This is a genomic window from Corynebacterium sp. Marseille-P8863, from assembly GCF_946902955.1.
GTDB classification, from domain to species: Bacteria; Actinomycetota; Actinomycetes; order Mycobacteriales; family Mycobacteriaceae; genus Corynebacterium; species Corynebacterium gottingense.
The window spans coordinates 1-57,671 of the sequence record NZ_CAMPQC010000016.1 but is presented as its reverse complement, the minus strand read 5'-3'; the positions used below and the strand labels follow the sequence as shown (position 1 = coordinate 57,671).

General features: G+C 63.1%; 40 protein-coding genes (1 of these 40 running past the window's edge). 22 read left to right on the top strand and 18 right to left on the bottom strand.

The window, feature by feature from the left end; all coding sequences use genetic code 11:
- The 3 genes in view from OVO38_RS10155 to OVO38_RS10145 are tightly spaced (each overlapping or abutting the next) and all read left to right on the top strand, a layout consistent with a single transcriptional unit that may run on beyond the window.
- A protein-coding gene (locus tag OVO38_RS10155) for a DUF4194 domain-containing protein (protein WP_267208422.1) crosses the window boundary here: on the top strand, positions 1 to 42 show its final stretch. It extends 546 nt beyond the left edge of the window; 42 of the gene's 588 nt are visible here — the last part of the coding sequence; the start codon falls outside the window, past its left edge; its stop codon occupies positions 40 to 42.
- Positions 39 to 3,374 (top strand): ATP-binding protein, encoded by a 3,336-nt coding sequence (locus tag OVO38_RS10150; RefSeq protein WP_267208421.1) that lies wholly within the window; start codon positions 39 to 41, stop codon positions 3,372 to 3,374. Before OVO38_RS10155 ends, OVO38_RS10150 begins: the two co-directional genes overlap by 4 nt.
- Positions 3,361 to 4,452 (top strand): DUF3322 domain-containing protein, encoded by a 1,092-nt coding sequence (locus OVO38_RS10145; RefSeq protein WP_267208420.1) that lies wholly within the window; start codon positions 3,361 to 3,363, stop codon positions 4,450 to 4,452. The genes OVO38_RS10150 and OVO38_RS10145 overlap by 14 nt, the downstream gene beginning before the upstream one ends.
- Positions 4,453 to 4,471: 19 nt before the next feature.
- On the opposite strand, the gene OVO38_RS10140 is transcribed toward OVO38_RS10145, so the two are convergent.
- Complete coding sequence (locus OVO38_RS10140; RefSeq protein WP_267208419.1) at positions 4,472 to 6,313, bottom strand: GmrSD restriction endonuclease domain-containing protein; 1,842 nt, start codon at positions 6,311 to 6,313, stop codon at positions 4,472 to 4,474.
- 385 nt (positions 6,314 to 6,698) lie between these two features.
- On the opposite strand from OVO38_RS10140, the gene OVO38_RS10135 reads away from it, so the two are divergent.
- Positions 6,699 to 7,631 carry an NAD(P)/FAD-dependent oxidoreductase gene (locus OVO38_RS10135; RefSeq protein WP_267208418.1) on the top strand — a complete coding sequence of 311 codons (933 nt, stop codon included), beginning with the start codon at positions 6,699 to 6,701 and terminating at the stop codon, positions 7,629 to 7,631.
- A gap of 160 nt (positions 7,632 to 7,791) precedes the next feature.
- Here OVO38_RS10135 and OVO38_RS10130 read toward each other — a convergent pair whose 3' ends face one another.
- The 4 genes from OVO38_RS10130 to OVO38_RS10115 form a co-directional block, all read right to left on the bottom strand.
- A complete protein-coding gene (locus OVO38_RS10130; RefSeq protein ID WP_095545628.1) occupies positions 7,792 to 8,772 on the bottom strand; it encodes a GIY-YIG nuclease family protein in 981 nt (326 codons plus the stop codon).
- A 52-nt stretch (positions 8,773 to 8,824) separates the two neighbouring features.
- A complete protein-coding gene (locus OVO38_RS10125; protein WP_095545627.1) occupies positions 8,825 to 10,171 on the bottom strand; it encodes an MFS transporter in 1,347 nt (448 codons plus the stop codon).
- Between the two features lie 31 nt (positions 10,172 to 10,202).
- Positions 10,203 to 11,516: an AMP-binding protein gene (locus tag OVO38_RS10120; RefSeq protein WP_095545626.1), complete on the bottom strand. Its 1,314-nt coding sequence runs from the start codon at positions 11,514 to 11,516 to the stop codon at positions 10,203 to 10,205.
- A 163-nt stretch (positions 11,517 to 11,679) separates the two neighbouring features.
- Positions 11,680 to 12,285: a TetR/AcrR family transcriptional regulator gene (locus OVO38_RS10115; protein ID WP_095545625.1), complete on the bottom strand. Its 606-nt coding sequence runs from the start codon at positions 12,283 to 12,285 to the stop codon at positions 11,680 to 11,682.
- A gap of 166 nt (positions 12,286 to 12,451) precedes the next feature.
- Here OVO38_RS10115 and OVO38_RS10110 point away from each other — a divergent pair, with 166 nt between their 5' ends.
- From OVO38_RS10110 to OVO38_RS10065, 10 genes are all read left to right on the top strand, one after another.
- A complete protein-coding gene (locus tag OVO38_RS10110) occupies positions 12,452 to 12,898 on the top strand; it encodes a hotdog fold thioesterase (protein ID WP_267208417.1) in 447 nt (148 codons plus the stop codon).
- 99 nt (positions 12,899 to 12,997) lie between these two features.
- Positions 12,998 to 13,993 carry a 1,2-phenylacetyl-CoA epoxidase subunit PaaA gene (gene paaA / locus OVO38_RS10105; RefSeq protein WP_267208416.1) on the top strand — a complete coding sequence of 332 codons (996 nt, stop codon included), beginning with the start codon at positions 12,998 to 13,000 and terminating at the stop codon, positions 13,991 to 13,993.
- A gap of 33 nt (positions 13,994 to 14,026) precedes the next feature.
- Positions 14,027 to 14,326 (top strand): 1,2-phenylacetyl-CoA epoxidase subunit PaaB, encoded by a 300-nt coding sequence (gene paaB / locus OVO38_RS10100; RefSeq protein ID WP_095545623.1) that lies wholly within the window; start codon positions 14,027 to 14,029, stop codon positions 14,324 to 14,326.
- Positions 14,323 to 15,156, top strand: coding sequence for a 1,2-phenylacetyl-CoA epoxidase subunit PaaC (gene paaC, locus OVO38_RS10095; protein WP_267208415.1), 834 nt, complete (start codon positions 14,323 to 14,325; stop codon positions 15,154 to 15,156). The genes paaB and paaC overlap by 4 nt, the downstream gene beginning before the upstream one ends.
- Before the next feature lie 39 nt (positions 15,157 to 15,195).
- Positions 15,196 to 15,726 (top strand): 1,2-phenylacetyl-CoA epoxidase subunit PaaD, encoded by a 531-nt coding sequence (gene paaD, locus OVO38_RS10090; protein WP_122086205.1) that lies wholly within the window; start codon positions 15,196 to 15,198, stop codon positions 15,724 to 15,726.
- A complete protein-coding gene (gene paaE, locus OVO38_RS10085; RefSeq protein ID WP_267208414.1) occupies positions 15,727 to 16,893 on the top strand; it encodes a 1,2-phenylacetyl-CoA epoxidase subunit PaaE in 1,167 nt (388 codons plus the stop codon).
- Between the two features lie 9 nt (positions 16,894 to 16,902).
- Entirely contained in the window at positions 16,903 to 17,685 is a 783-nt protein-coding gene (locus tag OVO38_RS10080) for an enoyl-CoA hydratase/isomerase family protein (RefSeq protein ID WP_267208413.1), read from the top strand.
- A gap of 41 nt (positions 17,686 to 17,726) precedes the next feature.
- A complete protein-coding gene (locus OVO38_RS10075; RefSeq protein ID WP_267208412.1) occupies positions 17,727 to 18,923 on the top strand; it encodes a thiolase family protein in 1,197 nt (398 codons plus the stop codon).
- A 3-nt stretch (positions 18,924 to 18,926) separates the two neighbouring features.
- Positions 18,927 to 19,691, top strand: a complete 765-nt coding sequence (locus OVO38_RS10070; protein ID WP_095545617.1) for an enoyl-CoA hydratase/isomerase family protein — start codon at positions 18,927 to 18,929, stop codon at positions 19,689 to 19,691.
- 26 nt (positions 19,692 to 19,717) lie between these two features.
- A complete protein-coding gene (locus OVO38_RS10065) occupies positions 19,718 to 20,557 on the top strand; it encodes a 3-hydroxyacyl-CoA dehydrogenase family protein (protein ID WP_095545616.1) in 840 nt (279 codons plus the stop codon).
- Between the two features lie 6 nt (positions 20,558 to 20,563).
- Here OVO38_RS10065 and OVO38_RS10060 read toward each other — a convergent pair whose 3' ends face one another.
- On the bottom strand, positions 20,564 to 20,965 hold the full coding sequence (locus OVO38_RS10060; RefSeq protein WP_095545615.1) for a PaaI family thioesterase: 402 nt from the start codon (positions 20,963 to 20,965) through the stop codon (positions 20,564 to 20,566).
- A 102-nt stretch (positions 20,966 to 21,067) separates the two neighbouring features.
- Between OVO38_RS10060 and paaZ the strand changes: the two genes are divergently transcribed.
- Together paaZ and OVO38_RS10050 are read left to right on the top strand one after the other, a co-directional pair.
- Entirely contained in the window at positions 21,068 to 23,128 is a 2,061-nt protein-coding gene (gene paaZ, locus OVO38_RS10055) for a phenylacetic acid degradation bifunctional protein PaaZ (RefSeq protein WP_267208411.1), read from the top strand.
- A 92-nt stretch (positions 23,129 to 23,220) separates the two neighbouring features.
- Positions 23,221 to 24,156 carry a DNA adenine methylase gene (locus tag OVO38_RS10050; RefSeq protein WP_267208410.1) on the top strand — a complete coding sequence of 312 codons (936 nt, stop codon included), beginning with the start codon at positions 23,221 to 23,223 and terminating at the stop codon, positions 24,154 to 24,156.
- Here the strand turns inward: OVO38_RS10050 and OVO38_RS10045 are convergent.
- From OVO38_RS10045 to OVO38_RS10015, 7 genes are all read right to left on the bottom strand, one after another.
- Positions 24,153 to 24,485 (bottom strand): type II restriction endonuclease, encoded by a 333-nt coding sequence (locus OVO38_RS10045; RefSeq protein WP_267208409.1) that lies wholly within the window; start codon positions 24,483 to 24,485, stop codon positions 24,153 to 24,155. The genes OVO38_RS10050 and OVO38_RS10045 overlap by 4 nt on opposite strands.
- Positions 24,448 to 25,071: a type II restriction endonuclease gene (locus OVO38_RS10040; RefSeq protein WP_267208408.1), complete on the bottom strand. Its 624-nt coding sequence runs from the start codon at positions 25,069 to 25,071 to the stop codon at positions 24,448 to 24,450. The genes OVO38_RS10045 and OVO38_RS10040 overlap by 38 nt, the downstream gene beginning before the upstream one ends.
- Positions 25,072 to 25,191: 120 nt before the next feature.
- A complete protein-coding gene (gene gltS, locus OVO38_RS10035; protein ID WP_267208407.1) occupies positions 25,192 to 26,388 on the bottom strand; it encodes a sodium/glutamate symporter in 1,197 nt (398 codons plus the stop codon).
- A 210-nt stretch (positions 26,389 to 26,598) separates the two neighbouring features.
- Positions 26,599 to 28,944 carry a 3'-5' exonuclease gene (locus OVO38_RS10030; protein WP_267208406.1) on the bottom strand — a complete coding sequence of 782 codons (2,346 nt, stop codon included), beginning with the start codon at positions 28,942 to 28,944 and terminating at the stop codon, positions 26,599 to 26,601.
- A gap of 30 nt (positions 28,945 to 28,974) precedes the next feature.
- Positions 28,975 to 35,340 carry a DEAD/DEAH box helicase gene (locus OVO38_RS10025; protein WP_267208405.1) on the bottom strand — a complete coding sequence of 2,122 codons (6,366 nt, stop codon included), beginning with the start codon at positions 35,338 to 35,340 and terminating at the stop codon, positions 28,975 to 28,977.
- A 428-nt stretch (positions 35,341 to 35,768) separates the two neighbouring features.
- On the bottom strand, positions 35,769 to 37,277 hold the full coding sequence (locus tag OVO38_RS10020) for a mannitol dehydrogenase family protein (RefSeq protein WP_267208404.1): 1,509 nt from the start codon (positions 37,275 to 37,277) through the stop codon (positions 35,769 to 35,771).
- Positions 37,278 to 37,286: 9 nt separating this feature from the next.
- Positions 37,287 to 38,600 carry an RbtT/DalT/CsbX family MFS transporter gene (locus tag OVO38_RS10015; protein WP_416358589.1) on the bottom strand — a complete coding sequence of 438 codons (1,314 nt, stop codon included), beginning with the start codon at positions 38,598 to 38,600 and terminating at the stop codon, positions 37,287 to 37,289.
- A gap of 232 nt (positions 38,601 to 38,832) precedes the next feature.
- Between OVO38_RS10015 and OVO38_RS10010 the strand changes: the two genes are divergently transcribed.
- From OVO38_RS10010 to OVO38_RS10000, 3 genes are all read left to right on the top strand, one after another.
- A complete protein-coding gene (locus OVO38_RS10010; RefSeq protein ID WP_267208402.1) occupies positions 38,833 to 39,645 on the top strand; it encodes a DeoR/GlpR family DNA-binding transcription regulator in 813 nt (270 codons plus the stop codon).
- Between the two features lie 8 nt (positions 39,646 to 39,653).
- On the top strand, positions 39,654 to 41,054 hold the full coding sequence (gene xylB / locus OVO38_RS10005; RefSeq protein ID WP_267208401.1) for a xylulokinase: 1,401 nt from the start codon (positions 39,654 to 39,656) through the stop codon (positions 41,052 to 41,054).
- 132 nt (positions 41,055 to 41,186) lie between these two features.
- Complete coding sequence (locus tag OVO38_RS10000) at positions 41,187 to 42,569, top strand: RbtT/DalT/CsbX family MFS transporter (RefSeq protein WP_267208400.1); 1,383 nt, start codon at positions 41,187 to 41,189, stop codon at positions 42,567 to 42,569.
- Positions 42,570 to 42,611: 42 nt separating this feature from the next.
- Here the strand turns inward: OVO38_RS10000 and OVO38_RS09995 are convergent, their stop codons facing one another.
- Positions 42,612 to 43,532: a sugar-binding transcriptional regulator gene (locus tag OVO38_RS09995; RefSeq protein ID WP_158522239.1), complete on the bottom strand. Its 921-nt coding sequence runs from the start codon at positions 43,530 to 43,532 to the stop codon at positions 42,612 to 42,614.
- A gap of 125 nt (positions 43,533 to 43,657) precedes the next feature.
- On the opposite strand from OVO38_RS09995, the gene OVO38_RS09990 reads away from it, so the two are divergent.
- Genes OVO38_RS09990 through OVO38_RS09980 form a run of 3 tightly spaced genes read left to right on the top strand, consistent with a single transcriptional unit; the run spans position 43,658 to position 46,903 of the window.
- Positions 43,658 to 44,743, top strand: coding sequence for a zinc-binding dehydrogenase (locus OVO38_RS09990; RefSeq protein WP_323746831.1), 1,086 nt, complete (start codon positions 43,658 to 43,660; stop codon positions 44,741 to 44,743).
- Between the two features lie 6 nt (positions 44,744 to 44,749).
- Complete coding sequence (locus OVO38_RS09985; RefSeq protein ID WP_267208398.1) at positions 44,750 to 46,426, top strand: dihydroxyacetone kinase family protein; 1,677 nt, start codon at positions 44,750 to 44,752, stop codon at positions 46,424 to 46,426.
- Between the two features lie 12 nt (positions 46,427 to 46,438).
- Positions 46,439 to 46,903 carry a ribose-5-phosphate isomerase gene (locus OVO38_RS09980; RefSeq protein ID WP_267208397.1) on the top strand — a complete coding sequence of 155 codons (465 nt, stop codon included), beginning with the start codon at positions 46,439 to 46,441 and terminating at the stop codon, positions 46,901 to 46,903.
- A gap of 15 nt (positions 46,904 to 46,918) precedes the next feature.
- Here OVO38_RS09980 and OVO38_RS09975 read toward each other — a convergent pair whose 3' ends face one another.
- From OVO38_RS09975 to OVO38_RS09960, 4 genes are all read right to left on the bottom strand, one after another.
- Entirely contained in the window at positions 46,919 to 48,385 is a 1,467-nt protein-coding gene (locus tag OVO38_RS09975; protein ID WP_267208396.1) for an FGGY-family carbohydrate kinase, read from the bottom strand.
- A gap of 625 nt (positions 48,386 to 49,010) precedes the next feature.
- Entirely contained in the window at positions 49,011 to 50,153 is a 1,143-nt protein-coding gene (locus OVO38_RS09970) for a TIGR02391 family protein (RefSeq protein ID WP_267208395.1), read from the bottom strand.
- 39 nt (positions 50,154 to 50,192) lie between these two features.
- Entirely contained in the window at positions 50,193 to 54,776 is a 4,584-nt protein-coding gene (locus OVO38_RS09965) for an Eco57I restriction-modification methylase domain-containing protein (RefSeq protein WP_267208394.1), read from the bottom strand.
- A 10-nt stretch (positions 54,777 to 54,786) separates the two neighbouring features.
- A partial coding sequence (locus OVO38_RS09960; RefSeq protein WP_267208393.1) for a DEAD/DEAH box helicase occupies positions 54,787 to 57,671 on the bottom strand: 2,885 nt, incomplete at its 5' end.

Here is a 57,671-nt window from a genome sequence, read left to right as displayed (position 1 = left end):
ATCACCGAATCCTTCCGCACCTTTCTGGAGCAGCAGCCATGACCACCATCCCCGGCCAATTCCGCCTCTCCCGTGTCCAGGTCTACAACTGGGGCACCTTCAACGGCCTGCACAGCGTCGACATTGCCCGCGAAGGCTACCTCATCACCGGCCCCTCCGGCTCCGGCAAGTCCACGCTCATCGACGCCATCTCCGCCATCCTGGTCCCGCCGAGCAAGCGCTCGTTCAACGCCGCTGCGGACAACCAAAAGCGTTCCGGGCGCACCATGATCACGTACTGCCGCGGGGCGTGGCGCCGTGAACACTCCGAGGACTTGGATGAGCTGACCCGCTCGTACCTCCGGAACGGCGCGACGTGGAGCGGCGTGCTCCTCCGCTACGAAAACGGCACGGGCGAGACGATCACCGCCTGCAGGCTCATGTTCCTCGCCGCCAACGCGCACGCTGACCAGGACATCACGGACCTGTATCTGCTACTGCCGCGCGATGCGGATCTCACGGAGTTTGAAACGCTTGCGGTGAAGAACCTGCCGATCACGCAGGCGAAGCAGGACTACGGCGATGCGCTGAACGTGGGGCGCAAGCACCCGCAGTTCATCGCCGCGCTGCAGCGAGCGCTGGGCATCGCCGACAGTGGCGCGCTCGAGCTCCTGCACCGCACGCAATCAGCGAAGACGCTGGGGGATCTCAACCACCTCATGCGCACCTTCATGCTTCCGGAGCCCGACACGTTTGCCGTGGCCAAACAGGCGGCCGAGAACTTCACCGCGCTGCACGGCGCCTACACCGCAGTGGTAAACGCGCGTGAGCAGATCGAGCACCTCGTTCCCGTCCGCGAAGCCGCGCATGCTCGCGAGGAGATCGCCCGTGCCACCGCGGTTGTGGCCGAGGAACAGGCGTGGCTCGACCCCTTCGTCTTCGGCTGGAAGGCGCAATTCGCCGAGCGCGCCTGCGAGCGGCACCGCAACGACCTCGAAGCGCTGGGCGGCGCGATCACGGCCGGCGAGGCTGAAGTAGAGACGCTTCGCAGCGAGCGCGAGGAGCTGCGCCAGCTTATCGACGGCAAACAGGACACCGGCCTGGCCAAGGCCGAAATGACCCGCGACAGCCGCCGCACACGCCTCGACCAGGTCAACAAGGCCGCGGAAGCCTTCGCCTCCCGGCTGCGGGTGCTCCAACTCACGCCACCTGGCTCAGCGGAGGAATTTGCGCGCATTTCACACCAGCTGGGAAAGGACCTGCACAACCTGTGCGCGCAGCACGACGCAGAAGACGCCAAAGCTACCACCGCGATCCAGCTCGTGGGCAAGCTGCAGGAGACCCAGACAGCCTTCAAGACCGAGCTGCAAACGCTGCACAAGTACAGTTCAGCGATGGATTCTCGACTGCTGCGAGCTCGCGCCATAATCGCCGACGCGGCCGGCATCCGCGAGAAAGACCTGCCGTTTGTGGCCGACCTCATCTCTGTCAGTCAAGGCGAAGGCGCCTGGCAGGGCGCGGCCGAGCGCGTCATGGGCGGGTTCGCCCGCACACTCTTGGTACCCGAAGAGCACTACCGCGCAGTCTCGACAGCTATTGATGCCACGCACCTTGGCGCAAAGCTGCAGTACACCCGCATCACACCGGAGCAGGAGTTCGCGGCGCCCCGGAGCTTTCAACACGGCACGCTCGGCACGAAGATCGACGTGGCCGACGGGCGCTTTTACAACTGGGTGCAGTCGCAGCTCGCCCGCCGGTTCGACCACCAGTGCTGCGAGTCCCTGGATGAGTTCCGGCGCGCCCGTCGCGCGGTAACCCGCAATGGCCAGGTCAAGCACAGCGAAGCGGACCACGTGAAGGACGACCGCCGGCGCATCGACGACACGAGCACGTGGGTGTTGTGGGGCAATCTGGACGACAAGATCGACGCACTGCACGTAGAGCTGCAACGCGTGGGCAAGGAGCTAGCGCAGGCGGAGCAGGCGCGCGATACCGCAAAGCGCCGTATGAAGAGGGCCCGCGACCAGATTTCCACGGTGGAGCGTCTCCAAGAGACAACAGATTTCAGCGAGATCGACACCGCGACCGCGGCCCGCCTGCTCGCAGAGTCGCAGGAGCTGGTGGACCGGCTCACCGACGGCAACGCGGAGGTCGCCGAATTGAAGAAGCAATTCAAAGTCCGCGAGAAGCGACTGGGCCAGGCCCAAGGCCACCTCAACGGGCTGATTGAACAGCGCGGCGGGCTGCGCCAAAAGCTCGAGCAGGCGGAACAGGCGCTTGCCGAGGCTCAGGCGCGCCTCGAGCGCGGAGCCCCACCGGAGGAGGTCCACGGCAGGCTGTCCAAGCGTGCCGGCACCATCGACGAGAAGAATATCGACCGCGTGCACGAGCAGCTGCGCAAGGCCATCACCGCCGAGCTCGACGAACTCAACCGCCGCGACCTCAAGTGCGAGAGCCGGATGCTCGACGCAATGCACCGCTACCTGCACAAGTGGGAGAGCCGCAAGGGCGACCTGCAGGCGGACAAGAGCTACCAGCAGGCGTTCTTGTCCGAGCTGGACCGCCTTGAAACGGAGAACCTGCCGAGCTTCGAGCAGGAGTTCAAGGACCTCCTCCAAGAACAGACGCGCACGCACTTCGGCCGCCTCCGCCGCCTCATCCGCGAGGCCGCCAGCAATACGCGCAAGTCCATCCAAACCATCAACGATTCCCTGGCGCAGGTCGAGTTCTACCCCGGCACGCACCTGCAAATTGAGGTCCGCGAGGCGCAGCCGCAGATCGCCCGCAAGTTCATCGAGCTTATCGACACCACGCTCGACGGCATGATCAACGAGGCCGATCTAGAGGACAGCGAGCGCCGCTTCCACACAATCCGCGAGGTGATCGAGGCGGTCACGATCTCCGACACCACGAGCGCCCGCGAACAGAAGCTGCGCCTGGACACGCGTCAGCACGTGAAGTTCCTGGGCGTGGAGTACGGCACCGACGGCGTCCGCGGCGCGGTATACGACTCTGCCGAAGGACTCTCCGGCGGCCAGGCCCAGAAGCTCTCCTCCTTCTGCCTCGCCGCCGCGCTGCGCTACCGGCTCACGGGGATGGGCGCGAACCCGTCGCAAGCGAACAAATCCGTGGTCGAGGTTGAGGATGCGATGTACCCCCGCTTTGGCACCATCGTGCTGGATGAAGCCTTCGACCGCGCCGACGCCGAATTCACGCGCGCGGCCATGGGAGCGTTCAGAAAGTTCGGATTCCACATGATCCTCGCCACGCCCGAGAAGCTTTTGCAGACGGTGCAGGACTACATCGGCGGCGTGCTGATGGTGGAGTGCCCGGACCGCAAGCACTCGCAGACCAGCACACTCACCATCGAGGAGGCCCTCGATGAAGACCTGTGACCAGGTACGCACACGCGCTGCCACGTTCTATGCCCGCAACCACCGGGCCTGGCTTGCCGGCGATTTCTCGCCGCTCACGGTGAACCTGCTGCCACCGACGGGCCGTGCCGCCGAGCTTGATGAGGGGCGCGCGGTGCAGGCCTGGATCCAGGAATGGAAGCGCAGCCGCATCACTGCGGAGTGGGAGGAGAAGAAGCTCGGCTACCTGGGCACCTACGCACTCCCGGCGCGCGTAGTGCTGGACAGCCCCGCCACTGCTGCCCGCGTTGCCGGTCGCGCTAAGCATTGGCTGCGCATCAACACGCTGCTCGACGGCTTTGCCGCCTCACTTGGCGACGACGTCCGTAGCCCCTTGATAAACAAGCTCGCTGCGTGGGAGGCGTGGGATGATGCCACCGTCGCCCGCTTTGTCAGCGTGGTGCGGTGGCTGCGCACGCATGACGCGTCTGACTACTACGTCCGTGAACTCCCGATCTTCGGCGTGGATTCTAAGTGGGTGGAGGCCCACCGCGCAGTACTGACTGCCGTAGTCGGCGAGTTGACGTTTCGCGACAAGCCGGTCCTGATGGAGCTGCGTAGCCTTGACGCAAGCGTGGCGTTCTGCGGGGTGCGGCACTGGTCCTGCCCGCTTTCTGAACTCATCGATCTGCCGGCCCACCGCGTGCTGTTCGTGGAAAACCACCACACCTTCCTCGCCCTGCCAGATATGCCGGACACCATCGCGATCTTCAGCAGCGGCCTACTGGCACAGGTACTGGCGAAACAGCTGCCGTGGCTTGCCTCGAAAGAGGTGCTGTACTGGGGAGACATGGACTCCTACGGCTTCTACATCCTGGACACGGTACGCAAGTACCTGCCGCACACCCGGTCGATACTCATGGACATCGACACCGCCCGCGACCACGACGCCCTCGCCGTCGAAGAGCCAAACCCCAGCCGCTTCACCCCAGCGCGACTTACTTCTGAGGAGGCCGACGCCCTGGACTACCTGCGCAGCCACTCCTCCACCGGGTGCCTGCGCATCGAGCAGGAACGCATCGTTTTCGACTACGCAGTGGAGCGGCTGCGGGATGTGTAGGTTTCGCCAGGTGTCGGCATCATTCCAGCTCGTTTGGATCCTCATCAACGCTCTCGAAGTGCGTTGAGTCCTCTTCGCCTCGGCCATCGGCTACATCCCGTGGCACTGCCTTGCCCATTGCTTTTTCAACCAGCATGCAAAGTGCTTCACGGCGTTGAGAGAAGAACGACGCAAAATCATCTCCGCGCATCGCCGCCGGGGAGACTACGTGCGTTGCCAGGATCTCATCGACTTCCGCTGCGCTAAGCTGAGTTCTCTCCTGCACTTCGGCCAAATAGCGTGATGGGGCTACGCCGCCAATGATCCGGTTCGTCCTCGCACTGAGCATCGTCTTATTCACGATGGACTCACGCTGCTCCGAGTCAATCTCGTTTTTCTTGCACCAGTCCTGCGGAAAGATATGGTGGATATCCACCGCAAGCTGCTGGTATTGGTAGGCACCGAACGTCTTGGCTTCCATCCAATCAATGCATCCGTTCCCCATGATCAGTGCCATAATCCCCTTGTACGCTGCAGAGTTCCGAGTTCGCATGGAATGCAGGCGAGACTCGACAAAGTTGGCATCTGCCACAGTGCGTGGGGTTGGCGCCGAGACATCGCGGGCCCACGCTGGGACCATCTCAAGATCCCGAACGAAGCGAGTTTCAATTGCGCTGCCGTATAACTCGCCGAAAACACCAGCCCAATACCACTTGACCAGGCGTGCACGGACTTGGTGGAGATCCGCGTCGGCCCCAAGCTCGACACGCAATGCAGCCAGCGGCACAAGCTGCTTCAAGTATGGAACATCAGCCGCCTGGAAGATGTGGAGATCGGCGAGGAAGTCCGCAGCCCAGATAAACGCATCCCGAAGCGGGTCGCGCCAGTCAAGATATTCGGGAAGCGTGAGTTTCAGTACGTCCTCGCGCTTTGCTGTGACACCAATCTTGCGGCTGCGTTCAGCAGCCTCGCGTTTCCGCTTCAAGCTCACAAGCATGGTGACGGCTTGAAGGAAATCAGTGTTCTCCACCTTGTTCAGGACGGGGTACTTCGCCCAGTACTGACGGGTTTCTTGCCAGTCATCGTTCAACCGGAAATCATTCTTCGTCTTGGCGTAGTAGTCGGCGTCACCGGCAAACATTGCTGTAAGAAGTTCAAACACGTTGAGCGGTAGCCCACCAATGTTTACCTTCTCGAATACCGTCGCCACAGCCGCTTTGTCAGTCTCTCGATCCAATTCGATCGCAGGAAGTTTGTAACTCTTCGCTGGGAAAACAAATTGACTGCCGAAGCGCTGGACGACCTCCGGGTTCGGTGCCGTCATCGCCCAGGAAAACCACGCTTCTGAGTCATATAACAGAGTGATCGGAATATAGCCTTGCTCTTGCTGTGCTTCACGCGTGCTCAGATCGAGCACAACATCTCGATCAAAGTTCGTCTTGATCTTGCCGTCTTCAGGTACGGCGATTACCGCCTCCTCGATATTCTGCGGATCTTCTACAGCCAGGTTGATGTCTACGAAGAAACGACGGCCAAACAATTTGCCACGAGAATCCTTGGTTTGCACTACACCGTCACCCGACAGCGCCTGCGTGAGAGAAGTGAGCCGCTGTTGACCGTCGAGTAACAGGAATTGTGGTTTCGTTCCCTCTGGAAATTCCGTCCCCTCGACTGGCCGTGGTTTAAATCGAATCTGGTCGTTTCCAGTCTCCAGAAGCATGACCACGCCCATGGGGTGTCCTCGCAGCACCGTAATCAGGAGTTGCCGGACTCGCTCTTCGTCCCACTTGTAGCCACGCTGAAAATCGGGCAACTGGATCGTCCCGTTGTTAGTCCGCTCCAGAAACTTTTCGAGCTCGATCATCGGGGTCTGAAAACCCATTCGGGAAACTCCTCTGCTTATGGTGACACGTCTCTGACCAGGTTATCCCATTGGCATCGCGCAAACTGGCCGGAGCAAGAAACTTCTCTCATGCGCACATCGTCGAGACTTCACGACGCTCCGATCTCTCCTTCATCTGGGGAAGGTTTGTTATGTCCATAGAGTTTTTGGACAAGGAGTCCATTGACTTTTTGGACACGTCTGGGGAAGGTTGGCAAAGCGGGTCTAAAAGGAGCTAGCTCCATTTGGCCGAACCGTCGGACCGCGACCTGGGGTTTTCCGGGCGGCGCTGTTGTAGATGGAGCTAGCTCCGTTTGCAGCGCCCCCATATCGCTACGGTGGCGTGTGGACCAGCCCAAACCACGCCGTCGAAAGAGGACCCCGCATGCCGAACACTGACAACGCCCGCACCGACGTCGCCGTCATCGGCGGCGGATTCGCCGGCACCGCCGCAGCGATCACGCTCGCCCGCGCCAACCGTCGGGTCACGCTCATCGACGCAGGCCAGCCCCGCAATCGCTTCAGCGAACACGCCCACGGCATCCTCGGCATGGACGGCGTTCCGCCGATGGAGCTGCGCGATCGGGGCCTCACCGAGTTCCAATCCTTCGGCGGCACCCTCGTCCGCGCCACCGCGGACGCGCTCTCTCCCACCAACGGCGGCTGGCTCGCCACGCTGTCCACCGGCGAGGTGCTCCGATCCCGCCACGTCGTCGTCGCCACCGGCATCACCGACCGCCTTCCCGACGTCCCCGGCCTGCGAGAACTGTGGGGCACGCGCGTCTTCCACTGCCCCTACTGCCACGGCTGGGAAGTCCGCGGCCGCAGCATCGCGCTGATCGGCGGCGCGAATCCGCCGTTTACGGTGAACGTCGCAAAGCTTTTGACCAAGTGGACCGACCGCCTCACCTTCTTCCCCAACGGGCTTTCGCTTGACGACGCCACCCGCCACCTCCTCCACGCCCTCGGCGCCACGATCAGCGACGCCCCGGTCACCCGCGTGGACCCCGACGCCGCCTCCGCAACCGGCGTGGTCGTGCGCGCCGGCGACGCCGCCACCGCGTTCGACGCCTGCTTCACCGGGCCCGACTTCCTCCCCAACGACGCGCTGCTCAAGCAGGCCGGCTGCGCTACCGTCGACGGCACGGCTGACGGCTGGGTGCGGGTGGACGGTGGTGGGACGTCGATAAGCGGGCTCTGGGCCGCGGGCAACGTGGTGAGCTCGCCGGATCAGGTGCCGCAGGCGATGGGCGCGGGCGCGGCCGTGGGCATCAAGGTGGACCAGGCGATGCTGGCGGAGGATGTCGCGGGGCTCTAGGCGCGCCGCCTGCGCTGCGCAGGCTGGATTGCGACGCAATTTTACCGTGAGAAGTTTTGAGGTTTCGGGAAACGTGAAACTTTAGGGGCCTAAGGTTTCACGTTTTGCCAGACGCGAAAGGTTAAGCCACCAAAGTTTAAGGTTCTCGCAGCGGCTGGCCTCATGGGGTACACCACTCCGGGTTTCCCCACTTCGCTGCCGCACCGAGTAGATCGGTCGCGAGCTCCGCACTGTGGAAGCGCCGGTACATCGTGCCTCCGTGCCGCATCATCCGGACGTTGAGGGCGTACGCGCTCTCCACCATCGCGTCGCGAGCAGGGAAATCCTCTGTACCTGCGAGGATGTCGTACAGGAAGTAGGCGTTGAAGGTCCACCGCGTTGTTTCCGCAATCGGGTAGTCGACCTCGTCGACCTGCCAGCCGTCGTGGTCCCCGTAGTATTTCTGCAGATCCTCGTTCCGCTCGGTGTTGATCCACACCTGCGGATGCTCTCCGTCGTACATCTCCCCGACCATCACCTCGATGTTCCCCGTGCTGATGCAGAAGGTGCGGAAGTAGTCGCGCTGCCGATTGGTCGAGGGCATTACCGTCGCGGTCCAGAGCTTTCCTTCTGTGGCCACCGGGTCCGGAATCGTCTCATGAATAAACCACCCGGCGATCTCGCGGGTGAAGAAGTAGTCGGGACGGCGAGCAAGTTTGAAAAACTTTGCTCGGGAAGCCGGCTGCACGAGATCAGACACCGCCGTCCGCTTCGAACGGTCCCACGGCAGGGATACGCTGTTGCCTTCGGTCACCTCGATGACGTAGTCTTTGTCGCCGCGCGGCCGCTTCGTATCCACCACGTTGCGCACCGGGCTCACGCGTTCGGTCTCTGCGATGAGGATGCGCTCTGCCGCCAGCAGCGGTTCGGGCTCGGGCACCGGGAAGAATTCGAGACCAACGATGTCATCCCATCGACGGTGGTGGTTAGCAAACCTTCGGACAACGTCTACGGCCTGCCCGACGTACGCCTCACCGTTTTCAAAGCTTAGCCGATAGATCCCGCGTTTTTCCTTCCCCGCGAACAGGATCGCGACCGAATCGAGGTCATCCACCTGATACGCCGTGCCACGGAAAGACGCCTGCTCAAACTCGATGCTCATGTTCCGAGCATGTCACGGATAGCAGGCCTCCTCAGCCGAAATCAGGAACGATCTACTCGCTCAGGCTCCGTCCTTGAATGCCCTTCTGAACCCCGAGAACGCCGAGGAGGGAAATCAAACACACGATAGCGATGTACACACCGATGTAGATTGCGTTACCGCTGCGTTCCAAGATCATCTGCGAGATCATCGGAGCAAACGCACCACCAATAATCGAGCCCAGGGCGTACCCGATATTCAAACCGGAGAGACGTACAGAAGCTGGAAACATTTCCGCATATAGCGCCGGCTGGCCACCGTAGGTGAACCCGAGCAGGCTCCCGAGCACGATAGTGCCCATCGCAAACAGAAAGATTTGCCCCGAGTCAACGAGCACCCACGTTGGGAGCGCCCAGAGGATCAGTGCAAGGTAGCCCCAGATGAAGATGGTCCTTCGCCCCACTACATCAGAGAGCAAACCGCCGATGAGCGTTGAGAGGAACCATGCGCCGCTCGCCAGCAGCATGATTCCTAGGACCGTTGCACGCGGAAAGCCAAGCACCTTTGACCCATACGACACGAAGAATGCAATCACGAGGTACCCAGCCGCATTGTTACCTGCGAAGATCAGTGCGCACAGACCCACCAACTTTGAATGCCCAGCAAAGAGATCTTTGAGCGGCGCGGAGGAGCGCTCGCGCAACTCTTCGATCTCCGTGAACACCGGAGATTCCTCGACGCTCTTTCGGATAAAGAATCCAACCAGAATGAGCACCAACGACGAAAGGAATGGGATTCTCCATCCCCACGCTTCAAACTGCTCGGGTGACATCGCAGCCGTTAGCGTCAGCATCATAATGGTCGCCAGCATCATTCCTAGTGGGACACCGAGCTGCGGGAAGGCACCAAAATAGCCACGCCGCACCGCGGGTGCGTGCTCGACCGCGATCAGCGCAGCACCGCCCCACTCCCCACCAGCAGACATGCCTTGGATGATTCGCAGCACCACGAGAAGAATTGGCGCTGCAATGCCCCACGCGGAATACGTCGGCAAGAGCCCCATGAGAAACGTAGCTATCCCCATACCCATCAGCGTGATGACCAGGACAGGTTTTCGTCCCATACGATCACCCAGATGGCCAGCGATAATCGCACCAAACGGGCGGAAGAGAAAGGAGATGCCTAGTGAGGCCCACGCGATAATCTGCGCCAGCCCCGGGGAGTCATTCGAAACGGGGTTGAAAAACTGCGTCGCGAAAATCAATCCCGCTGCTTGGGCGTAAATGAAGAAATCGAACCACTCGATCGTGGTGCCGACGAGAGCACCACCCAGTACGCGTTTATGCTCATTCGTGAGTTTCTCGCGTGTGGTTGGCTCATTTGCGATGAGGCTGGATTCTTTTCTGGGTGAAGTTGTCACTGTTGGTCCTTTCGGGCCGTTTGCTCAGGGGCTACCCTTTCGGGCGGTTGTCCACCAGGCGCTTCGCCTTACCTTCGCCGGTATCCACGTGTGGCTTGATCACTACATCTACCGTGATTCCGATGCGGTCCTTGATGGCTTTCTTCAAAGTCCGCGACGACAGTTCAATGTCAGCCTCACTCGCTTCCGGCGAATGTTCGACCACGAGAGTGAGATTGTCCATGCGGCCCTTCCGGTCAAGTACACACTGGTAGCGCGGTCGCAGCTTAGAATCCTCAGTGATGATCTCTTCAAATTGGCTGGGGAAACAGTTCACGCCGCGAAGGATGATCATGTCGTCGTTTCGCGCAGAAATGCGGTCGATGCGTCGCATCGAGCGGGCTGTTCCTGGAAGCAATCGGGTGATGTCGTGGGTGCGGTACCGGATGACAGGGAATGCTTCTTTGGTCAGTGGGGTGACAACCAGCTCGCCGAACTCACCGTCTTCAACGGGCTGTCCAGTTTCCAAGTCCAGGATTTCCGGGTAGAAGTGGTCCTCCCAAATGGTCAGACCGTCTTTGGTCTCGATGCACTCCTGCGCAACACCCGGCCCCATGACCTCGGACAGACCGTAAATGTCGGTTGCGTCGATGCCCCATCCGTTTTCCAGCTCCTCGCGCATACCTTGGGTCCACGGCTCAGAGCCGAAGATGCCGACGCGTAGCGACGATTCACGCGGATCCTGCCCTTCGGCGCGCATCCGGTCGAGCACGTTAAGCATGTACGAGGGCGTGCCGAGGATGGCGTCTGGCTCAAAGTCGCGCATGATCTGGATCTGGCGCTCCGTCTGGCCACCTGAGGTAGGAATGGCGGTTGCTCCAAGCTTCTCCACACCATAATGGGCACCAAGTCCGCCAGTAAAAAGTCCATACCCGAAGGTAACCTGCACCTTGTCGCCGGGTCGGACACCGCCCGCGCGCAGGGACCGCGCCATGAGTTCTGCCCAGGTTTCCACGTCCTTGTGCGTGTAAGCAACCACTGTGGGCAGGCCCGTCGTGCCGGAAGAAGCGTGGACGCGGGCGATCTGGTGCTGCTGCACTGCAAACATTCCGAACGGGTAGTTTCGACGCAGGTCAGATTTGTCCGTCAGCGGGAACTTGGAGAGGTCAGCAAGCTCCTTGAAGTCGTCGGGGTGCACCCCCGCTTCATCGAACGCATTGTGATAGTGGTCAACGTGGTAGTACGCGTGGCGCAGCGTGTTCTTCATACGGGCTGTCTGGAGCGCTGTGATCTCGTCCCTTGAGGCGTACTCAATCGAGGTCGAAGGGCCGGCGTATGTGGAAGTGATGTCGTAGTTTGCAGTCAAGGGGATGCACCTTTCTCGCTGTAGCCGGATGGCACCGGCCAATGTTTACTGACCAATCGGTCAGTTCCTTGTGAGTTAGGCTACATCGCGAAGTGAGTGTTTTCCACAACATTTTCAAAATGATTTGCAATGCACACCACCCCTTTCGTTCAAAAAGGCTTCGCTATCTGCGACAGGAGACCCCCTCCCATACAAAACGCTGCACCATATCGGCCAATTCATCCAGCGGCGACTCCCCTTGCGGCTGGTACCAATCCACCATCGAGTTCACCACACCAAAGATCAGCCTCGCCGCCACGCCTGGCAAGATGTCGCTTCGAATTACCCCCGCTTCTTGCCCCTCTGCGACTAGTTCGACCATCGTCCCTGTGATCGCGCGGCGACGGTCAAGCGCACGTTTTTCCACGTCGGAGTTCCCCCGGAGACGTAGCAAAAGCGCAATCTCGGCCTGCCGCTCCCCTAAAACCTTCACCGCACCGTCGATGAGAAACCGCAGCTTGTGTTCGATCCCCCCATCAAGACCTTGCGCCTGGTCAACCACACTGGAAAGCGCATCGAGGGCAACCGTCGTGGCCTCTTCGAGGAGCTGCTCCTTAGAGGAAACATGGTGGTAAATCGCCGACTTTGACACCCCCAACCGCTGAGCCAAACTTCCCATCGATGTCGCCTCATACCCCCGGTCCAAGAATTCATCAATCGCCTCAGCGATTACCTCGTCCCTGGTATAGCCGGGACGCCCGCGCCCAGGCGAAGTATCCGTTTGCCCCACGTCGAATCCTCTTTCATCTCTATTTCCTCAACACCACCCATCCTAAGAGCACTTCCCGCCTGCCCAACACGTCGAGCCTACAGTTCCCCAAATCCTGTGCACACCGCCTTCAATCTCTCTATGCTTACGCAATTAACAACCCAGCCAATACCTCAGAGGACACACCATGCACACGATCTTTGGTCCTAATGTCATGTTCACACCAGACACCGAGCAGGTGAAATCGATGTATGAGCAGGATAATTCGCTTGCCCTTCTCGGCATCACCATCACAAAGGTGGAGCCAAACCATACCGAAGGTGAAATGACCATCACCAAGGAAATGTGCAATGGCTTTGACACCATCCAAGGTGGAATCTTGTTCACGTTCGCAGATGCTCTCTTCGCCGGCGCGTGCAACACCACAACTGCGACCCCTACCGTCGCCTCCCAGGTGAATATCCACTTCATCGCCCCAGGCAAGATCGGCACCACCCTGCGCGGCGTCGCCCGCCAAACCCAGACCTGGGGCCGTAATGGACTTACCGACGTCACCATTTACGACGGCGAACGCGCCATCGCAGAATTCCGTGGAATGTCGCGCACCACGTCTCATCCGCCCACAGAAAAGTAGCTCCTCACTCCCCATTCCTCCAATGTGGTTGACGCCACACGTGTACCGACATAGACTTACCGAACGATCGGTTAGTAATTCACACTCGAGGAGGACTCGATGACCCCCGCTCACCTCTCCCCCGTGACAGAAACAAAAGCCGCCCAGCAGGTAGCGGCTGACGGGCAAGCCCTCTTTGACCGGCTCATCTCAGAGGACTCTCGCATCGAGCCCACAGACTGGATGCCTGAGGCCTACCGGAAAACGTTGACACGCCAGATTTCCCAGCACGCTCACTCCGAGATCATTGGCATGCAGCCCGAAGCCAACTGGATCACCCGAGCGCCATCGCTCAAGCGCAAAGCGATCCTCATGGCCAAGGTTCAGGACGAGGCAGGTCACGGCCTGTATCTCTACTCTGCTGCAGAAACCCTTGGCACCTCACGCGATGAACTTGTTCTCCAACTCCTCGAAGGTCGCGCCAAGTACTCCTCCATTTTCAACTACCCCGCCCGAACCTGGGCAGACATCGGCGCGATCGGCTGGCTTGTCGATGGCGCTGCGATCTGCAACCAGGTCCCGCTTTGCCGTGCTTCGTATGCGCCGTATGGACGCGCGATGGTTCGCATTTGCAAAGAGGAATCATTTCACCAGCGCCAGGGCTGGGAGATCTTGTATGAGCTCTCGCACGGCACGCCCGAGCAGAAACAGATGGCCCAGGAGGCGATCAACCGTTTCTACGGCCCTGCGCTCCAAATGTTCGGCCCTCCGGACGCGGACTCGCCAAACTCCCAGCAGTCCATGGCCTGGAACATCAAGCGTTTCTCCAACGACGAGCTGCGTCAGCGATTTGTAGACATGATTGTCCCGCAGGCGGAAGCTCTTGGCCTATCCTTCGAGGACCCGGACCTGAAATGGAACGAGGAACGAGGTCACTACGACTATGGCGAGCTGGACTGGAGCGAATTCAAATCCGTCATCAAGGGCAACGGCCCGCTGAACTCCCAACGCCTGAAGCGTCGCCGAGAAGCCTTTGATAACGGCGCCTGGGTCCGTGAGGCAGCCGCCGCGTACGCGAAGCGTAAGGCAGCGACGGACCACGCGCTCGTCGTTTAGCAATTGCCCCTATTTGAAAAGACAGGAACCCCCATGAGCAACAGCACAGACCGCAACGAATGGGTCCAGTACGAAGTATTTGTCCGCTCTAATCGCGGCCTCTCACACGTTCACGCTGGATCGCTGCACGCCGCCGATGACACCATGGCGCTACGTAATGCGCGCGATCTTTACACCCGCCGCAACGAGGGCACCTCGGTATGGGTAGTCCCATCCGAAGCGATCAGCGCCTCCGACCCCGACTCCAAGGGAGGCTTCTTCGAGTCCTCTAACGGTAAGGCGTATCGCCACGCCACATACTTTGAAAAGTCTGAAGGGGTGCCGCACCTATGAGTTTCACCTCCCAAGATTCTGCAACGAAGCAGTCGCAAGGCGACGCGATCACACCGGAGGACGTGGGCGCTTCTGGCAAGGTCGCCAGTAGCGTCACCGCCCAGTACGCCACAATGCTGGGCGACGATGCCCTGATCCTCGCCCAGCGTCTCGGCTGGTGGATCTCGCGCGCTCCAGAGATGGAGGAAGACATCGCGCTGGGCAACATCGCTCTCGATCTGGTCGGGCACGCCCGCTTCCTCTATACCTACGCAGGCACCGCAACCGGGAAGACCGAAGATGACCTCGCCTACTTCCGCAACGAAGAGGAGTTCCGCTCCGCAGCGATCGTTGAGCAAGAAAACGGCGACTTCGGCCAAACCATCGCCCGCCAGCTGATTGTGTCGTACTACATGTACGGCCTCTATACCGCGCTGGTGAATTCATCGGACAGCATGATCGCATCCATCGCGTCCAAAGCCGTGAAAGAGCTGCAGTACCACGTAGATCACTCGAACCAGTGGGTCCTGCGCCTAGGCCTCGGCACGGACGAATCAAAGCGCCGCATGCAGGCAGGCCTGGAATACATGTGGCCGTACGTGGACGAACTGTTCGAGGATCTTCCGATCCACCACGAGGTCGCTACCGCCGGCATTGGCGTGCTTCCATCCTCCTTGCGCGACGAGTTTGATACGCGGATGAGTGCGGTCCTGGATCACGCGGAGCTCGGTGTTCCCGACGTTGCACAGGCAATGAGCGGGCACCGGACCGGGCGGTTCTCCGAGTACCGCAGTTACATCCTCGGCGAGATGCAGTTCCTAGCCCGGCAGCACCCGGGCGCGACTTGGTAAGCAAGCCCTGCTTAACCCCACCACGGAAGGACAGGATCGTTGGCTATCACCGAACAGGCTCACCGCCCCACCAACGAAAGCGAAGCGCGGCTCTGGGATGTCGCCGCGCAGGTTCCCGACCCGGAGATTCCCGTGATTTCAATTGCGGACCTAGGCATCCTGCGCGACGCGCACTTTGAGGGAGACACCGCGGTCATCACCATCACTCCGACCTACTCCGGATGTCCGGCCATGGGCCACATCACCAACGATGTGGAGTTGGCACTGGCTAAGGCGGGTTATGAGGATTTTCGGGTGGACCTTGTACTCAACCCGGCGTGGACTACGGACTGGATCACGGAAACCGGCCGCGAGAATCTCCGTAGCTTCGGCATCGCGCCGCCACAGGGGCGCGCTGAGCAATCGTCCGGACCGGTCCTGCTCACGTTGGGAGCGCCGCCGCGCATCACGTGCCCGCACTGTGGCTCCGATGACACGAAGGAGATCACTCCCTTCGGCTCCACGTCTTGCAAAGCCCTCTATTCCTGCAACACCTGTTTTGAACCCTTCGACTACTTCAAGGTGCACTAGATGACTCCCACCACAGACACCAAAACCTCGGCGCGCAAGAAAGCCAAGTTCAACTCCCTCGAGGTAGCGGAGGTGAAGAAGCTCACCGACGAAGCTGTCGAGGTAAGCTTCAGCGTCCCCGAGGAACTACGCAACGACTACAACTACGCACCGGGCCAATACGTCGCCCTACGCGCCACCATCGACGGCGAGGAGCTACGGCGCTCCTATTCACTGTGCTCCGCGCCTACCGGTGGAACTCTGAGCGTAGGCATCAAGAAAGACTTCGGCGGCAAGTTCTCTACCTGGGCCAACGAGCAGCTCAAAGCTGGCGACCGGATCGATGTGATGAACCCACAGGGCGCGTTTACCTCGAGAATCCGCATGACTGGCTTGAACGACCCGACTGCTGTTGAAAACGAGCTGCGTCAAATCGAACGTCCACGCGTCGTTGCTATCGCGGCTGGATCCGGCATCACGCCGATCATGGCAATTGCCACAGCCGTTCTGCGTGGCGTAGAAGACGCTTCAGTGGAACTTGTCTACTCCAATCGTGGCGGCGGCGACGTGATGTTCGCGGACAGGATTGGAGACCTCAAGGACAAGTTCCCATCACGCTTCGCCGTTCACCACATCCTGACACGAGAACAGCGGATCAACCCGCTGTTTTCGGGACGCATCGACCACGAAAAGCTCAATTCACTGTTGGACAACGTCATCGACGTCGATGGCGTGGACGAGTGGTTCCTGTGCGGCCCCTTCGAGCTAGTGCAGCTGTGCCGCAACACCCTCGCGGATCGGAATGTAGACGCCGAGAAAGTCCGCTACGAGCTGTTCACTACCGGCACGCCAACTAAGAATGACGGCAACAAAGGTCGCGCGGTGGAAGCCGATCCGGACGGAGACAACGTCCAGATTGATTTCACCCTTGATGGTCTATCTGGCCAGGTCCAGTCACCTGTGTCCGCGCACGAGACCATCCTCAACGCTGCGCTTCGTGTGCGGTCCGACGTCCCATTTGCGTGCGCGGGTGGCGTGTGCGGTACTTGCCGCGCCAAGGTCATCGACGGCGAGTACGAGATGGACGAAAACTTCGCCCTCGAACCCGACGAAGTAGAGCAGGGCTTCGTGCTGACCTGCCAGACCCACGCCACCGGATCATCAATCACCGTTGACTACGACGCATAGGGGCTCACCATGATCGATCTGACTATCTACACTAACGAAGGCGAAAACTACGCCGAGGTCGTGCTGAACAACCCGAAGGCCATGAACTCACTCGGGGAGGATGACCTCGCTGAACTTGGGGCGATTTACGACGAAGCCGCACAGCACGGAGTCCGCGCCCTGCTTCTTCGAGGCGAAGGAAAGGGCTTCTGCGCCGGCCGCAACATCAAGGGACTCGACCCTCGCAATGATGACGCCACTGACTACCTGGCCAACAAGGTCACCCCCGTGTTGAAGAAGATGAGCGAGTTCCCGGCACCCACGTTTGCTGCAGTACACGGGCCGTGCCTCGGGGTCGGACTTGGCTTGGCCATCGCCACCGACATTGTCTACGTGGCTGACGATGCAACGATTGGCTCCCCGTTTGCCAACCTCGGGGCCACGCTCGATTCTGGTGGTCACGCACTGTTTTTCGAGCGACTTGGTGCGCACCGCACCATGGATCTCATCGTTACCGGGGAAATGATGAGTGGCACCGAAGCGGTAGAGGCAGGATTGTTCTCCAGGGCTGTCCCCAAAGATCAGCTGTTCGACTTTACTCGGGAAAGGGTTGAACGAGCCTCACGCGGCGCAACCCAGGCATTTCTCGCCAGCAGAAAGCTGGTCCACGCCATTCGTGATCACGGCACTGGGCTTTGGTCCTCGATCGAACAGGAGAACCTAGCCCAAGGTCAGCTTTGCTCATCAAAAGACTATTTCGAGGGCTTCCAGGCTTTCAACGAAAAGCGCACGCCGAAATTCAGCGGCGCGTAGCCACGGCAGCAAACCAGTACTTGATACAGAAGGAACACCCCATGAATGCACTCTTAGTTTCCGGCAAACGTACCCCGGTCGGCCGATATAGCGGGGCTCTTTCATCCGTACGCCCCGATGACATGGCCGCGCTCGTGATCAAATCCGTCGTTGAGGACGCGAGCTTGCCTCCCGAAGCCGTCGACGACGTGATCATTGGCAACGCAAATGGTGCAGGCGAAGAGAATCGCAATGTCGCCCGAATGGCCTGGCTTCTCGCCGGCTACCCGGATACCGTCCCAGGTATCACGGTCAACCGTCTCTGTGCTTCCAGTATGTCCGCGATCTCGCTGGCAGCAGCGATGGTGGAGACAGGACAGGCCGATGTAGTTGTCGCAGGCGGCGTGGAGTCTATGTCACGCGCACCGTGGGTCATGGAGAAACCAGACAAAGCGTTTGCCAAGCCCGGCGCAACCTTCGATACTTCCATCGGCTGGCGTTTCATCAACCCCACGTTTGCTGACCAAGAAAAGACAACCTTCTCCATGCCTGAGACCGCCGAAGAGGTCGCTCGCGTCAAGAACATCACGCGCGAAGAGGCTGACGAGTTCGCTGTACGCTCGCAGAAGTTGGCGAGCGAGGCCATCAAGTCTGGTCGCTTCAGTTCCGAAATCGTTCCGGTTGAGATACAGGACCGCAAAGGCAATGTGACCGTCGTGGACACAGACGAAGGTCCTCGGCCCGGAACGACCACCGAGGTCCTGGCCAAGCTGCGCCCCGTCGTCGCCGGCGGCAGCGTCGTGACTGCAGGAAATTCCTCCGCGCTAAACGACGGCGCCTCCGCCATCCTCGTCGTTAGCTCGCGAGCTGTAGAGAAGTACAACCTGAAACCGCGCGCTGCAGTGCGCGGCTCCTCTGCGGTCGGTCTTGCACCGGAGATCATGGGAATGGGCCCGGTGCCTGCAACGAGGAACGTGCTGGAGCGAACCGGCTGGGATCTCAACGACGTCGGGGCGATCGAACTCAATGAGGCTTTCGCCACGCAATCATTGGCTTGCATCCGTGAGCTTGGGTTGGACATGGAAAAGGTCAATCGTTGGGGCGGTGCCATCGCACTTGGCCACCCGCTTGGCTCATCCGGTGCGCGCATCACGATCACCCTGCTCAACCGCATGGAACAGGAAGATTCGGAACGTGGCATCGCCACGATGTGCGTGGGGGTCGGGCAAGGTACCGCCATTGCGATCGAAAGGGTGTAGACGTTGAGCAACCAATTTTCTAGGTTTTCTGCCCTCACTGTTGAGGACAGCGGGGCAACCCTGATCATTCGTCTTTCCCGCCCCGAGGTGAAAAATGCCATCGACCAGACCATGGTGGACGAGCTACACGCTGTGTGTGCCTACCTAGAAGAGAACCCCCAGGTAGCAATCATCGTCGGCACCGATGGGATCTTCGCGTCCGGCGCAGACATCGCGCAGTTGCGTGAGCGCCGCCGCGATGATGCGCTGCGCGGTATTAACAACACAATCTTCCACCGGATCGCCAAGCTTCCCATGCCCGTCATCGCGGCTATCGACGGCTACGCCCTCGGAGGAGGACTCGAGCTCGCACTCGCTGCCGACTTTCGGGTAGCTACCGCACGTGCCAAGTTCGGCCAGCCAGAGGCTGGGTTGGGCATCATCGCTGCCGCGGGAGGCACCTGGCGGCTACGTGCTGCGGTCGGTGAGCCACTCGCCCGCGACATCCTGTTAGCCGGCCGGGTCCTCGATGGCGAAGAAGCTCTGCGACATCAGCTGGTTTCCTCGTTGGCAGAACCGGAGAAGCTCGAAGCCGAAGCGCTCGAGCTGGCCGGACGGATTGGCAAACAGGACCCGCTTGCAGTGCGCATTACCAAGTCCGTTCTGGCCATGCCGGAAGGCGCACATCCGCAGGTAGACAATCTTGCCCAGGCCATCCTGTTCGAGTCCGAAGCGAAGTTCGACCGGATGCAGGCTTTCCTGGACCGGAAAAAGAACAAGAAGAAGTAGACCCCATACCTAAGGAGATCCCACCTATGAGCGTGCCCACCAACATCGGAGTTCTTGGCGGCGGACGAATGGGCGGCGGCATCGCCCATGCTTTCGTCCTCGCCGGGGCGAACGTCCACGTTGTAGACATCAATGAAGACGCAATTGAAGCCGCGCGGGGTCGAATACACAAGGACATCAAGGGGTCTTTGGCACGCGGCGCTGAGGGAACCTTCGAGGAATACGCATCACGGCTGACGTTGTCTACGGACCCCGCAGATTTTGCCAACTGCGAGGTTATCGTCGAGGCCGTCCCTGAGTTGCTGGACCTGAAGCGGCAGTCGTTCTCGTCGATAAGCGAACATGCGCCGAAGGCTGTTATTGCCACGAATACTTCTTCACTTTCGGTGTCCGAACTCGCCAAGTCGGTGGAGAATGACGTCATCGGTCTCCACTTTTTCAACCCGGTGCCGGCGTCCAAGTTGGTTGAGATTGTTGTCGCGGACTCGACACCTGATGCATTGGTGGAAAGCGCGCGCGATTGGGTTGCGGGCCTAGGCAAGACACCCATTGTGGTCAAGGACGCGCCAGGCTTCGCGTCTTCCCGGCTGGGCGTGGCAATCGCACTCGAGGCTATTCGCATGGTCGAAGAAGGTGTGGCCTCTGCAGAGGACATCGACAACGCAATGGTGTTGGGGTACAAGTTCCCTATTGGTCCTCTGGCGCTGACAGACATCGTTGGGCTGGATGTCCGGCTGGGCATTGCGGAGTACCTCGAATCCACGCTTGGTCCGCGCTTTGCCCCGCCGCAGCTCATGCGCGACATGGTTGCTCGCGGCGAGCTTGGACGAAAAGCCGGAAAGGGCTTCTACGATTACTCGGAGTAGGAGCCTTTAGCCGCGCTTTTCTACGATCGCGTTTGTGATTCGAGCGGTGCACAGGCGCTTTCCAGCGTCGTCCACAACCACCACCTCATGGCTCGTCAGCGTGCGGCCGAGCCGGATTGCCGTCGCGGTCGCGGTGACAAAGCCTTCCCTTCCCGACGAGTGGTGGGTGGCGTTGATGTCCACCCCCACCGCTACTTTGCCCATCGTGCTGGCGTGGATAAGCGCCGCCCAGCTGCCCACCGACTCTGCCAGTGCTGCCATTGCGCCGCCGTGCAGGAGTCCGAGGGACTGCCGGTTTCCGGCAACTGGCATTCGCGCCACGACGCGTTCGGCAGATTCCTCGAGGACTTCCACGCCCATGTGCTTGTCCAGTTCCCCAAGCGTGATCTTCCAAACCTCGTTCATCATGTCCTCCCACCAATGCGTTGTGTCCGTTATACTCGCCATACATTACCGACTGACCGTTCGGTCAGGACCCTCGCGTTTTTGACATCACCGAAAGGATCCCCCATGACCGTAGTCCCCAGCTTTCTTTGCGACCAGTGGGTAGTACCCGACAACACCACAAACGCTCGCGAGGTCCGCGATGCGTCGACAAATGAGCTCATTGCGAAAGTCACCACTGAGGGGCTTGATCTTCCCGGCGCGCTGGAATATGCGCGCACGACGGGGCAGCAGCACTTGCAGGCGCTAACGCTGCACGAGCGCGCGCTCAAGCTCAAAGAGCTCGCTATGTTCCTGAACGAGCACAAGGATTCCCTCTACGCTGAGGCGGCCAAGGCGGGCGCAACTCCTCGCGACAACTTCGTAGATGTGGACGGAGGCATTTCCACCCTGTTCACGTTCTCCTCCAAAGGCCGCCGCGAGATGCCAAACAACAACGTCGTCGTTGACGGCCCGCCGGAAGTCTTTGCCAAAGATTTCTCATTTCAGGGACGCCACGTGTACACGCCACTGCAGGGTGTTGCACTGCAGATCAACGCTTTCAACTTCCCTGTCTGGGGCATGCTGGAAAAGTTTGCGCCCGCGTTTATCGCCGGCGTTCCCACACTGGTAAAGCCTGCGACAGCCTCCGGCTACGTCACCGCAGCGTGCGTGCGACTTATGGCAGAGTCCGGCGTCCTTCCCGCGGGGTCCTTGCAACTGATCTCCGGCTCATTAGGAGACCTGCTGGATTGCCTGGACTACAACGACCACGTTGCATTCACGGGGTCCGCAGCGACAGCGAGCGCTCTGCGCAACCGCGAATCTGTGCGCGATCACGGCGTCCGGTTCACCTCCGAGGCAGATTCACTCAATGCCGCAGTACTCGGTCCAGATGCCACGCCCGGCACTCCCGAATTCGACGCGTACATTTCCATGTTGTTTGCAGAGCAGACCTCGAAAGCAGGCCAAAAGTGCACCGCGATCCGCCGCGCAATCGTGCCGGAGGCGCTCGTAGATGACGTCGCCAATGCCCTAGCGGCCAAGCTCGAGCAAAAAGTCGTCGTTGGCGACCCCCGCGACGATGCAACCACGATGGGACCGCTCGTGTCCGCTGATCAGGCGCAAGATGTTGCCAACGCAGTGCAGACGCTTATCGACGCCGGCGCCACCGTCATTACCGGCGGCCCCAACACCGTCGACGGCGCATTCTTCCAGCCCACTGTGCTCACCTTTGCGGACGCCCGCACAGAGCGCGTCCACGACACAGAAGCGTTCGGCCCCGTTGTCTCTATCATCGGCTACACCGACCTCGACGACGCAATCGACCTGGTTGCGCTGGGCAAGGGTTCCCTCGTCGCCTCTGCAGTGACGCATGACTCCGAAGCGGCACAAAGACTCGCAGTGGGCATTGCTGCCCACCACGGCCGGCTCCACTTTCTTGACCGCGACGACGCCAAGACGTCCACCGGGCACGGGTCTCCCCTCCCCCACCTCGTCCACGGCGGACCAGGCCGTGCAGGCGGTGGCGAAGAACTCGGTGGTGTGCGAGCCATCAAACATTACATGCAGCGAACCGCAATTCAGGGTAGCCCGCAGCACCTCACCTCCATCACCGGCGAGTGGCACCGCGGCGCAGACGTGCGGCGCGCCTCCCGGGAAGAAGTGAGCGCGGGTACCGCGGTCCACCCGTTCCGCAAGGACTTGGCGACGCTAAAGGTGGGCGACCAGTTCGCCTCCGGCCTGCGCCAAGTCACGCTCGATGACATTCTTCAGTTTGCTGAGGAGACCGGCGATACTTTCTATGCGCACACCAACGAAGAGGCCGCCACTGCTAACCCCTTCTTCCCCCGCCGAGTAGCGCACGGGTACCTGCTTGTCTCCTGGGCTGCGGGCTTGTTCGTGGAGCCGCAACCCGGACCAGTACTGGCCAATTACGGGCTGGATAACCTGTCTTTTCTCAAACCCGTGACCTATGGCGACTCCATCCGCGTCGAGCTCACCGCCAAGCGGATCACTCCGCGTGTGACCGACGACTACGGCGAAGTTGTCTGGGACACAGTTTTGTACAACCAGAACGACGAAATCGTGGCGACGTACGACGTGCTCACCCTCGTGGAAAAGGTCAACACGACGTACGCGAACTAGGAGTAGACCACCCCCTTTCCGCAGCGCACGGGCGTGTTCGGCGCGGTTGCTACACTCACCACACAACCGCCACTCGCCCGAAAGGCCCCGCCATGCTCCTGCCGCAGCAGATAGGTCACGTGAACGTGCCGCCGCTGAAGATCCAAGGGATCAAGACCAAACTTGTCCCCTTCATCGCGGCGAACGTTCGGTGGGACGGATCGGGAACCTATTACGAACCGTTTATGGGTTCGGGCGTCGTGGGGTTCAACCTCGCACCCCAACGCGCGGTGTTTGTGGACATCAATCCGCACCTGGTCAACTTCTACCGCAGCATCCAATCCGGGGAGCTCACCGCCTGGAAGGTCCGCGACTACCTGGAGCAGGAAGCGCCGAAGCTGGCCGCAACTCCGGCGGACAAGCACTCCTACTACTACGAGGTCCGCGACCGCTTCAATGAGACCGGCAGCCCCTTCGACTTCCTCTTCCTGCAGCGCAGCAACTTCAACGGCATGATGCGGTTCAACGCCAAGGGCAGGTACAACGTCCCCTTCTGCCGGAAGCCGCAGCGCTTCCAGCCTGCGCTGATTACCAGGATCGTGAACCAGGTCCACTGGGTGGAAACGCTTTTGGCCAAGCGCCCTGAGTGGGAGTTCCGCCACGCCGATTTCACCGACATCATCGGCCAGCTCGCGGAGCAGGACTTTTTGTACTTGGATCCGCCGTACATCGATAGGCATGACGAGTACTTCTGCACGTGGAGCCAGGACCTCGCCGACCAGCTGGCCCGCCAGGTGCAGGACTCCCCCGCCGGGTACGCGCTGAGCATGTGGCACTCCAACATCCACCGCGAGAACACGCATTTGCGCGCCTGGGAGGGCGAGCTGCGCACCACCGAGCACTTCTACCACGTCGGCGCGTCGGTGCAGAACCGCAAGGCGATGACGGAGGCGTTGGTCAATTCGCCCGGGCACGCGGTGCCGGGGGATGAAGTGGCGTCGACAAGCGCCAAAGCAAGCCCCGAAGCGAGCCTGGCAACGCTGTTCTAGTTCAGCCGAATCGCCCAGCCGCGATCGGCCACGAAGTCCTTGTACTGCGCGTAGGACGCGCGCAGCTGCGCGGGGTCGAACGGGGCGCTGTCCTGGCGTTCCAGCCAATCGAAGTACGCGGGCAGGTTCTTGAACTTCGCGCTTTTGACCTCGGCGGAGTCCGCGTTTCTGGGGTGGTTGCGCCAGTAGTGCTCAAACACGTCATGGCCGAGCAGGGCGAACGGGCCGGCGCCGTATTGGAACGGCTCCATCGACGTCGCCTTGAACGTAGCCAAATTGTCGGTGTTGCCGCTACCGGTCTTGTCCCCGGCCAAGCGGTACTTCTCCATGAATGAACGCCACCTCGACGTCCTCGTAAGCGGGGCGGATGCGGTCGATGTTGGCGACGGGAACGCGCGTCGTCTCGAAGCGGTTGGTCCGCGAATACAGGAACGCCAGCACGTAGTGCGCGTCGTAGTCGTCGTACGTGCGGTAGATGTTCTTCGTCCCGTTGCGCAGGTAGCTGGTGAAACTGCCCAGGGTGAAGCCGAACGCGCGCGTCGCCCCGCGCTTGCTCACGCTGCGGTACGTGGACTTGATGTCAATGGCAATGAGCCGCCCGTTCGGCTTCTCCAGCACGAAATCCGGGTACTGGGTCTGCACCTCGCTTTCGCGGAAGGTGTACCCCAACGCATCGGCAAGCTGCTTCACGTACGCCGTCGCCACCACCTCAAACGCACGCCCCACGATCTTCGAGTCATTCCCAAACGTGAACACGTCCCCGTCCTTGTTCACGATCCCCACCAGCTGCCAGTCCGCCGCATCCTTGGGCAGCAGCCCCAGCATCGTGCGCACCACCGCGTCCTCGTGCCGAGGCAGCAGCGCCTCCCGCTCCACTTCGCTTGCCGACGCCACCGGCCCCTCTTCAATCCGCATTCCCCTACCCTAAACCAGGGCGGTCTCGCTTATCGACGCCACCGCGCCCGGCGTGTTGGGCGGTCACCCGCGCCTCTGCCTATCAATGGAGCCAAAGCGAATCCCCCCCATCCCCGGTGGTTACGCTATCCAGTTGAGGCAGAAGACGATCCATGGCAGCGCAACAATGTCAATCAGCACGGCACCCGAAAGTGGGACAACCACCATTGCTACCTTTGACTGCAGTCCGTGCTTGCGGCCAACCGCGTCCATGTTGGCGACCGCGTTCGGAGTGCCGCCAAGACCGTGACCCATCATGCCTCCGCAAATGACCGCTGCATCGTAGTTTCTGCCCAGAACCCGAAAAACAACAAACACGACCAAAGCAGCAAGTACAGCAACCTGTACAAGCAAGATGACCAGGAGCGGCAGTGCGAGATCGTAGAGGTCCCAAATCTTGAGACTCATCATGGCTTGGGTGAGGAAGTAGCCTAAGGAGACGTCAGAAATCAGCTTGAGGGTTTTCCCGTGAATCTTCACCCAACCAAGCGCGTCATTCAGGTTGCGCAAGACAATCGCAATGAGCATGGCACCGACGTATCCCGGCAGCGAGTACCCGGTCCATTCACCGAAGAGCTCGCCCAGGTAGACACCGATCACGACCACTACGCCGATCACGGCCGCAGTCGCGGTGACGGACCCTTCGCTGATGTCTGAGTCGTTGTCCACTCCGCACTCTTCGACGTTGCCGATATCGTGGGTCTCCACCGCGAGGTTGTTTCGCTTGATGAGCCAGGTTGCCAAGGGGCCGCCAATGAGCGATCCGGCGATCAACCCAAATGTTGCCGCCGCAATAGCGACAGCGGTAGCACCTTGCGCGCCAAGCTCTTCTGCCGTTGGACCGAACGCCGCAGCAGCGCCGTGGCCACCTTCGAGTGAAACAGCTCCTGCCATGATGCCCAGAAGCTCGTCGAGCCCCAAGACCTTGGCAAGGCCAATTCCAACGAGATTCTGGAGAATCGCTACCGACCAACACGCCAGCAGGTACACCATGAGAAAACGCCCGCCAGTTTTGATCAGGCTGAGCGATGCTCCCAGACCAATCGTGGTGAAGAACGCCAACATTGCGGGCGACTGCAGCGTGGTGTCAACCGTGAGCTCAACCGATCCCCACTCCCGCAGCCCAAGCACCACAAGAGCAAAGAGAAAACCCCCAACCACGGGCCCCGGAATGGCAAACATGCTGAATGCCTTCCAGCTTCTCGCCGCCCAAGCGCCAAACAACAGCAAAAGCAATGTGATCGCTGCCGAGCTGATCAGTCCTATCTCAATTTGCATATGTCACCCTCTTTCATCATTTGTGAACACGATTACTTTAAACACCACAGTGAGGTAGCTCGCTCTTCGGGCGGGGGTTATCACCTTCACAAGGAAGAAGAAAGGGTCAAACAAACAACGATCCATGTACCGAAAGAACAAAGGTCCCGCGTAGCTCGGTAGCCGGTCGGCTTTCCGGTCCCGCAGGACCTTGTTTAAGGGCGGTCTCCCCTACACCTCCGGCAGCAGCTCCGACTGCTCGCCCACCGTCGTGATCACCAGCGCGTCGCGGGCGCGCGAGGCGGCGACGTAGAGCAGGGAGCGCTCCTGCTGCAAAGCGGCGGCGCGGTCGTCGTCGGACAGCCCGGCGAGGCGGAAGGGCTGCGGGAGGATGTCGCGGCCCACGCTCATCAGGATGACGTGCGTGAACTCCATGCCCTTGGCGCCGTGCATGGTCATCACGGCTACCTGCTCCCCCGACGCGTGTGCCGCGTCCTTGGTCTGCACAGCGTCGATGCCGTGGTCGGCCAGCCCGCTGACAATGCGGCTCAGCTGCCCGCGGGTGCGGCACATCACGCCGATGCGGGGCTCGTGGACCTCGTCGGCGTCCAGCCAGTAGTTGATGTAGGCGGCCGCTGCGTCGAACTCCTCGTCCGGCGTGGCGCAGCGCAGGAGCTGGGGGTTCGGGCCGGAACGGGCGGATCGGTAGCCGTGGGTGTCATCGGTCTCTCCCGCGGAGTCGGTGAACTCCCCCGCCGCGCTGAGGATGCGCACGGCGTAGTCCAGGTTTTCCTTGGTAGTGCGGTAGTTCAGCGTGAGCTTGCGCGACGCCTTGCCGCGCGTGGAGATGCCGAAGCGGCTGAGCACCAGGGGCTGGCCGTAGATGCGCTGGTGGGAGTCCTCGGCGAGGAAGATGTCGTTGGGGCCCGGGTCCACGCAGGCGCGGAGGAAGCGCCAGTGGCCGGCGTTGAAGTCCTGGGCCTCGTCAACCACGACGTGGTCGAACAGGGCGCGGTCGGTGCGGTCGCGTTGGATGCGCAGGAGTTCGGCGCCCACGGCGGACATGGTGGGCCAGAACAGCTTGCCGTCCACTGCCTGGGTCTGCATCGCGGACTGCAGGAGCGTCCACACCACCTTTCGTTGAGCCCTACTCAACGGCGTGCCTCGGCCGGTACGAGCCACCTTGAGGTACTCCGCCTTGGTGGTGATGGAGTTGGCCAGCACAACGCCCTCGTACTCGCGCTGGAGGAAGGTCTCGTTGGTGGTGCCGGCGGGGAGGGAATCGGCGACGGTGGCGTCGATAAGCAAGAGCCCTCCCCAGACGCGGGCGGCCTCGTCGTTGCTGTACGGGCGCACGCGCGGGGTGCCGGTGCCGAGGACGCGGCGGGTGGCCTCCTCGACGTCGGCGGGCGCCGCATTGGAGATCACATGGCGGACCAGCTTGTCAATGTTGGTGACGCACAGGCCGGGCTCGCCGGGCTCCGCGGCGGGATAGTTGGGGTTGAGCGCGGCCATTTGCTGGCGCAGGCCGCCCGCCAAACCATCGGTGAAGGTGGTGAGCAGCACGCGGGGATGACCCCGCTTGAGCAGGTGATTCGCGCGGTGGACAGCCACGACCGTCTTGCCGGTGCCGGCGCCGCCGAAGACGCGGGCCGAGCCCTTGTGGTCGCCCTCGACGATGCGGCGCTGCTCCGGGTGGATGTACACGCGCCACTGGTCGAAGCTGCCGGACTCGATGACCGCGCGCAGCGAGTCGGTGTCCACGTCGTCCACGTAGGCGAACTCCAGCTGGGCGGCGTCCTGCTTGAGGCCGGCGAGGATGCGCGCGTCCTCGGAACCCGGCTGGTCAGCGGCCTCGCCCGCAGCGTCGGTGGTGAGGTTGAGCATCTCCTTGACGTTGTCAATCGTGTAGCCGGCGACGAGCCCCTCCACGGCCTCCGTCTCCCACTTCGGGCGGCCCTGCATGAGCGCCACCAGCTGGGATTCCCGGGTGAGCACGAAGAGCATCTCCGCGATCGTCTCGTCCACGCCGAGCTCATCGTGCAGCAGCGCCGGCGTGTACCCGTGCTTCTCCAGCTCGGTGCGAGGCGGCACCTCCTCCGGCTTCAGCTCCACCGCCGTGATATCCGCCTGCGCCTTGGCCAGCTCCTCGGCCTCGCGGGCCGCCTCCTCGGCCTTGCGCTGCGAGTCCGATACCTCCGGCTCGTGAGCGTCCGAGTCGTCCGCACCATCCGGTGCCGTCCGCTCGATCAGCTCCGTGATGCCGTTGACCGCGTTGGCGCGCAGCTCCAGCCGGGCCGGGTCGAAGCGGCGCGCGGACTCGATGCCCTCGTCGTGCGAGTCGACATGGACGAGGACGAAGTGGTGCACGTCGCCGTCGCGAAGCTCAAAGAGCACGGCGCGGAACTGGTCATTGATGCGCCCGGTGCGCACGCGCTTGTCCACCGAGTTCTTAATGGTCTTGATGTTCAGCGACGGGTTCGTCGGATCCGCGGCGAGCGTCTGCAGGAAGTCCATCGTGGGCTTCATCAAACTGCCGTCCAGCTTCAACCCGCCGTACAGCGAGAAGGTCACCATGCTGTTACTCCTTCATGTCCTGGTCCGATGCTAGTTGCCCAGCAGTGCCTGCGGAATCGCGTCCGGGGTCAGCCCCTCCGGATGCACAATGGTCCACCCGCCGCGCACGAGGTCCGCCTCGGCCTCCGCGTACGACGGGTCCGCCTCCAGCAGCAGCGCCACCTTCGCCTCGCGCCAGATCAGCGCGGTGGGCAGGCTGCCCAGCTCCTCGCCGATCTCGCTCGCCGGCGCCGCGTGCTGAGCGGCAAGCGTGCGCAGCGCCGCCACCACGGCCTCCTCGTCCTCGAATTCCTCGATCGCCTCGGCCCAGGCCCCAGCGACCTGCGGCGCGGGCTCCGCGGGCAGGGTTCGCTTCTCGACGCCCCCCGCACTCGTCTCCACACGCACACCCTGACCCGCAAGCCAGAGCACGTTGGCCATGCGCAAGTACTCGTTCCACGCGTCGGCCTCCAGCACTCCCGCGGAGGTGTCCATGAACAGGCGCTCGGGCGCGAACTCGGTTGGAGAGATCGGGCGCAGGTCCAGGCACGCCCCGCTCGGCAGGGCGACGCGGACCATGGAATCGACCACGCTCTGCTGCCTGCCCGGCGCGCCCAGCACCAGCTCGGCCAGCCCGCGTCCCAGTGTGGGGAAGGTGGCGGTGCGGGGCGCCTTGAGGTAGCGCAGCAGCTGCTCCATGGGGGAGGCGAGCAGGAAGTCGACGGCGTCGCTGTCCAGCTTGGGCAGGCCCGAGATCGTCCGGCGCAGCTCCGTGGTGACCCACCAGGGGGCGGCGGCGTCGGCGCCCTCGCGCTCGAATCTGTCCAGGTCGGCGTCGGTGAGGTTCCACGGGATCGTGTCGTCCTCGTGGTGCAGGGTGGCGCGCTTGATCATGTCCTGCGGGAAGCGGAAGTGCGCCTGGCTGGCGTGGTAGGCGTAGCCGTCCGTGTACACGGCGACGGGGCGGATGTCGCCGCGGCGCCGGTGGGTGAACAGGAAGTCGGGGACCGTGTGTCCCTTGTTCACCTGCTCCTTCATCACCCACTGCTCGCCGCTGGCGCCGGGGAACGTGATCTCCAGTTCCATGCGCCCGGCGTTCGGGCGATCCGTCACTGTGACGTTTCGCGCCTCGAGCGCGGCGCGCAGCACCTCGCGGAAGCGCAGCTCCAGGGTGGAACCCTCGTCGGGCGCGGGCGGGGTGGTCTGCGGCTCCCACGGCACCGCGAGCGCGTCCGCGCCGTCGGCCGGGTGGGCCTCGTTGCGCAGGATGGCGCGGATGGCGCGCTCGGCAGCGCCGCGCGAGGTCACGTCCTTGTGGCGGAACTCGGTGTAGGGGAGCAGGCAGTGCGCGCAGGCGAGGCGCTCGTCGCTGTGGCACTCGCACGCCGCCACGCGCCGGTACGCCTGCTCGAACAGGCCGCGGACCTGCTCCGGGGAGGCGAACTGGGAGAGATAGCCGGTGCCGCCCGGCACGCTGTCGTGCAGGAGCAGCGCCTCGATCACGCCGCCGCCCGCCGGGTTGGGCACCGTCACCGTGTCCACCTTGAGGTGCTCCGGGTCGCCGCCGAGCACCTCCTTGAAGCCCAGGCGCAGTGCCGCGGTGAGGCTGGGCACGGTGGCCTTGTCGCCGGCGGTGAGCGTGCGCGGGATGTGCAGCAGCACGCCCTGGGTGCGCAGCGAGCGGCCGAGCGCGGTGGTGACCGTGTCCTCGTCGCGCTCCTTGCGCTGCGGGCACCAGGGGCGGTGGTCCCACTTGCTGTTCTCGCCACGGGCGGAGTCCACGTGGCCGCAGATCCGGCACAGCGTGAACAGGGGAGCGTCCACCTCGCGCCCGGCGAGCATGCGCGGCTGCGCCTGGCCCTTACCCAGGTTGAACCAGCTCAGGTCCGCCTGCGGCAGGTACTCGGCGCCGAAGCCGCCGCTTAAGTACCAGTGCCCGCCGTCGGGGGCGTGCTCGGGCACGGCAAAGGACATGGCGGTGTGGAAGAAGGTGGTGCGGCGCTCCTCGGCGGAGGCGTCGATGGTGGCGTTGCTGCGGTCCACCTCGGCGGCCACCTTGCGCATCTGGATCACGTCCATGAGCTGGCCCTTGTCCGCAAAGGCGGCGGCGCCGCAGCGCGGGCACGGACCAGCCCCCGGGGTCGCGCCGCCGGAGGCGACGCGCTCGCCGTAGGAGCACTCCGGGCACAGCCGCCACTGCTCGATGTTCTGGCCATCAAAGCCCATCTCCACCGAATCGATGGTGGCGGCGATGCCGCGGGCGTAGAAGGTGGCGCCCGGCGCGAGCTCCTGTAGGGCGGAGGAAACGCCGCGTTCCACCTCGAAGCTTTCCGGCATGAACTCCATGGTGGTGGGGTTGAGGTAGGAGATGGCCACGGCGAGTTCGACGGAGTCGTCGATAAGCGTGAAGTTGGGCAGCAGGCCGTAGCGCTCCAGGGCGGAGATCCAGCGCTCGCCGAAGGCTAGTTTGTACAGGTCGCGCTTGGTTCGCTTGAGCGCGGCCTTGACGCTGCGCTTCTCGCGCTCGAGGTCCTCGTCGATGAACTCGGCGTCCAGGTTGGCGGCGCCGGCGTCGCGCGCTTTCAGCTCGGCCTCGATCTCGTTGAGGTCGCGCTCGCGTTGCTTCAGCTGCTGCACTTCGGCGTCCCACTGCTCGCGGGCGGCGGTGAGTGCGCCGGCGAAGGAGTCGGGGCCCCGCCCGGTGGCCCAGGCGCGCACGCGCGAAAGCAGCTCCGGGTCCAGCTCCTCACGGGCGAGCGAGTCCAGGAACTCGTCGACGCGGGGGCCGACTCCGGCGGAAATGATCTGCTGCAGGGCGTCGATAAGCGGCACGCCCTTGCGGCCAAAGACCGACTGGGCGTTGGTGGTCTCCACGCCGAGGGCCGGGAGGTCGGTCGAGTCGATGAGGTAGGCGGCGACCTGGCGGTGCAGGATCTCGGTGGCGGAGAGGAAGGCGGCCGGCGGGGCGACGGCGCCGGAGATGACGCCGAGCGGCTCGTTGAGCTTGGGCAGGGTGGGCCCACGGCCGCGCACGAACGCGAGGACGAGCGAGTTGCCGGTCAGGCGCCCGGCGCGCCCCACACGCTGCACGTAGTTGGCCACGGTGGTGGGCAGGGAGGCGAGCATGACGGTGGACAGATCACCGATGTCAATACCCATCTCCAGCGTCGGGGTGGCCACCAGCACGTTCGGGGCGTCCGCCGTCGGGGCCTCGCCGCCGCGGAACGCGCGCTCCAGCGCGAGGCGCTCCTCCGGCGGGACCAGGCTCGTGTGCTCCTTCGCCACCACGGTGCGCGGCTGCGCGGAGGTGTAGAGGCGCCAGTAGTAGTTCGGCTCCACGGGCACCTCCTGGTAGGTCCCGGAGCAGCCGGGGGTCGCGCACGCCTGCCCATTCATCAGTGTTCGCGCATGCTTATCGACGCCCAACTGCGCGTGGCAGATCCCACACCGCAACAGCTTCGGTGCGGCCTCGCTGGAGACCACGACCTGCTCCGGCTCGAGCGCGTAGATGGTCCCGCCCGTCTTGGTCTGCACCGACGTCATGGCGTTGCGGCTGGCCAGGGCGGCGAAGAAGTCGCGGAGCACGCTCGCCGAGTCGTGCGTGGACAGTCCCAGCATAGTGGAGGTCCAGCGGGCGTAGCGGCCGCGCGGGCTGGACAGGGGAGTAATGCCCCGGTCCTTGTCATTGAGCGACTCGCCCACGCGCGGGAACTCGGGCGCGCCGCCGCGGGGGAAGGGCGGCACGCCCTTGGACTTGGCCAGCCGATTGTGCAGGTGCCAGCTGTTGCCGTCGTCGCGCAGGTAGGACTTCAGCCACGGGTGGTTGATACCGCCGCGCTCGCGGACCTGCTCCACCACGCCGCGCGCCCAGCGCAGCTGCACGTCGGCGTCGCCGCTGATGGTGGACTGCTCGGCGGCGCGAGATATGGCCTCGCGGGCGGCGGAGGCGAGCACGGCGTCCGGGATGTCCACGCCGACATTCAGCGCGCCGGTAAGCGTGAGCGAGCGGGCCAGGTCGGCGCGTTGGCCGAACTCCAGGGCGGCGTCGAAGGCGAGGCGCTGCTTCGCCTCGCGGGTGGCGCTGCGGCGGGCCTGGGCATCCACGCTGAAGTCCCAGAACGGGCGGTAGTTCACCGTGTCGGCCAGCTCCGGGGGCAGGAGCTCGTAGCGTGCGCGGGCGGGGTCGTTGTCGGGGGAGTGGTGCACGGCGGCGTCGATAATGCGCTGCGGCATCTCGGCGAGGCTCACCGTCTCATCGCCTACGACCGCGTAGGTGAAGGTGCGCAGCGCGAAGGCGTGGGAACGGGACTGGACGAAGCCTGCGCGGTGGGCGGCGTCCTGCACGGAGTCGGCGAAGACGAGCGTCTTCTTCTCGTCCTGGTCCAGCTCGCCCATGCCGAAGAGGTTGGACAGCCCCACGGACAGCAGCGTGGCCACGCGCGAACCGATGAAGCGGATGGTGTCCGGCTCGCCGCACGACGGGCAGACCTGGTCCTTGGCGTAGTCGGCGGCGTCTTGGCCCGAGTAGGTGAGCACGGGCACGGAGGTGCCGCGCGAGAGCTCCTCCGCGCTGGGGGCGGCGGTGGACAGCGCGCGGGTCTCCGTGTGCAGCCACATGGGGGTGCGCTTGCCCTCGGGGTCGCGGGTGGCGGTGAAGTCCACACCGTCGGTGGTGGCCTGGCGCAGCTCGTTGATGGCGGTGATCAGGGGGCGCTGGCGCTCGATGTGCTCGATGGACTGCGTGCGGATCTCCGCCGGGTCCAGGATCGGCGCCTCGGTGCCCGGCTCCAGGCTGGTCATCCACCCGGCGCGCCCGCAGGCACGGCAGTAGCAGGCGGGCAGCCACACGGCGGGGGCTTGCTCGTCCGTGGCTTCGGCGGTGACGTCGGCGCCCTCGCCGACCACGCCGTCGTCGTACCAGCGGAACTCCTTGCCGTCCGCGGTGGGGGTCACGGCGCGGTCGATGCGCGATACCTCGCGCACCCACAGGTGCGTATCCACACCCGGCAGTCGCTTGCCCTCAAACCCGTACTTCTCGCCCGCGAGCGCGCGCAGGTGCGCCACCGCCGTGAGCAGGTGCGTGACAAACTCGGCGGCCTCGTCGCCCCTGAGCTGGCGCACCACTGCCTGCCCCAGCACCGCCTCCGGCAGGGCGGTCGCCTCGCCCGCGCGCGCCACCATGGGCCGCGCCTGCGCCGCTGCCTCGATGATCGCCCTGGTCAGCGGGTGTTGCGCGTACGCGGCGATCGTCGCCTCGAGCGCCTCGCCGCAGCCCCACACGCGCCTGCGAAACACGTCCAGCACCACCTCGGCGTGCTCGCGCCCCGTCGCGTCCCCCGCGATCGCGCCCAGCACCTCACGGATGGCGTCTACGCTGGGCATTTCGCCTATCGACGCCCCCTCATTCCCCCCATACGTCCCCGCCATCTCCGCCTGCCACTGGTCGAAGGTCAGCGCGGTTTCTCCGATCAGCGCGTCGGCGGGGAAGGGCTCGCCGAAGATGGTGCGCGCGAACTCCAGGATGCGGCCCGTATCGCCCTCGCCGCCCAGCGTGGCCGACGTGGCCACCGGCGTGACCCGGCCCAGCGGGTTGTCCGCGTACTCGCCCAGGAACCCGTCCGGCTGGTGCGACTTCAGCATGAGCCCCAGGCGGCGCAGGAGGAGCGCGACGTCGGTGCCCTGCGCGCCATCGTAGGTGTGGAACTCATCGAGCACCAGGTACTGCAAGGAGGTGGCGCTGAGGCACCAGATGTCGCGGTCGGCGGGGCGCAGCAGCAGCTCGTCGAGCATCTTGTAGTTGGTGAGCAGGATGTCCGGCGGGTTCTTGCGCAGGGTGTCGCGGTCCGTGATCAGCGAGTCCTCCGACACCCTGGTCACGCCCGTGTTCTGGTCGCCGACGTAGATGCCGGCGTCCACGCCCTCCAGCCCCGCCTCCGAGGTGAGCAGGGTGGCCAGGCGGCTGGCCTGGTCGTTGGCCAGCGCGTTCATGGGGTAGAGCAGCAACGCTTTGACGCCGCGCTGCCCCGTTTCCCGCATCCGTTTCGCGTGGGCGAGGATGGGGTAAAGGAAGGCCTCCGTCTTACCGGAGCCGGTGCCCGTGATCACCAGGGTGGGCTCTGGGCGACGCTCGCCCACCTGGGTGCGGCTGCGGAGGCGCTGAAAAGCTTCTGCCTGGTGGTGATAGGGAGTAAACCAGGCGGGGAGCCACCCCAGCAGCCCCTCCCACTGCGTGGCGCGCGCATAGGGTAGGCGGGTACGCACGTAGGGGCCGCGGAACATGCCGGTTTCGGTGTCGTCCAGAAACGACCTCAGCGCCTTCGCAGTATCCGGGTTGGCCAGCGAGAACGTCGTGGTGAGGTACTCGGTGACGCCCTCAAGGACGTGCGCGGACGCGTGGACGGGAAGAAGAGTAGACACGTCTTCTTACTGTATGGGGTGAAGCGCGATCCATCAGGTGAACCCCTCAAACCGTAAACGGACGCCCGCAGTAAATATCCTCATTGCTCTTATCCTGGAAAGGAGCTAAGAGGTAGCGGCTTTTCCATGGGCAGGGAACCCTCCACAGGTACAGATCATTACCTATATAACCGTCCTCCCGTTGCGCTCATGCTGTTTCAGGTCGGGGACGTGGAAATCTAACACTCCACCCGCACAGCACCGCCCGACCCCCGCCCGGCCACCGGGGTGCGGGGAGCCACATGATGAGAATGCGTAAAATTTCCCCGCCCCAGAAAGGCCTAGACCCTCCCACCTGGGAGTTCTCAGGACCCAAGCGAGGGCCCGGGGAAATCTGTCACTCCCGAAGGGCCCCAAAGGCCCCAAGCCCCACCCCCAAGAATCCCTACCTAATCCAACTCAGCCAGCAACGCATCCAGCGTCGCCTCAGCACCAACCTCGTGCAGCGACTTCAACACGCGAGCGTAAGGCTCGGTGAAACGCTCGTCGTCGACAAGATCGCCGAAGACCTCGCGGTCGCGCAGGAAGGCGAGGACATCTTCGCGGTTACCCTGCGCCGTTTCCTGCAGGCGGTCCGCCATGCGGTCGACCACCTTGATCGGGTTGCCCTGCTCATCAACACCCTCGGCGTAGCGGGCCCAGGACGCGACGATCGCCGCCGACAGCGTCACGGGAGCCGCACCGGATTCCAGGTTTTCGCGCACGACCGGGAGCAGCCACTTCGGGATGCGGTCCGAGGACTCCGCACACAGGCGCGCGACGGTGTCCTTCACCGCGGCGTTGCCGAAGCGGGCGATGAGCTGGTGGCGGTAGGCATCCAGGTCCACGCCCGGCAGCGGCCGCAGGGAGGGGGTGCCCTCGCGCTCCATGTAGGCGAGCAGGAAGTCGCGGAAGCGCTTGTCCGCCATCACATCGTGGACGAGCTCGTGGCCGGCGAGGTGACCGAAGTAGCACAGGCCCTGGTGAGAGGCGTTGAGGAGGCGGAGCTTCATCAGCTCGTAGGGCACGACATCGTGGACAAGCTCAACGCCCACCTTGTCGTAGTCGGGGCGGCCAGCGACGAAATTGTCCTCCAGCACCCACTGGGTGAAGTCCTCGCACACCACCGGCCACTCGTCGACGTAGCCGAACTTCTCGGTGATGTCGGCGCGGTCGCCGTCCGTGGTCTCCGGGGTGATGCAGTCCACCATGGAGTTGGGGAAGGTCACGTTGGCCTCGATCCACTCGGCGAGCTCCGGGGAGACGGCGGTGGCGAAGGCGTGGAACATTCGCTGCGCCATGTGGCCGTTGCCCTGGATGTTGTCGCAGGACATGATGGTAAATGGGCGGGTGCCGCGCTCCTTGCGGGTGAGGATCGCCGCGGTAATCAGGCCGTAGAAGGTGGTCAGGGAAGCGAAGTCGCCCTGCTTTAGCGCCTCGATGTCGGCCGCGATGTGCGGGTTGTGCAGGTCGAACTCGCCGCGGACGTGGTCGAAGTTGTAGCCGCCCTCGGTGACCGTGAGCGAGACGATCTTGATCTGCTCATCCGCAAGCTTATCGACGGCCACCTGCGGGTCGTCCGGCGCAAAGACGTAATCAATGATGGAGCCGACCACGCGCGAGTGTTCCGAGCCGTCCGGCGCCTTCTCGGTGACGGTGTAGAGGCAGTCCTGGGACTTCAGGGCGTCGCGCATGCGGGAGTCCCCAGGCATAACGCCCATGCCCACGATGCCCCAGTCGGTGTTCAGGCCCTGAGAAAGGAGCTTGTCAAGGTAGAGGGCCTGGTGGGCGCGGTGGAATCCGCCGACGCCGAAGTGAACGATACCGGGGGTGACGGCGGAGCGGTCGTAGGTGGGGACGGCGACATCGGTGTTTTCAGCGATCTGCTGCAGGGTGTCGTTGGAGAGGTGGATGGTCATGGTGCTTCCTTAAGCAAGTGAGGTGGTGTGGGGGACGCCGTCGAAACCGGGCTGCGTGCCCTTGAGCTGGGTGCCCATCCAGGCGGCAATGAGGAAGAGGGCGCAGAAGATGAGGATCAGGCCGGTGGCGCCCACGAGCGGGTAGAACACGGCCACCAGCAGCGGGCCGGCCGCGACCGCACCGCCGACGCCCAGGTTGTAGGCGGCCATGGCGGCGCCGGGTCGCTCCGGGTTGAGCGAGACGGCGATGGGGGAGAGCGGGACGAACCCTGCCAGGGCCACGCCGAGGAGGCAGGCCGCGACCAGCGAGAGGGCGAAACCGACACCATCGGGCAGGCCCGCGTCCACGGAGAGCATCGGAACGAAGTACACCAGCGCGAGCGCAATGCAGCAGGCGATGGCGCCGGCCCAGACGACGGTCTTGGACCAGCCGATCTTGTCGCCGATGATGCCGAAGAGCGGGTTGAACGGCAGGTTGACCAGGTAGATCACCGTGGTCATGATGAGGAACCATTCGAGCGGCCAGTCCAGCCGGTCGGAGAAGTACGCCGGGAAGAACACCGCCATGGCGTAGGTGGGGATGGAGTTGATGGTGCGGATGACGGCGACGTAGATGGCGCGCTTATCGCGGGCGAGGAGCCGGAAGGACTCGCCAAGCGTGTCGCGGATGTCGTCCGGGTTCTCCACCAGCGGCTTGCGGCCGCGCGCTTCCTTCACGCCCAGTAGCGCGATGAGCGCGCCGATAACCACGAGGGCCAGCGAGATCCACAGCGTCTGATAGAAGGAGAGGTGGAAGACGCCAATGGAGACGGTGGCCACGAGCGCGCCCAGCGTGGGCAGGCCCGCGGAGAAGCCGACGTAGAACCAGCCGGTGCCGGCGCCGCGGTGCTCCGGCGCGGAGACGGCGGTGATCCACACCAGGAAGGCGTACGCGAAGAGCGGGTAGCCGAACCCGCGCAGGCCATACAGCGCGAAGATGAGGAACTTGCTGTTCATCGGCAGTGCGACGGTAAGCAGCAGCACCTCCAGCGCCACCCAGATGGCGGCGCCGATGATCATCACCTTGCGCGGGCCCCACAGGTCCGACAGGGCGGCGGCGGAGAACGCGGCGATGGCCACGCTCACGCCGTACACGGTGACCAGAGTGCCCACGAGGGAGACGTTGAAGCCGTGCTCGCCGGAGAGGAACGGTTCCAGGATGTTGGTTTCTACCCCGTCGCCGATCATGAAGATGGTGAGGCCAACAAAGCCCCACAGCAGCGGTCGGGGGAAGCCAAGCCGATCAGCCCAGTCTTTGGGCCGTGTTGCTTGTGTTTGCAAGATTTGCTCCAGCCTGCAGTAAGAATGTGAATGGTTTAGATCACATGACTGCGGAGATGTGTGACCTAGATCAACAGGTAGCACCGTTTTCACATTCAATACAACATCCTGTGAGAAGTTCGGTAAAAACTCGCCCCCACACAGGGGTATTTCCACACCGAAAGCAACATCTCGCAACATGTCAATGTTAGATTTTGTGGCAGCTGCGGACCCACCCCAGGACGAAAGTACGCACATGAGCCAACAAACACTCCGCCAGGCGGCGCTGATGGACGAGCTCCGCCTGCGGGGCGACACCAAGACGGTCGACCTCGCCGACACGCTGGGCGTGAGCTCAATGACGGTCCACCGCGACCTCCGGGCCCTGGCCTCGGCCGGAAAGGTGGAGCTCTTCCGCGGCGGCGCGCGCCTGAAGCACGGCGAGTTCCGCGAACGCGACGTGGCCATCCGCCGCGCCACCAACACGCAGATCAAGCAGGCGCTGGCCGCCCGGGCTGCGGCGCTCATTGAGCCCGGCATGGTCATCGCCCTCGACGACTCGACCACCGTCGGCGCGATGGTGGACGCGGCGCTGGACGCCCACCCGGCCGGCCTGATCACCCACTCGTTGTCGGTGCTCAACCACATCGCCACCACCGCCCGCCCGCAGGAGGGCCTGGTGCTCACCGGGCTGGGCGGGCGCTACGTCGCGGCCACCGACTCGTTCCTCGGCGCCTCGACGTGCCGGGCGATGGACACGCTGACCGCGTCGATCTCCTTTGTCTCCACCACCGCCATCAACGGCGACGCGCTCTGCCACCCGGACGAGGACGCCGCGGTGACCAAGACGGCGCTCATCGGGTTGGGCCAGCGCAAGGTCCTCGTGGTGGATTCTTCCAAGTTCGCGGTGGAGGGGATGCACTTCGTCGCGAAGCTCTCTGCCTTCGACGACATCGTCATTGACCAACACACCACCGACCAGCACAACCGCGTCCTGGAGGAGTCCGGTGCCACGATCCACGTCGTGCGCACCGACGAGCCCGCGCGAGCCACCACAACCGCAAGCTAGGAGCCACTATGTCACTTGTACTCGGAATTGATTCGTCCACGCAGTCGACGAAGGCGCTGCTTGTGGACGCCGCCTCGGGCGAGGTCATCGACCATCGCCGCGCCGCCCACCCCACCGGCACGCAGGTGGATCCGACCGCCTGGCTGGACGCGATGAGCGAGGCCACTGCGGGCCTGCTCGAGCGCGCCGACGCCGTGGCCGTGGGCGGCCAGCAGCACGGCATGGTCGCGCTCGACCGCGACAACCAGGTGGTGCGCGAGGCCATGTTGTGGAACGACACCTCGTCGGCGCCGCAGGCACGCACGCTTATCCACGAACTCGGCGGCCCCCAAGCCTCCGCCGAGAAGGTGGGCAGCGTGCTGGTCGCCTCCTTTACCGGCACGAAGCTGCGCTGGATGCGCGACCACGAGCCGGACAACGCCCAGCGCACGGCGTCGGTCTGCCTGCCGCACGACTACCTCACCTGGCATTTGGGCGGGCGCGAGCGCTTGACGACGGACCACGGCGACGCCTCCGGCACCGGCTACTACTCCACCCGCGACCGCGTCTTCCTCCCCGAGCTGGCGGAGCAGTACCTCGGCTCCCCGGTGGCGCTGCCGCGGATTGCGGAGCCGAGCGAGATCGTGGGCACCACCGCGAGCGGCGCCAAGGTCGCGGCCGGCACCGGCGACAACATGGCCGCCGCGCTGGGGATGAGCCTGGAGCCCGGCGACGTGTGCGTGTCCATCGGCACCTCCGGGGTGGCCAGCGCGGTCTCCACCAAGAGCGTGCACGACAAGACCGGCGGCGTGACGGGCTTTTGCGACGCCACCGGCAACTACCTACCGCTGGCCTGCACCCTCAACGGCGCGAAGGTGCTGGACTTTGCCGCAACCATGCTGGGCGTGGACCACCAGCAGCTGGCGGAGCTGGCGCTGTCCGGCACGCCCGGCGCGCACGGTGTGACGCTCCTGCCGTACCTGGACGGCGAGCGCACCCCGAACCGGCCCAACGCGAAGGGCCAGTTCTACGGCATCACCACGACCACCAGCCGCGAGGACATCGCGCGCGCCGTGGTGGAGGGCCTGCTGTGCTCCATGCGCGACGCGATCGAGGCGCTGCAGCGCGCCACCGGCGTGAGCACGGAGCGCGTGCTGCTCATCGGTGGCGGCGCGAAGAGCGAGGCGGTGCAAAAGATCGCCCCGACCATCTTCGGTGCCCCGGTGGTGGTGCCGAAGGCGTCCGAGTTCGTCGCACTCGGCGCGGCCCGCCAGGCGGCGTGGGCGCTCTCGGACGAGGCGGAGCCGCCGCAGTGGGGCGTGCATGATGCGCAGACCTACGAGGGGACCTACTCCGAGCAGGCCGTTGCGCAGTACGAAGCGCTTCGCGACGCCACCGAGCACTTCGACGAGTTTGGCCAGGAGTCCTAGAGGCGCCGGAGGATGAGATCGGCGGGATCCTCCGGGCCTGCCGACTACCTCCAAGCGTGAACGAATGTCACAAACGCTTGTGCATGAACTTCCGACTGCCCTATACTTCCACCCCATAGTTACGTACATCACATGCGTTGCAAAGGAGTGACAGTGGAAGCCACACAACACGAAGAGAGGCCAGTCACTAAATGGGACCTGGCCGGCATTCCAGATCCAATTAAGTGGGGCTTCCCAGCTGTCCTACTCTTCATGACGGCGGTGGGTGTGGAATCCAACTTCCTCACGCCCCACCTCGTCGCCGGTCTGAACACCTCTGAAGCCACAGTCTCCTGGGTTATCACCGGCTACTCCTTGACCGTTCTCGTCGCGAGTTACTTGTCTGGTGCGCTGGCCGACCTCTTCGGTCCGAAGCGAGTCATGCTCGCCGGAGCGGCAGTGTTCATCGTCTTCCAGTTCGCATTCATTTTTGCTATCAGCACCGGCAACCTCCACTTGGTCGGCCTGACGTACTTCATCCGCGGCTTCGGGTTCCCCCTGTTCGCCTTCGCGTTCCTCGTCTGGATCAACCACCTTGCCCGGCCATCAAAGCTTGGCACGGCGATTGGCTGGTTTTACGTCATGTTCACGGGCGGGCTCCCCACGCTCGGCTCACTGGTCGCCTTCGGTGTCATTCCGGCCTTTGGCGGTGGCTTTGTCGGTGAGACTGCTGCGCTCTACGTGTCCATCGCGCTCGCTGCCGTCGGCACAGTCCTCGCGTGGTTCGGGTGCCGGGACCAGACGGGAATGCGCCGACTCGCAGAGCCTGCCATGTCCAATTCCAAGGTACTCATGTCTGGCCTGCAGCTGCTGGTGTCCAACAGCAAGGTCCGCGACGGCTTCCTCGTCCGCATGATCAACACGGCACCGCAGTTCGGCATGTTCATCATCCTCCCCGCCGTGATCTCCGATGAGCTCGGATGGGGCCAGTCCCGCTGGCTGATGATGACGGTGATCGTCTACGCCGGCAATATCCTGTTCAACGCAGTGTTCGGCGCTATTGGAGATAAGCACGGTTGGGTGTCCACAGTCCGCTACTTTGGCATCTTGACCTCCTCCATCGCGCTCCTAGCCTGGTGGTACGTTCCGCACTGGGTTGAGCCCGGCTCTACCTCCGGCTACGTCCTTGCCGTCATTGCCGGTACCGCGTACGGCATCTTCTTGGCGGGGTTTGTCCCGATGGGAGCAATCGTCGCCGCGAACGCGCCTGGCCAGGAGGGAGGCGCCATGGCGATGTACACTACCGCCGCCGGTGGCGCGACCTTCCTTGGTTCGCTTGTAGTAGCCGTGGTACTCAACGTGACCGGCTGGTTCAACCTCGGCAGCTACGCACAAAACACAGCCGTTGTCTGGGCTTTCGTGGCACTGTACGCCGTCGCCTTCATCTTGGTGGGACGCCTGCGCACGCGACAGGACGACCCCGAGTACCGGAAGGAATTGAAGCGCAAGGACGCCGCTCTAGTCGACGCAGCCTAGCCGGGCGGAGTCCTGCACACGATAGTGGCCGACTGGTTACCGCTACATCCTGCGAAGGATCAACTCTGCGGTGGCCACGTCGGTCACTAGCTTTTTAAAGAAGCCCGCTCGGGCGGCCACGATGATGCTTTCCACTTTCTTGGGGCCGACTGCGCAGCCCAGTGTCTCCGGGATGGCCATCAATTGCTCGCGCGAAATGTGCACCGTGCGTTCCGAGTTTGGGAAGCTCAGTTCGCGCCCCTGGGAATCAAAGAAGTGGAGGCACACGTCCCCGACGGCCGAGGGGAGCGCATCCTTCGGAATGGCCTGAGAGATGGACACGCGGCCCGTCGTGCGGGAACCAATGCCAACGATGGCTCCACGCGCTCGCTCCCACTGTGCCCGGACATTCAGGAAAGACTCGTCTTTTTGCAGCGCTTCAAACACCGGCGCAGACGGGATCGCCTCCGCGAAGAGCGCCGTGTATTCCGCGTTGGAATTCAAGGCGAGGCGTCGCACCGTTTCGTTGGTCTGGTACCACACCTCGGGTTCGTGGGCCCCTCCCACCGCGGGGACGAGTTTGGTGTAGTCCAGGCCGCTACATTGCATGTTTGCTATCCCCGCTGTTGCCATTCCTGACGCAACCACGACGGAATCGCCCGGACGTAGGTTCATCTCTTTCAGCGCAGTCTGCACCGCAGGCTCCATGCCGTAATCAAACGCGGGAGACTGCGAACCTGGAGCCAGGTAGACGCAACGCAGCCCAAGCGCATCCGCCAGCTCGCGCGCCAGCGGAGTCATGGTCGTCGCGCTGGGACGCACCACCCGGATCTGCACGATTCCGGCTTCACGGGCGCGCGAGAGCAAGCGCGACACGGTTGGGCGAGAGACACCTAATGCAGCAGCAACCTCGGATTGCCCCAATCCAACCTCGTAGTAGAGACGTGCTGCCTCATAGAGTTTGCCCTCATCTGCGTCTTCCATGCCTGGGATTCTATGGGGTCTTCGGACACAACGAAAGCGCACGCACAAAAGTGCTTGACATGCGTTCAAGCAGGTCATAGTGTGTTATCTGCAACACTTTTTCATCTCACATGAGAGGCCTCACAATGAACCTACCTTCTGAAATGCGCGCAGTGGTCTGCCACGGCCCGGAGGACTACCGGCTGGAAACCCGCCCGGTGCCCGTCCTCGGGGAAGACGACATTCTGATTCAGGTCGAGGCCGTGGGCGTCTGCGCATCGGATCTGAAGTGCTACCACGGCGCCGCCAAGTTCTGGGGCGGAGATGGACGCGAGCAGTGGGCCCAGGAAAACGTCATCTCCGGCCACGAGATCACCGGCACTGTGGTCAAGGGCTCCGAGTCGGGGCTGAACTTCCACGGTGTCGAGGTTGGTGACCGCGTGGTCATCGAGCAGATCGTTCCGTGTGGCGAGTGCCGCTACTGCAACCGTGGCGAGTACTGGATGTGCGGTCCCCACGACATGTTCGGCTTCCGCAACTTCGACGGCGGCATGGCTGAATACATGCTGATCCCAACCCGAGGCCTCGTGCATAAGATCTCCAATGAGATCCCGGCCCATCACGCCGCCTTCGCCGAGCCGCTTTCGTGCGCGCTGCACGCTGTTGAACGCGCGCAGCTCCAGTTCGAGGACACCCTGGTCATCGCTGGTGCAGGCCCGATTGGCCTCGGCGTCATCGCAGGTGCCCGCCAAAAGAACCCGCTGCGGATCATCGCGCTCGATATGGACGACAAGAAGCTTGAGCTGGCGAAGCGTTGCGGCGCGGACCTGACCATCAACATCCGCAACGAGGACGCTGTTGCGAAGGTCAAGGAGCTTACCGACGGCTACGGCGCCGATGTCTACATCGAGGCCACCGGCCACCCGTCCGGTGTGTCACAGGGTCTAGAGATGCTGCGCAAGCTGGGCCGCTTTGTGGAGTACTCCGTCTTTGGCTCCGAGACCTCCGTGGACTGGTCGATCATCTCTGATGACAAGGAGCTCGACGTCTACGGCGCGCACCTCGGCCCCCACACCTGGCCCGCCGCGATCAAGCTCATTGAGTCTGGCACGCTGCCGCTCGACGACATCTGCACCGACCAGTTCGGCCTGGAGCAATTCCAGGACGCGCTTGATCTGGTCGGCGACTCCAGCGGGGCATCGGTGAAGGTGTCCATTCTGCCGCAGAAGTAGGTTCCAATGACCAAGCTTTTCTTGGACCCTGCCGAGTTCTCGGAGGACCAACTCGACGGGTTCGTTGACCTGTATTCAGACCGGCTCACGCGCGTCACTGGCGGAGTTGTCACGCATCCGCCGAAGGAACCTCAAGTCGCGGTGGTCGTGGGCGGTGGCTCTGGCCACTACCCGGCCTTCGCAGGCCTAGTTGGGCCGGGGTTTGCTTCCGGCGCTGTGGTGGGAAACATCTTTACCTCACCGTCTGCTGCGCACGTTTATTCCGTGGCAAAGGCGGCGAACCAAGGCAAGGGCGTCATCCTCACGTTTGGCAATTACGCAGGCGACAACATGAACTTTGGCATCACGGCCAAGCGTCTCAACGCAGAGGGGATTGATACCCGCATTGTCGTTGTCACTGATGACGTCGCCTCTGCCTCCACGCCCGAAGACCGACGCGGTATCGCCGGTGACTTCACCGTTTTCAAGGCCATGAGTGCAGCTGCCGCGGCCGGCAAGTCCCTCGACGAGGTAGAGCGAATTGGCCGCCACGCCAACGACATGACCCGGACGATGGGGGTGGCGTTCTCCGGGTGCACGATGCCTGGCGCCACTGAACCGCTTTTCGAGGTCCCACAGGGAAAAATGGGAGTCGGACTGGGCATTCACGGCGAGCCGGGCATTAAGGATGAGACGATCGGAGACGCCGAGGAGATCGCTGATCTTCTGGTCAGCCACGTCCTCGACGCTGCGCCGAGCGACGCTGCGTCCGACCGTGTCGCGGTGATCCTCAACGGGCTGGGCGCGACGAAGTACGAAGAGTTGTTCCTCACGTACGGCAAGGTCGCGGCCAAGCTTCGCGCTGCGGGTCTTTCCATCGTCGAGCCGGAGGTGGGCGAGCTTGTGACCAGCCTGGACATGGGTGGAATCTCGCTGACGCTCATGTGGCTCGACGATGAGCTTGAAGCAGCGTGGCACGCGGAGGCGTACGCCTGCGGTTACCGCAAGAGCCACGCACCGCTGAAGACGCTCGATCCGACTGCTGTCAGTACCGCGACCAACGAGGCTGAGGCAGAGCTCACCGAGCCGGAGGGCGATGCTGTCGCGGTGGCCGAGCAGGTACGGCGCGGCATCGGCATCGTCGCCCAGCTGATGAAGGATCAGGAGTCTCACCTGGGCAAGATCGACGCGATCGCCGGTGACGGCGACCACGGCCGCGGCATGGTGCGCGGCACTTCCGCGGCACAGAACGCGGTGGACAAGCTGGTGGCAAAAGCCGGCTTCACCCCTTCCGCGTCGGACCAGCTCCGTACCGCCGGTGCTGCGTGGGCTCTCGAAGCCGGAGGCACGTCGGGTGTCTTGTGGGGCGCCGGCTTGGAGGCCGCCGCTGGTACCTCAACCGTGGCAGAAGGAGTCGCTGCGTTTGCAGACACGGTCCAGCAGCTTGGCGGGGCGCAAGTCGGTGACAAGACGCTGCTTGACGCACTCATCCCGTTCCGCGATGCGCTTGGCGCTGGATCGTCATTCAGCGATGCTGCGGATGTCGCAGTGAAGGCCGCGGCGGCGACCTCTGATCTGGTGCCGCGCAAGGGCCGCGCCGCGCCCCTTGCCGAAAAGTCCGTTGGACACCCCGACGCAGGTGCGATCTCGTTCTCCATGATCGCGCAGCGTCTTGCTGAAGAATTCACCCAAGAAGCAAACTGATAGGAGCAAGCGATGACAGAAAAGCTGCGCATGATCGTCGGATGCGACGACGCTGGATTGCAGTACAAGGAAGAGATCAAGAAGCTGCTCGAGGCTGATGAGCGCGTCGAGTCTGTGACGGACATCGGAGTGAACGAAGACGAGCACACGCCGTACCCGTCCGTAGCCATCGAGGCCGGCGAGCGGATTGCGAAGGGCGATGCCGACCGCGCGGTGCTCATCTGCGGAACTGGCCTTGGCGTGGCAATCTCTGCCAACAAGGTCAAGGGAATCCGTGCCGTCACCGCACACGACTCCTTCTCCGTGGAGCGCTCCATCCTGTCCAACAACGCGCAGGTGCTGTGCATGGGGCAGCGCGTTGTGGGTATTGAGTTGGCGAAGCGTCTGGTGGGCGAGTGGATCGGCTACGTCTTTGACGTCAATTCCCCGTCCGCCAAGAAGGTCCAGGTCATTATCGACTTTGAGGCCGGCTGCTAAACCAGCCCCCGCGCCCTACCCCCGAGCCGCCAGGTTGTGCATGATGCCTGATGTGCTCGGGTATAGCTTTTTGTAGTCCTCGTACAGCGCATCGAAGTCGAAGTCCGCGGACGGCACGAACTCCTTGCTCACCGGGTTCCACGCATCAATGCTGTCCGCCATCCCGATGGTTTTGGCGACCATGAAGGCATCGCCTAGCGACGCCCCAATGTGGTACTTCCGCCGCGTCTGCACTCGCCCCGTCACGTCGGTGACGATCTGCGGCCACAGGTCCGCGGTGAGCCCGCCGCCGGCGCAGGCGATGTGGCTAATGCGCAGGCCGGACTGCTCCATCACCTCGATGTTGTGGCGCACGGCCAGCGCCGTCCCCTCGAGCACCGCGCGGTACAGGTGCCCGCGCGTGTGGTGCAGCCGCAGGCCCGCGATGACGCCGCGCGCGTCCGGGTCCTGGATGGGCGTGCGCTCGCCCTCGAAGTAGGGCAGGACCAGCAGGCCTTCCGAGCCCGCGGGCACGGCCGCCGCCTCCCTGGTCAACACGCTGTAGTCGCTTTCGCCGGTGAGCTGGCGCATCCAGTCCGTGAGCGAGCCGGAGGTGGCCAGGCCCCCGGCCATGTTGTAGACGCCCGGGCGCGTGCCCGTCGTCCCCCACATGGACGCGTGGCGGACGCGGTGGTCCGCGTTGCCCACGAGGAAGAGCGTGGTGCCGTACATCAGGAACAGTTCGTCGGCGTTGACTGCGCCGACTGATTCCTGCTCGGCCCAGGCGTCGATAGTCCCTGCGATGACCGGCACCCCGGCCTCGATGCCGGGAATTCCCAGGCCGGCGCGGGTGGTGCCGGCGATTTCGCTGCTCCACAGCAGTGTCGGCGGGAGCGTGTTTGGCGCGATTTCGGCCCACACCGCCTTGTCCCACTCGCGGGTTTGCGGGTCATACAGCGGGGTGCACTGGCTGGCAGACTGGCGGTCAAGCACGTATTCGCCAGTCAGTTGCTTCACGACGTAGCTCGCCGGCATATAGAACCGCGACTCCCGCTCCCGCAGCTGCGGGAAATGGCGGTAGAACCACGCGAACTTGGGCCCGGCCGCCTGGGTAGTCAGGCACGAGTCGCGGGCCTCCAGCAGCGAGTCGGCGCCGAACCGCTTGGTCAGCTCCTCGATCTCCGTCCTCGCGCGCGCGTCGACGCCGTAGAGCGCGGCCTGTGCAACCGGGACATCGCTGGAATCCGTGAGCGCGACGCACGGGCCCATGCCGGAGACCCCGATGCCGGCGAGGTGCACATCGACGCTGCCCAGCAGCTTCGCGGCCAGGGAGGCGAACTCCTCGAACCAGATGCGCGCGTCCATGGACACGCTCCCGTCCGTGGTGCGCGACACCGCGTGCTCGCAGGTCTCACTGGCCAGGACGGTGCCGTCCGACGCCACGAGCACCGCCTTCGAGCTCGAGGTACCGACGTCAAACCCCAGGACCGCTTCTTGGCTCATACTCACTCCTCTGGATCGGAAGGTTGCTGACCATTATCGCAGGTGCGTGCGGTGAAGCGAGACAATACGCCGAACAGCTATTGACGAAATCAAGGCCTTCGAATCTACTAGAATATCCAAGGTAAGCAATCTGGCATCAAGAAACGACCCCCGCCCTCAAAACATTCTGGGCTTCATAAAAAACTTGGCACTCTTCCTTGTGAGATTACCCCAAGAGCGATTCGTTCCAATACGGAGCTGAGCATCAATAGTTAGCCCATGCCATTGAAACGCATATCAGTGATTAACCTACGATCAGCCAATTGAAGTTTGCACTCTCAGAATCGAATACAAAATTCTACAAAATATGGGCGGATAATTTCGGAAAACCTATATACACCGATCAGCCAAGGAACACACCGAAGCCGCCCACTATTCTTTTCGGCCATGCCGCGCCAAAATACACCGCCCGTAAAGAGAGTTGGCCATAGTGACCAAGCATTTATCTTCACTTCACTGCGGCCCCAAATGTCCATCGCCGATCACTTCAGACGATCTGGCCCTTTAGGCAGCAATGCACCTTTCGAGCCAGGATTGAAACAACTCAGACTCAAATTTGAGCGCGGGAGACCGGTCACAAGCCACGCTAGCTTATTGATCTACAAAAATCTTCCCAACCAGCCATTTGGTCGTTTCCATACTGGTCTTCAGTTTGCTTTTTCGATATCCGATCTAGATCTTGCTTATCGATCTCGTCACCAAAGAGTTGGAGACACATAAGCCAAATATTTGACTCGTCGTAGCTAACAGTAAAATCAGCGTTATCGATGAAGGATTCCAAGATTCGCCGCTTTTGACGCTCCATTTTTGAACGCAATTCCGGGGGAAATTCTACTGCCCATCGATGATTATAAAATTCGCGGTAAAACATTTTTGCACTCGGATAACTCTTCCTCTTTTCGGTCACCCAGTCTCTAATTTCCTGCGAAACGACTTGCGGAAAAAATTGTGAAATCGCCTCATATGCAAAACTTGCGAGACTTAGATACTGCAGTGTGCTCACACTGTCAATTTTTCTCGCGGGTGTATGCGTAAAAACATTTCTGAAGTTTTGAATCGCCAAGTGAGTTTGAGCAATACCTACGAAGTAGTCCCTTTCCCTCTCGTCAAGCTCGCTTGCGGGGGTATCTGTACCGAAAAGTTCAAGGTAGAACTTGTCACTTCTGCCATTGTCCTTGAAAACATCGGATGCTCTTTCCTCACCTGTAATCAAGCGCAACTGCTCTCGAACCAGCTTAAATGCTTCCTCGATGGCTTCATGCCAGCGACCAGAAAGCAACAACTGCTCAGTGTGACTTAATATTTCCTCGTTCACCAGTTGCTTGACAAGATAAAGCAGCTCCGCTGGTTGCCGATCTCCGGACTCCGACATCACGCCGTCATTTCCAAGCGGAACACCCTGCCCTTCAATTTCCGCAATCATCTGCCCAGTTCTCTCTCGAAAATCAGTGGCAGTGACCTCTGATATTGCAAAAGCGGAATCTTGCAGTCCCCGCAACTCTTTCAGTACGGCAACAATCTCTTGGTCTTCAGCTACCATAAGAAAACGAGACATTCGTCGCCCCATCGAATCACCGGAGCCGATAACCCTCGTGTCTTTCAGAATGTCAACACCGATGGAACTAAATAAGTCCGACACGTCTTCTCGAGACAGATTAAGAACGTAACCAGTCCTCAGACCGAGTGCTGTTTTCAGGTAATCTTTCTGTCCAAAATTTAGGCTATTCATATCCAAGAAGTATACATTCAATCGCGTTTGCCGCGCTTATCATTGACTACGATCCAATAGCCGCTCATAGGCCAGGCGCATATTTGCCTCACGGTCTAACTGCCTAAAAGGATATTCGAATAGGTATTTCTCACCTGACTGAGGATGAATCCAGGTTCGATTCTCTGCCGAAAGATATTGTCCCTCCCCGATTCTCGCTTGCGCCTTTAGAATCTCCCTTGGCACCTTTCTCCCATTCGCATCAAATCTTTCCGCATTGTCTTGTTGCCGGAGGGTAGGGAACTGCGAAATATAGATTGAGCAAAGCTCGTCGGCGGAGATACCAACCGAGGCAGCAGCAATTACATCGATATTGATTTGCGCCTGACGCCTGTCCTCAGCTCTTCGAATTGGCACGTCTGCATTCCATTTTCCTTTCATCAGCGATTCCCAAATCGAAGCGTAGGCCTCAGTTAGACAGTTAAGGCGTAAAAACGTCTCTAGCACGTAGTCATGCGCCTCCCATTTCGATGGGAAAAAGAGACTCGTCATGATCGGACGATTCAAATGCCCAGTACCAGTGGTTCTCACTAGAAAATCAGACAGCAGAGTCGAGAGCATCGCCCCGACCATAACCGTCTCCTCAAGCGACTTACTGGCCAAGGTGTTTACTGCATTAATGTGCTTGGGTCCCGCAGGCAACAATGCAGGTTGTAAAGTTCGTCGACCCGTAGTGTTACCCACAAATTCTTTCCAAGCTACCCGCGGGAAATCAAAGGCTGGTCGCTTGATGCCCTCTACCTCCCATTGTGTATAGGAGTCTGCGATGTTTTTCGGATGGAAGGCTGCCATCTGGAAACTAGTCGCCGGCACAAAACTAGGTGGTACGGCCTCAAGGTCAATCTCAACCCAATCCAGGTTGCTCTTTATCGTCTGATTGGGCTGCTTGATCATCGGCGTCGAGACGCCGAGGTGCGGTCCCTGGAGGATCACGTCGCTCCAGGATTCGGGGTGTGCCCAGCCGACGTCGAAGTACCCCTTCTTCTTGTCGGAAGTCTCGTGCCAGCCAGAAGAGAACTTGAGTCCGAGTGAACCAATGCGCGGCTTGTCGGCGAGCTTCGCTAGGACTGCTGCGGCCTCGGTGTTGACGGTGTAGACCATTCGGGTGTCGGCAACCGCCACGTTGTCGCCCTCGAGAATCGAGTGCCACGTCTCGAGAACGGACAAGTCGACCTGTTGGATGCGATCACGGTGGGGGCGAAGGTCCCAGTTGTTGTTGTCGTCCTTGAGACCCGGCAGCGGACCCGAACCATCATGAGTCAGTGATTCTTCGACGGTCTGCGGATGGTACAACGATGCCGCGTGTTCAAATGCAGGCTCGTTTCGGAGCGAACCGTAGGTGTGTACGCCATAGCCCACTAGGTGGTGCACATCAAACAGCACCAACTCGTTGATGAACTGCCAATGCCGCCGCAGGCGGAAGTACGCCCCGTGCCGAAGTGCCACTGCACCCTTTTCGGTGAAGTGCGACTCCGGGTGTATAAGCGAAACGACGCCGTTGTTGCTCATGTTCGCCCAGGTCCGCTCCATGAATGCTCGGTACAGATCCGGCTGTTGGTTGACCAGATGCGGGTACATGGCAACGTCGCCAAGCACGGCGGCGGTCGAAACTGTGTCACCCGTGCCGCTGAACGCGATCTCGCGGGCACGATCGTTGTCGTTCCACTGCTCGCGGCGCTCCCGCTTCTCTGCCTGCGTCGGCTTATGCGCCAGCGAGAACCACGGGTCCACCTCGGAGTAGAGACCGTCCATGTCACCGCGGGGCCGCACCCACGGCGGATTGCCTACCTGCAAGTCGAAGCCGCCCCGGGCGAAGACGGCAGCGAAGTCCAGGTCCCAGTGCAGGAAGCCCTGCTCCTGGGCAACCTGGCGCACGGTGCGCAGCCAGGGGTGGATCTCGAGGACCTGGTCCAGCGACTTGGCACCGGACAGGCTCAGGTTCATGTCCTCGTGGTGGTTCAGCTCTTCCCAGGTGTCCGCGTTGGCGATGACGGTCTGCGCCTCGTCGCGGGCTTGAGCCTCGATGCCGAGGAGGTCCTCCAGGGTTTCGATGTACTCGTCGAAGGAGGGCAGTGCCGTGTGGGCGTCGCCGTTGTCGTCGATCTGGATCTCGGTGAGCGGCCAGAAGGTCAGTGCGTTCCACGCGTCGAGGGCGAGACGTAGGCGTCGATAAGCACCCTGCTCATTGTTGAGTAAGTCGCGCTCGATTTCTGCGCGGGTGACGTTGCGCGAGGTGGGCGTGTGCTCGCGGCCCCACAGGGGGATGTCGCGGCGGATCTGCTGCTCCGCGATCTTCATGCGGGTCAGGGCGAAGGCCCATAGCGTCTCCACGCGGACGGCAAGGCGGGTGAGTTGCTTCTTTTGGGGACCGCTGGGGTTGGTGAGCACGCTGCGTCGCCAAGCGGCGAGCGCCTTTTGCTCCTGGCCAGCGAGCTTCTTCAAATCCTTCGCGGCATACGCTGCACCCCACGTCTGTGAGGGGAGCAGGAAGTGGTGGATGCGGCCGGCGGCGTGGGGGTCGCGGTGGCCGGCGTCGATAGACTGCGCGAGGGTGGCCACGGACTCCCGGCGCGGCACGGCCGTAAGCCATGCCTTCTTCTTCAGCTGGGAAGTGTCGTAGGTGGCGCGCAGGGCGCCGATGAGCGAGTTGCCGCGGCGCAGGTGCAGGCCGAACCAGGGAGCGGTGAGCTCGCCGGTCATGGTGTCGAGCCACAGGGAGATCTCCGCCAGCTCCACCGCGGTGGGGTTCAAGTCCACCCCGTAGACCTGGTGAAGCGCGATGTGAGCCTTGACCTTCTGCAGCTCGCGGGTGCGGTCCTCGGGTGGGACCTGCTCGCCGAGTTCGGCCTCGCGCAGCTTGAGGTAGCGCTCCGCGAGCTGGCGCACGGCTTCCACGGCGAAGGCGCCGGAGCCCATGGCGGGCTCGCAGATGGTGAGATCCAGGATGTCTTCGGCCGTTTGGATGCGGCCTTCCTCCTCGAGGACCTCGAGGGCCTGGCCGACGGTGAACTGGGTGAGCACCTCCGGGGTATAGAAGGAGGCGGAGCGCTCGCGGTCGCGGCTGGACTGGCGGAAGACGAAGGAGCCGCGCTTGTGCTCGCGGCGGGCCGGGGCGTAGCCGCCCTCTGGCTGCTCGCGCATCTCCATGACAAAGCTGTCCTCCGGCACCGTGCTTGCCCGGCCGACGGGTAAGACCCAGGAGCCCTTGGAGGCGTTGCCGCCCGGCGCGACCTCGTAGAGGTCTTCCTGGGCGATGAAGCCGTGGTAGGACATGAGGCCCTCGTACACCTGGCCGAGCTCGGTCACGCCGAGCGTGGCATAGGAGATGAAACCGCGGTCTTTTCCTGCCTTCTCCTTAGATAGCAGGAGGCGCTGGAGGACCTGGGTGAGCGCCTCGTTGGACAACTTCGTGCCGCTGAGCAGGGAGGTGGCTTCCGGCTTGAACAGGTCCGCCTCCAGGTTGCGGAAGGTCAGACCCTCGTTCTGGGCGTCCTCGTCTGCGTTTGCTGCAAGTTCCGGGTGGTGGCCGTGGCTGACCTGGTCGAAGAGGATCTGCAGCGAGTCGTACAGGTGGGTACCGCGCCGGGCCTGCTCCGTGAGCGGGGGAGTGAGCGCGTAGTCGCGCAGGCGGTCCAGGCCGTAGCCGTCGACGTACTCTGCGGCGCCGGTGGGCAGGATCTGCAGCTCCGGCGACGCCTCGGCAAACAGGAGGAAGAGGATGCGGTACAGGTAGCGCAGGGACTGACGGGCCAGCTCGTTGCCGTCGACGTCCTCGAGCGGGAGGCCCTGGTCCTTGCGGCGTTCGAGTACGTCGTTGCCGATGAGCTCGATGGATTCACGCACGGCGTCGCGAAGATCCTCGGAGACTTTGACGGCGTGGTTACGGGCGGCTTCGAGGACCTCGGCCCACCAGGTGGTGCCGTCGGCGGCGCGCTCCAGGTTCTCGCGCGCCAGGATCACCGCCGTGCGCTGCAGCTCGCCGCCCTGCTTTACCTCGTTGCGCTCCACCACTAGCTGTACGTTCACGCCCAGGTAGCGGCCCAGCGCCCAGGTCTCGCGGTGGGCGAGCACCACCCAGGGGCCGGCGAGGACGACGATGAACTCCGGAGCGTTATCGGTGAGGAAGAGCTCACCGACGAGCTTGGCCACCGGGAGGGGCTCGGGCTCACGGTCCTGGCGGGTAATGCCGCCTTCGACCGGGGTGGTAGTGATGTCCTCTAAGTCCTCGATCGGATCCGCGTTGAGCACGATCAGCGTGTCGTCGGCACCCGCCCAGCCCTGGTAGGCCACAGTGTGGTTGGCGCGCTCAAAGGTGCGCGTGGTGGGGGCGCCGTAGCCGAGCGCGCGGCGCAGGACGAGCTGGGCAGCGCCCTGGTCGGCGGTGGCGTAGGCGTTCTGGAGCTCGCCGCGGGCCTGCTTGAAGCGCTCGGCAGGCGAGCGGCTGCCCGTCTCCTTCTCCAAGTCCTTCCATTCCTTCACGCGCGCCTTGACCGACTTGGTGAAGGACTCGCCCTTCTCGTCGGTGGTGAAGAAGTGGTCGCTGATCCATTCATCAACGTTGATGAGTGAGTCGTAGGACGCCATCGGGGTCTCCTTACGCGGTGTGTGGTGACTGGGTGTTGGGCAGGGCTGGCAGGACCAGGACGAGGGGGCGGATGAGCTCGCGGTCCGGTGCGAGCGAGGCGATGAGCTGCTTCTCCTGCTGTAGGAGGTGCTGGGAGCGGCGCACGATGCGCGAGCTCAGGGCGGTCTGGGTGTCGTGCTTGGAGTGTTCCCAGTTCTCCGCGCGCTGCATCCAGTAGTCAATGCGCTCCTGGGCCTGCGTGCGCGCCGCCTGCATCATCGGGGTGAGCTGGCCGCGGGCGACGGTCACCGAGTCCGCGATGAGCTGCTGCGCGTTCTCCGGCAGCTCCAGGTCGCCGGTGTTGATCGCGTCGGCGGTGAGCCCCACACCGTGCAGCCAGTCCACCGGGTTGAGGATGGTCTGCGGCAGGATCCCGTTGGCCACGGTGACGAAGGCGCGCGAGACCACCTGGCCGCGCTTGTTAGTCAGCGTGGCCATCAGCAGGACGGTGGGGAAGTCGAGCGTGCCTGCAGCGGCGCGGATGGCGGGGATCTGCCCGCCGGACAGGGAGGCGAGCGCGCGGTCCGCGGCCCAGTCCGTCACCGGGTGCAGCGGCCCGAGGAAGTGGGCGCGGGGCCAGGTGGAGCCGTCGTCGCCGGTGCGGGCGCGGCGCAGGAGGTCATTGCCCAGCTCGCGGGTGGTGGCCAGCTGGAAAGATTCGCGCACGCGCCGCTGCGCCAGGTAGTCCTGCGGCAGCACGTCCAGGCGGCGGCGCAGGTCCTCCGGGGGCGCGAGCTCCGCCACGCCGTTGGGGTGTTGGGCGAACGCCACGCCCTTGTTGGTCAGCGGCTTCTCCGGGGCGTTGTGGAATGCGGCGTTCAGCGCGTCCTGCAGGTACGCGATTTCCGAGGGGTACAGGCTCGTCGCCCCCGTGGAGGCCGGCGCGCCGGTGCCGGTGGGCTCCGGTGGTGTTGCGGGTGGGGTGGTGCGGTTGAGGCGGGCGAGGAGGGCGTCGATAAGCGACTGCTCATCCTGCGGCTCCTCCTCGGCGACGGTCTCGGCGCGCTTGACCACGTCGTCGAAGCCCGCGCTGCCCTGCAGCACCTTGCGGATCGCGTCCTCCTCGCCGCGGACCGTGTGCTTGCCCATGAGCGAGGCGACGTCGCCCAGCACCGCGTGGGCCTCGTGCTCGCGGTCGATGAGGCGGCGCAGGACGTGCAGCTCACCGACGCTCGCGCCTTCTGTGTCGAGGAGGAGGGCCGTGATCTGCGGCGGGTGGGTTTGCCCGTAGCGGTCGACGCGGCCGTTGCGCTGCTGGATGCGGATCAGCGACCACGGGATGTCATAGTGCACCAGGTCATGACACAGCGTGTGCAGGTTCACGCCTTCGGAGGCGACGTCGCCGGTGACCAGCACGCGCAGCGGGGAGTCGGAGCGCTTGAACTCGTCCACCAGGCGCATCTGCTCCTGGTCCGACAGGCTGCCGTGCATGACCGCGATGGCGTCCTTGCCCAGGTTGAGGTCCTTGGACAGGTGCTCCTTGAGCCAGTGCAGGGTGGCGACGCGCTCTGAGAAGATGACCGCGCGCGTGGGGGAGCGCTTGCCCACGCCGATCTCCTGCAGGTAGTTGACCAGGGCGGCGTACTTGTTGGAGTTCTGGCGCGTGACCTTGGCGTTGAGCGCTCGGAGGCGCTCGAGGGCGTCGCGCTGAGTCGTATCGTCCGTGGCGACGGATTTGAGGCGGGTAGTGATCGTCTCGTCCAAGGCTGCGGGCGAGGAGAGGAAGGACTTCACCAGCGTCCAGGGGAAGAGGCGATCAGTGTAGGTCTGGCCCTTCTTATTCACCGCGTCCGGGATGGGGCTTTTACCCTCCGGGTGAACCCAGGTGGTCTCGAGCTCGCGCGCCACCGCGTTCTCCTCCGCCGAGGCCTCCACCGGGATGTTGCGCGGCTCCGCGCGCTCCGCCCACTTCGGGCCCACCACGCTGGCCACCTCCTCGCTGTGGCGGTGGCGACGGATGACCAGGCGGTCCACGGCGTCCTTGTCAATCTCCCCGTTGGGCCGCACCGCCGTGGGGTCCAGCAAGCGCAGGATCTCCTTGAAGGACTCCGGGTCGCCGTTGTGCGGGGTTGCGGAGGCGAGCAGCAACGACTCCGTGGTGGGGGCGAGCGTCTTGGCCAGCTTGTTGTTATTCGTCCCGGCATTAGTGGCGTTGTGGATCTCATCCATCACCACCACGTCCCAGCGCACCTTCTTCAGGTTGATCAGGTGCTTTTCTGCCTTGAGCGTGTCCAGCGAGACGATCACGCGGGAGAAGTACGTGAACGGGTTGCGGCTGCCCGGCAGCTTCTGCTTGATCTGCTGGATGCCCGCGGAATCCAGGCGCACCAGCGGGATGGCAAAGCGCGTCCACATCTCCTGCTGGAACTGCTCCATGACGTGCTTCGGCGTGACCACCAGGATGCGCTCGCCGCGGCCGCGCCTGATCAGCTCGGCCAGGATCATGCCGATCTCCAGCGTCTTGCCCAGGCCGACGGCGTCCGCGATGAGGATGCGGGGGCGCAGGTTCTCATCCGACAGCGCCTTCTTCACCGCCGAAAGTTGGTAATCCAGCGGGTCCATGAGCATGTCCTCCGCCACCGACAGCTCGTCTTGGTACAGCGGGACCGGGGTCTGGCGCAGCGTGGTCTCCAGCCACAGGCGCGACGTGCGGTAGCCGGGGGAGTCATCCGGGACGACGCGGACCCGCGCCGGGTCCACCACCTCCACGTGGTCGATAGCGGTGTAGAAGCTGGCGGTGGAGTCGCGAACGAAATCCGACAAGCCACGCACCGTGAGCAGGAAGCCGTCCACCGCCTGCGTGACCTTGGTGATCAGCCACAGCTCGTCGCGGACCCGGACCGTGAGGCCGGGGG

Bases quoted from the DNA above. Each gene is read 5' to 3' on its own strand.
- OVO38_RS10150 (WP_267208421.1), top strand. From the start codon at position 39: ATGACCACCATCCCCGGCCAATTCCGCCTCTCCCGTGTCCAGGTCTAC.
- OVO38_RS10145 (WP_267208420.1), top strand. From the start codon at position 3,361: ATGAAGACCTGTGACCAGGTACGCACACGCGCTGCCACGTTCTATGCC.
- OVO38_RS10140 (WP_267208419.1), bottom strand. From the start codon at position 6,313: ATGGGTTTTCAGACCCCGATGATCGAGCTCGAAAAGTTTCTGGAGCGG.
- OVO38_RS10135 (WP_267208418.1), top strand. From the start codon at position 6,699: ATGCCGAACACTGACAACGCCCGCACCGACGTCGCCGTCATCGGCGGC.
- OVO38_RS10130 (WP_095545628.1), bottom strand. From the start codon at position 8,772: ATGAGCATCGAGTTTGAGCAGGCGTCTTTCCGTGGCACGGCGTATCAG.
- OVO38_RS10110 (WP_267208417.1), top strand. From the start codon at position 12,452: ATGCACACGATCTTTGGTCCTAATGTCATGTTCACACCAGACACCGAG.
- paaA (WP_267208416.1), top strand. From the start codon at position 12,998: ATGACCCCCGCTCACCTCTCCCCCGTGACAGAAACAAAAGCCGCCCAG.
- paaB (WP_095545623.1), top strand. From the start codon at position 14,027: ATGAGCAACAGCACAGACCGCAACGAATGGGTCCAGTACGAAGTATTT.
- paaC (WP_267208415.1), top strand. From the start codon at position 14,323: ATGAGTTTCACCTCCCAAGATTCTGCAACGAAGCAGTCGCAAGGCGAC.
- paaE (WP_267208414.1), top strand. From the start codon at position 15,727: ATGACTCCCACCACAGACACCAAAACCTCGGCGCGCAAGAAAGCCAAG.
- OVO38_RS10080 (WP_267208413.1), top strand. From the start codon at position 16,903: ATGATCGATCTGACTATCTACACTAACGAAGGCGAAAACTACGCCGAG.
- OVO38_RS10075 (WP_267208412.1), top strand. From the start codon at position 17,727: ATGAATGCACTCTTAGTTTCCGGCAAACGTACCCCGGTCGGCCGATAT.
- OVO38_RS10065 (WP_095545616.1), top strand. From the start codon at position 19,718: ATGAGCGTGCCCACCAACATCGGAGTTCTTGGCGGCGGACGAATGGGC.
- OVO38_RS10060 (WP_095545615.1), bottom strand. From the start codon at position 20,965: ATGATGAACGAGGTTTGGAAGATCACGCTTGGGGAACTGGACAAGCAC.
- paaZ (WP_267208411.1), top strand. From the start codon at position 21,068: ATGACCGTAGTCCCCAGCTTTCTTTGCGACCAGTGGGTAGTACCCGAC.
- OVO38_RS10050 (WP_267208410.1), top strand. From the start codon at position 23,221: ATGCTCCTGCCGCAGCAGATAGGTCACGTGAACGTGCCGCCGCTGAAG.
- OVO38_RS10045 (WP_267208409.1), bottom strand. From the start codon at position 24,485: ATGGAGAAGTACCGCTTGGCCGGGGACAAGACCGGTAGCGGCAACACC.
- OVO38_RS10040 (WP_267208408.1), bottom strand. From the start codon at position 25,071: ATGCGGATTGAAGAGGGGCCGGTGGCGTCGGCAAGCGAAGTGGAGCGG.
- gltS (WP_267208407.1), bottom strand. From the start codon at position 26,388: ATGCAAATTGAGATAGGACTGATCAGCTCGGCAGCGATCACATTGCTT.
- OVO38_RS10030 (WP_267208406.1), bottom strand. From the start codon at position 28,944: ATGGTGACCTTCTCGCTGTACGGCGGGTTGAAGCTGGACGGCAGTTTG.
- OVO38_RS10020 (WP_267208404.1), bottom strand. From the start codon at position 37,277: ATGACCATCCACCTCTCCAACGACACCCTGCAGCAGATCGCTGAAAAC.
- OVO38_RS10010 (WP_267208402.1), top strand. From the start codon at position 38,833: ATGAGCCAACAAACACTCCGCCAGGCGGCGCTGATGGACGAGCTCCGC.
- xylB (WP_267208401.1), top strand. From the start codon at position 39,654: ATGTCACTTGTACTCGGAATTGATTCGTCCACGCAGTCGACGAAGGCG.
- OVO38_RS10000 (WP_267208400.1), top strand. From the start codon at position 41,187: ATGCGTTGCAAAGGAGTGACAGTGGAAGCCACACAACACGAAGAGAGG.
- OVO38_RS09995 (WP_158522239.1), bottom strand. From the start codon at position 43,532: ATGGAAGACGCAGATGAGGGCAAACTCTATGAGGCAGCACGTCTCTAC.
- OVO38_RS09990 (WP_323746831.1), top strand. From the start codon at position 43,658: ATGAACCTACCTTCTGAAATGCGCGCAGTGGTCTGCCACGGCCCGGAG.
- OVO38_RS09985 (WP_267208398.1), top strand. From the start codon at position 44,750: ATGACCAAGCTTTTCTTGGACCCTGCCGAGTTCTCGGAGGACCAACTC.
- OVO38_RS09980 (WP_267208397.1), top strand. From the start codon at position 46,439: ATGACAGAAAAGCTGCGCATGATCGTCGGATGCGACGACGCTGGATTG.
- OVO38_RS09975 (WP_267208396.1), bottom strand. From the start codon at position 48,385: ATGAGCCAAGAAGCGGTCCTGGGGTTTGACGTCGGTACCTCGAGCTCG.
- OVO38_RS09970 (WP_267208395.1), bottom strand. From the start codon at position 50,153: ATGAATAGCCTAAATTTTGGACAGAAAGATTACCTGAAAACAGCACTC.
- OVO38_RS09965 (WP_267208394.1), bottom strand. From the start codon at position 54,776: ATGGCGTCCTACGACTCACTCATCAACGTTGATGAATGGATCAGCGAC.